This is a genomic window from Sphingomonas sp. SP4, assembly GCF_058313375.1.
The window spans coordinates 383686-441356 of the sequence record NZ_JBZFLE010000002.1 but is presented as its reverse complement, the minus strand read 5'-3'; the positions used below and the strand labels follow the sequence as shown (position 1 = coordinate 441356).

Sequence of the window (57671 nt, the reverse complement as noted above, 5' to 3'; positions counted from 1 at the left end):
CACCGCGACGTCTGACCTGTACGCGCTGCAGGGCACTCTCGGTAAGTCGCTCATGGAGCTCCCGGGCGGGTCGCTGCAGCTCGGCCTCGGTGCGCAGATCCGTTACGAGGCAGTGGACGATCCGTCGGGTAACCCCGACTTCAACGGCGCGTTCAACCGCTATCTGGTCCTCAACGCTTTCGGCGCGATCGGCCATCGTACGGTTTACTCGGCGTTCGCGGAACTCGAAGCTCCGATCCTGCGTCAGCTGACGATCAACGCCTCGGGTCGCTACGACAAGTACTCGACCGGTCCGAGCAACTTCTCGCCGAAGGTCGGCGTGAAGTTCACTCCGACCCGCGAGCTTGCTCTTCGTGGTACCTACTCGCGTGGCTTCCGTATCCCGTCATTCGGTGAGGCGAACTCCTTCCCGACCACCGGCTACGTCACGGCCACGTCGGCGCTGTATCCCGCGAGCTACCTGGCTCAGTATGGTTGCGCCCAGTTCACCGGATGTACGCCGTACCTGACCAACGCTGCTGTCGGTCTGACGACGCTGCACAACTCGAACCTGAAGCCGGAGAAGGCCCGCAGCCTCACTTTCGGCGTCATCCTCGAGCCGATCCGGAACGTGTCGTTCACCGTCGACTACTATAACATCAAGAAGACGGACGCGATTTCGAACCCGCAGTTCTCGGCCGCCATCGCAGCTTACTATGGCTGCGCCTCGGTTGCCGATTTCAATGCCGGTCTCTGCAACGTCCCGGGCTTCACGGTCACGCCGGACACTCCGGACCCGTCGAACCCGAACGCCCTGCCGCGTATCTCGACCGTCTCGGGTACGTACATCAACGCGAACACGATCAAGGTCTCGGGCCTCGATTTTGGCGCCAATATCCGTCGCAACTTCGGCCCGGTTAAATGGAGCTCGGCGCTCGACGCCAGCTACATCATCAACCTGAGCACGTCGTTCCCGGATGGCACCACGCAGCAGTATGCGGGCACTCTCGGCAACTTCAACCTGACCGCAGGTTCGGGTACGCCGAGGTGGCGCGCGACGTGGCAGAACACGTTCGATTGGGGACCTGCGTCTCTGACCGGTACCGTGAACTACTTCGGCGGCTACAACCTGTCGGCTGAGGACCAGACTGGTCCGAACACCGCTGGTGAGTGCGGCCTGAGCAGCGGCATCCAGCCTTGCGACGTCCGTTCTTACACGACGTTCGACTTGAACCTTCAGTACAAGTTCCTGGACAAGTTCACGCTCTACGGAACCGTCCTGAACGTGTTCAACAAGCTGCCGCCGCTCGATACGGTCACCTACGGTGCGTATCTGTACAACCCGGTTCAGGGTGGCGATTACGGAATCTTCGGCCGTTACTTCAAGGTCGGCGCGAAGGTTGAGTTCGGTGGTGGTGAAGGTCGCGTAGCCGCTGCGGCTCCGGTCCTTCCGCCGCCGCCGCCGGCAACCACGACCTGCGCTGATGGCACGGTTGTCGAGGCTGGTGCGGCTTGCCCGCCGCCGCCAGCTCCTCCGGCTCCGCCGCCGCCGGCAGCTCCGGAGCGTGGCTACTAAGTCAAGCTTGAGTTCAAAGGGGATGGGGCGGCGAGAAATCGCCGCCCCTTTTCTTTTCAGGGACTTAGCGGCTCGATTTTCGACGAACGGCGGGTAGCCGACATTGCTTTTCAGCAGTTGGGACGCCAAAAAGCTGATCTGCATTAAATAGGAGTCTCTAATGCTCGCTCTTGTAGCTTCTGCGTTGCTTATGGGCGTTGGCGCGCCCGATCCGCAGCCCGCCGTCGGCGCTGCTCCTCAGGTCCAGGCTCAGGCTCAGGCAGCCAAGCCGAAGAAGATCTGCCGTTCGGAGGTCGGAACCGGCAGCATTCTGCCCAAGCGCACCTGCCTCACCCAACAGGAGTGGGATGCTCGAGCTGCAGCGACCGCTAACGACGCAGACGCGTTGCGCCGGGGACAAGGCGCTCGTTCGGCGCCCGGCAGCACCAACTAGAAAAGGCTGACATATCATTTGTGGGGGCGGTGCTTGCGTGCCGCCCCTCTGCGATTGCAGGTGGCAGCACGTGCATGATTGCCCGCAGTTAATGTGATGGATTCGCAACATGTGTCGCAAGAAGTGAGCCGCGCCGGTCCGTTGCTCTTGCGTATCGACTGCTGTTCGAAATAGGCTTCATGCCGCTGGAATAAGGAAGCTCAGGGCGTGCCGACGCTTGCGTCGGCGGAGGGAGCTGTCCTTATGCAAGCGTTCCACAAAGGGAATGTGCGCCTTGGCACCGCGTTGCGTGCCGGAAGCGCACTCACTGTGCTAGCTGTCGCGGCTTTGGCATCGGATCCTGCTTATGCGCAGGATCAGGCGGCTGCGGCACAACCCACCGATCAAACTACTCAAGACCAGTCGACGAGCAGTGCGCCGCAGCCCGGCGCACCAAACCCGCAGCCGGTCCAGAATGCGAATCCAGGATCAACTGGTGAAGCTATCGTCATCACCGGGTCGATCTTCCGCCGCACCAACACCGAAACGCCGTCGCCAGTCACCGTTCTGACTTCTCAAAGTCTGGCACGGCGGGGCATCACCAACGTGTCGGATGCCGTAAGATCGGTGTCGGCAGACAGCAGCGGGTCGATCCCGAATGCCTTCGCGGCAGGCTTCGGCGCAGGCGCTTCAGCGCCGTCGCTCCGCGGACTTACCGTCAATTCCACCCTGACCTTGGTCGATGGGCAGCGTGTCGCCAACTATCCGCTCAGCGACGACGGACAGCGCTCGTTCGTCGACTTGAACACAATGCCGCGCGTCTCGATCGACCGCATCGAGGTGCTCAAGGATGGCGCATCCTCGACCTACGGAGCGGACGCAATCGCCGGTGTCGTCAACATCATCCAGAAGAAGACCTTCAACGGCGTCGATGCAACGGTCGAGGCCGGCACGTCCCAACATGGCGGCGGCACCGAGTATCGCGGCTCCGTCCTTGCGGGCTTCGGTGATTACGACACCCGCGGCCTGAACTTCTACGTGGGCGCCGAGTATGAGCTCAACAAGAAGATCTACGCGCGGGATCGCGGATTTCCGTTCAACACGAACGATCTATCGCGGCTCAATGGCGGCCTGGACCTCAACGCCAACCTGATCGACTCCGGAATCACGCCAAACGTCGCGCAAGTGCGTCGGGCGCAGCAGCTCGAGAACAACAATCTGTTGGATGCGATTCCGACGGGGCAAGAGTTCCTGCTGCTAAACCCCGCGCAATGCGATGAAGTCCACGGAACGATCGTGAGTGATCCTGAGCTGGGTCAAAGCTGCGAGGAGAATTTTGTCGCGAATTACGGGGAGATCCAGCCCAAGACCGAGCGCTATGGTATCGTCGCTCACGGACAGGTCCGCCTGAACGACGACATCGAAGCGTACATGGGGCTGAGTTGGTACCGGAACAATCTCGTGGCGGGGACCGCTCCGCCGCTCGCCCTCCGGCAAAACAACCCAATTCAGACGACCACATTTGTCCTGCCGAACTGGGTCTGCTCGGCCGGGGTCAATTGCGACACGGCGGCCGATCGGCAGCTCAACCCGTACAATCCCTTCGCTTCGGCAACGGGTGATCCGCTGCAGAATGCCGCGCAGCTTTATTATCGATTCTCGGAGCGTGATGGCCTCAACCGCGACGCGGGCTTCCGCAACGAAGTTTTGCGCGGAGTCGTGGGCGTCAACGGCACGTTCGGCGACGGCTATGATTTCCGCGTCGACGCCACTGCTTCGCAAAGCCGCCTGCGGCTAAGCGCCGATGTGGTGAGCCTCGAAGGTTTCTCGCAGGCGATTGCGACCGGGCAGTACAACCTGTTCGACCCGACGCTGAACAGCGATGCCGTCAGGGATTCGGTCATCCTGCGAAACGTCTACACCGCGACTTCGGCGCTGTACGCGATCCAAGGGCAGGTAACGAAGAGCCTGTTCGAGCTTCCAGGCGGACCGCTGCTGCTTGGTGTCGGAGCGCACTTCCGGCATGAGTCGCTGGATAATCCGGATGGAAACCCCACTGCGGATTTCATCGGCTTCAACCAGGCCAACGCGCAGGGTGACCGTGACATCTGGGCCGGTTTCTTCGAAGTCTCGGCGCCCGTCGTGAAGCAGCTCGAGTTGCAGCTGTCGGGCCGGTACGACCATTATTCCACCGGCTTCAGCAACTTCTCTCCGAAGGCTGGCGTCAAGTTCACGCCGATCCGGCAGCTCGCGCTACGCGGCACCTGGTCGAAGGGCTTCAGAGCGCCATCTTTCGCTGAGACGTCGGGTCAGATCACCGGCTTCACGGCCTATACCCCGGGCAGCTTCCAATCGCTCTGCGAGCAGCACGGAGGCTTGTTCAACACGGGTGATCAGTCCTGCGACGGCGGCAGTCCATACACCCGCGCCGGCCAAGCGCTTGGCTTCCGCAACAGCGGCAACCCTGATCTGAAGCCTGAAAAGTCGGAGAGCTACACCGCAGGCATCGTCGTGCAGCCGATTCCGGAGGTGAGCTTCACGATCGATTATTATCACATCAAGAAGAAGGACATCATCACGGCAGGCCCCCTGTCGAATTCGGCGCTCTCCGCCTATTATGCGGGTACGCCGCTCCCCGCAGGGTACGACGTTATTCTCAATCCAATCGATCCGCTGTTCCCGACCGGCATCAGGTCCGTCGGAATCATCGTCGGACCGTATGAGAATGCATCGAGCCTGGTGACCTCGGGCTTCGACTTCGCGGCTCAAGCGAACTTCAAATTGTTCAACAAGGTCCGCTGGACAAGCAACTTCGAAGCGACGCTGATCAGCAAGTACGACTTCCGGGCGTGCTCAGACACGAGCGATCCGAGTTGCGGACTGCAGCAATATGTGGGCACGCAAGGGCCATACATCCTGTCCTCTGGAGCCGGCACTCCGCGTTGGAAGGGAAATTGGTCGAACACCTTCGAGTGGGGACCCGCAACGATGACTGCGACCGCTTACTATGTCAGCGGCTATAAGAACGTAGCCGAAGACCAGAGCGGCCCCGGACAGCGCAATTGCGCCGACCTCTACAACGACGACAGGCTCTGCCACACCAAGAGCTTCGTGTGGGTCGAGTTGGTCGGAAGCTATAAGATCAATGACGCATTCACGGTTTACGGCAACGTTTTGAACCTGTTCGATGCCAAGGCGCCGGTGAACCCGCCGAACTATGCGGCCTTCAACTATAACCCGACCTATACTCAGTCGGGCGCAGTGGGCCGCTTCTTCCGGTTGGGCGTCAACTACAGCTTCCGGCCGCAGGAGCGTCCGGCACCTGAACCGGCAGCGCCGCCGCCGCCACCTCCGCCGCCGGCAACGCAGACTTGTCCGGACGGAACGGTGATCGACGCGACGGCGACCTGTCCGGCGCCGCCTCCTCCACCTCCGCCCCCAGCGGTACCTGAGCGAGGCTAGTTGTTTGCCAGGGGAGGGAAGAGGCGGCGCTCGCGCCGCCTCTTTTTTGAGTCAGCTACTTTGCTTTATAATCCGCCAGCATCTCGATCGAACCGGAGGTCGTCGTGATCGGCATTCTAGCAGCCGCCTTCTTACAGTCGCATCAACCGACCGCGACCAAGCCACCAAGCCTGCAAGATGAAGTCGCCGGGATCCCTGGGGCAGCGCCTGGCGCGAAGAAGATTTGCCGCACGGAGGCCAAGCTCGGGAGCATACTGCCGAAGCGCCTCTGCCTGACGCGAGAGCAATGGGACGCGATTACCCGGGCGAATGAGTCGGATTCCGACTGGTTTCGCAATCAGCACGCAAACTCGCCGACACAGTGTCAGATAGAGCGGAGTTGCTGAGCCACGGCTCGAGGCACGAGGGCTCGGCCGCTAGGCCTGAGCATCATCTGTGGGCCATCCCCGCAGAAAGAAGTACTCGGCGGCAGGTCTGCTGCCGCCTTACTCCGCAGCTTCGGGCACCCGCTCGGTGACGGGCGTCAGCACGAGCTGACCGTCGCCTTCGTCGACCCGAACCGTTGATCCGTCCGGAATCTCACCAGCCAGGATTTTGTCCGCTAGAGGATCCTGCAGATACTTCTGCACGGCCCGCTTGAGCGGCCTAGCGCCATAGACGGGGTCGTAGCCGACGCGTCCGAGCCATGCCCGGGCCGCATCGGTTAGCTCGAGCTTGATCTTCCGATCCTCGAGCAGCTTCTGCAGCCTGGCGACCTGAATATCGACGATCGGCCCCATGTGTCCCGCCGCCAGGCGATGGAAGAGGATGATCTCGTCGAGGCGATTGAGGAACTCCGGCCGGAAGTGCGCGCGCACCACTTCCATCACCTGCGGCTCGGCCTTTTCGACCGGCTCATCCTCGCCGAGTGACGCAAGATACTGCGATCCCAGGTTCGAGGTCAGAATGATGATCGTGTTGCTGAAGTCCACCGTGCGCCCTTGGCCGTCGGTGAGGCGGCCATCGTCGAGGACCTGAAGCAGCACGTTGAAGACGTCGCCGTGTGCTTTCTCGACCTCGTCGAACAGCACGACCTGATAGGGCCGGCGCCGCACGGCTTCGGTGAGCACACCGCCTTCTTCATAGCCGACATAGCCCGGAGGTGCGCCGATCAGCCGTGCGACCGCATGCTTCTCCATGAACTCCGACATGTCGATGCGGACCATCGCGGAGCTATCGTCGAACAGGAATTCGGCGAGTGCCTTGGTCAGCTCGGTCTTGCCGACGCCGGTCGGGCCTAGGAACAGGAACGAACCGAGCGGACGGTTGGGATCCTGAAGGCCGGCACGCGAACGGCGGACGGCGGCGGCGACGGCCTTCACGGCATCTTCCTGACCGATGACGCGAGCTCCGATCAGCGCTTCCATTTGGAGGAGCTTCTCGCGCTCGCCCTCCATCATCCGCTCGACGGGGATTCCGGTCCAGCGGCTGACGACGGCAGCGATGTCCTGGTCTGTGACTTCCTCGCGCAGCATCGCGCCTTGCGATGCCGCTTGCGCGTCGGCGAGCTGCTTTTCGAGCTGCGGGATCCGCCCGTACTGAAGCTCACCAGCTTTCGCGAGATCGCCATTGCGCTGCGCCTGCTCGAGTTCGAGCCGCGCAGCATCGAGCTGCTCCTTGATCTTGGCCTCGCCGGCGATCTTTTCCTTCTCGGCCTGCCACCGCTGCGTCAGCTCGGCCGACTGCTGCTCGAGGTTCGCGAGCTCCTCCTCCAGCTTGGCGAGACGGTCCTTGGACGCTCTGTCCTGTTCCTTCTTTAGCGCCTCGCGCTCGATCTTGAGCTGGATGATGCGACGATCGAGATTCTCAATCTCCTCGGGCTTGGATTCGACCTCCATGCGGATGCGGCTCGCGGCTTCATCCATCAGGTCGATCGCCTTGTCCGGCAGGAAGCGGTCGGTGATGTAGCGATTGCTCAAAGTTGCCGCGGCAACGATCGCGGCGTCGGTGATGCGAACGCCGTGGTGAAGCTCGTACTTCTCCTTCAGCCCGCGCAGGATCGAGATAGTGTCGGGAACGCTCGGCTCACCGACGAATACCGGCTGGAAGCGCCGCTCCAGCGCCGCATCCTTCTCGATATATTTGCGATACTCATCGAGGGTCGTCGCGCCGATGCAGTGCAGCTCGCCACGCGCCAGAGCGGGCTTCAGCAGGTTGCCGGCGTCCATCGCACCTTCGGCTTTCCCGGCGCCGACGAGCGTGTGCATCTCGTCGATGAACAGGATGATGTCGCCGGCTGCCTGCTTGACCTCGTCGAGCACGCCTTTGAGCCGTTCCTCGAACTCGCCGCGATACTTCGCGCCCGCGATCAGAGCACCCATGTCGAGCGAAAGCAGGCGCTTGTCCTTGATGCCGTCGGGAACGTCACCGTTGGTGATGCGCAGGGCGAGGCCTTCCGCGATCGCAGTCTTGCCAACGCCGGGCTCACCGATCAGCACCGGATTGTTCTTGGTGCGGCGCGCGAGCACCTGGATCGTGCGGCGGATTTCTTCGTCGCGTCCGATCACGGGGTCGAGCTTGCCCTCGCGCGCAGCTGCGGTCAGGTCGCGAGCATATTTCTTGAGTGCGTCGTAGCGGTCTTCCGCGCCCTGCGTGTCTGCAGTGCGCCCGCCGCGCAGCTTTTCGATCGCAGCGTTGAGATTCTGCGCGGTGACGCCCGCCTTAGCCAGCGCGCCGCCGACGTCGGTGTTCTTGGCCAGCGCCATCGCCAGGAGAATGCGCTCGACGGTGACGTAGCTGTCGCCCGCCTTGGTTGCGATCTGCTCTGCCTGATCGAGGATGCGGATCGTGTCGCCGTCCATTGCGGGCGCTTGCGTTGCGCCGCTGCCGGTCACCGTCGGAATCTTCGATACGAGCGCGTCGACTTCACGTTTGGCGGCCTTCGCATCGCCGCCCGCAGCCTGGATTAGCCCGGCCGCCATGCCCTGCTCATCGTCGAGCAACGCCTTGAGCAGGTGAGCGGGCGTGATACGTTGCTGGTGCTCCCGGACGGCGATAGTCTGCGCGGCCTGTAGAAATCCGCGCGCCCGGTCGGTGAGCTTTTCGAAATCCATTGATACTTACCCCTTTAGCCTTAGGGTCGATATGGTGTTGCAGTTCAGCAACACAAGGCGCCCGGGTCAAGGATTCTGCGAGTTCGTCACCGTCCCTGCAGGCGGTTGTTGGGCCTCTAAACCAGCCGCGTCTTTGGCATGGGCAAGCTCGTAACTCCGAGCGCAGGCGATTGTGCCCTCATCATTCACGCCCCAGGTCCGAAATTTGCGGGAGTCGATGTGGAAGCGCAGCCCGACATAGAAGCCCAGGCCTACGCCATAACGGTCTCCCGTACGCGCGTGCACGATACATAGCCGATCCATCATCTCAGCGCGCGTGATCGGATGCAGCGGCACCAGGTCGACAGCCTGCATGAAGCGATGCGCACTCTCGGGCGCACCCTGTGCGCATTGGTTCAGAGGCACGTTACGATACACGGAGACGGGCTCGACTGCGCCGACGGTCGGGATGACTTCGTCGCGGATATAGCGGAGCGTCTGCACCACGTTCGGCCAGTCTGCCGAGGGTGGCACTTCGAATGGCGCTTGGCCGCATTTCTGCCAGTCGCTTGCCGTCCGCAGCAGCTGCCACGTCGGGACGATCCCGGCGACACCCCAGGTAGTCAGAAAGTCGTTGAGCGCCTTCACCGCGGGCGGATGGGAGGGGGAGGCCAGATACCAGTTGCGATAGCCCGGTTCGTCCTGTCCCGCCGTGACGTAAGGCGCCAGCGGCTCCCACGGCATTCCGGGAGTCCAAACCGGCGGCTGGGCCGCCGCGGCAGACCCGGTGGCGAGCAACAGCAGGGCAACCCGACGCATCTCGGGAACGATAATACGTTCAGCGAGCTTGAAAAGCTCCGAAAGCGACGCCAGGTGTATTACTACTATGTCACAGCCAATCGAAGTCGATCTCCCGCACAGCCTCGGCAAGGACGAGGCCCGGCGCCGGATCGCCAACAATGTCCATCGCCTGGAAGAGCACATTCCGGGCGGTGCCCAGGTCGAATCTGGTTGGGCCGGCGACCAGCTCAACCTGCGTATCCAGGCGCTCGGCGAGACGGTTCAATCCACGATCGACGTCGAAGACACGAAAGTACGGGTAAAAATGCTTCTCCCCGGCATGCTCGGCATGTTTTCCGGCGTGATCCAGGCCGCGCTGCAGAAGAAAGGCAACGTCCTGCTCGAGGATCATTCGAAGGGCTGACGCCTCGCCGGTGAGCCGCTAAGCAACTCCACGACGAGGAGGGCGCGCATGCGGCATTTCGCAGTGGTCGGTTCGGGTCCAGCAGGCTTCTATACGGCGGAGGCGCTGGAACGAGCGTACGGCGACAATGCTCGCGTCGACATCCTCGACCGCTACCCTGTTCCCTACGGCCTTATCCGCTTCGGCGTCGCGCCGGACCATCAGTCGCTGAAGGCCGTTTCCAAACGCTACGACAAGGTCGTCGAGAGCGCCGGTGTCGATTTCATCGGCAACGTCCACGTTGGGCGCGATGTTTCAGTCGCCGAGCTGCTCGAACTCTATGATGGGGTCATCCTGGCCACGGGCGCACCGCATGATCGGAAGCTCGGAATTCCGGGCGAGGAGCTTCCTGGAGTGATGGGCTCAGCCGAGTTCGTCGGCTGGTATAACGGTCATCCCGATTTTGCCGATCTCGATCCACCGCTCGACGGCACGCATGCGGCGGTGATCGGCAATGGCAATGTCGCGCTGGACTGCGCACGGATCCTGTCGAAGACGCGCGCGGAGTTTGAGGGGTCGGATATTGTCGGGCATGCGCTCGACGCACTCGAGCGATCCGAGATCCGGACGATCACCATTCTCGGCCGCCGCGGGCCGCACCAGATCGCGATGACCCCGAAGGAGTTGGGCGAACTTGGCCATCTCGAGCAAGCATCGCCCGTGGTCGAAGAATCGGACTTCCCGCCTGTCGAAGCCGACGAAGCCCTCGAGCCCGGGCATCGCAAGTCCATCACCATTCTGCGTGGCTTCGCCGCTACGCCGCCCGATCCGAGTAAGCCCAAGCGCATGGTCTTCGACTTTTTTGCCAAGCCGCTCCGGATCGAAGGGGAGGGCAAAGCGGAGAAAATCATCGTCGAGCGGACCGAGCTTGACGATCGGGGTGCGGCTCGCGGCACGGGGAATACCTACGAAGTTCCAGCGTCGCTGATCATCACGGCAATCGGCTATTCGACACCGCCTATCGAGGGTGTCGCCTACGATGAGCATGGCACTAAATTCCGCAATGAAAACGGGCGGATAGCCGATCGGCTCTACGCTGTCGGCTGGGCCCGGCGGGGCCCGACCGGAACGATCGGAACGAACCGGCCCGACGGCTACGAGGTAGCCGACCAAGTCGCCGCCGAGATGCCGCCCGGAAGCTCGCAGGAACGGGCAGGGGCCGAGGGGCTCAAGAAGCTTCTCGAAAGCCGCGGGGTCATGGCGACCGACTATGACGACTGGCGAAAGATAGAGGAAACAGAGGTCGCCAACGCTCGTCCCGGCAGCCCTCGCGAGAAGTTCGTGAGGGTCGAGCATTGGCTGAAAACGGTTGGCCGCTGAACGCTGCTTGCGTTCCTGAGAACCCGCATCTATCTAGCCGCAGCCTTGGCTCCCGCCGCGACTGAATGTCGCCTCCGCGGGTTCCGGTCGGGGAGTAGCTCAGCCTGGTAGAGCACTGTCTTCGGGAGGCAGGGGCCGGAGGTTCGAATCCTCTCTCCCCGACCATCTATCCTTTCGCTTTAAGAACTGACGGTTAGCCCCGCTCACCCTTCGGGGGCGGGTCGCTCCGTTCGGCCTTCGTGGCGCTCCAGAGCACAACGAAAGCACAACGGGGAGCAAAATGGCGACAATCACAAGACGCGGGACCGGCTGGTATGTTCAGGTCCGGCGCAAGGGCTATCCGGCGCGATTCCAGACCTTCGCCACGAAGCGGAAAGCGGCAGCCTGGGCAGCAGAACAGGAGGTAGCTCTCCAGGGCTTGGAGGCCCACACGGCGCAGAAGGCCCCCAGGATGACCGTAGAGGCTCTCCTGAGACGATACCTGGTCAGCGTCACCCCGAGCAAGCGGAGCGCGGAGAGCGAGTTTTGGCGCGTTTCAAAGATGCTTAGAGCTTCCATCAGCGGACTGGAGCTTGCCCAGGTCCAGCCGAGCCATGTGGCCGCCTACCGCGACTGGCGCTTGGAAACGGTGAAGCCTGGAACCGTCCGGCGGGAGCTGTCCTTGCTCCGCACAGCCATAGAGGTAGCGAGGCGCGAATGGGGTGTGGAGCTGCGCCAGAACCCGGTGGACCACGTGAAGCGTCCAATCGCCCGCGATGCTCGGGACAGGCGATTGTCGGGACAGGAATGGCGACGGCTTGAGGAGGCTCTCAGCCTTACCCGCAACAAGGAGGTTGAGCCCTTCGTGCGCCTGGCTCTGGAAACGGCCCTCCGTCGCGGAGAGTTGCTTGCACTCCTTTGGCGTCATGTAGACCTTGAGCGGCGGGTGGCCCACATCCCCGACACCAAGACCGGCCATCCCCGAACCATCCCGCTGTCGCCCGAAGCCGTACGTCTACTCGGGTCTAAGGAGCGAAAAGGGGAGCGCGTGCTGAACCTGACTCCTATGGCCCTACGGCGGGCCTGGGAGAGGCTCTGCAGCCGAGCTGGGGTGGAGGGGCTGCGCGTTCACGACCTCCGCCATGAGGCTCTCTCGCGTTTCAGTGAGTTGGGATTGAATACCCCAGAACTGGCGGTCATCAGTGGCCATAAGGATGTGCGGATGCTGATTAGGTACACACACATAAGCCCGAGCGCATTGGCCCTTCGGCTCGCCACAGCTCAGGCGCTCATGTAGTCCAAGTCCAGCTTGTCGCTTCCCAGGTAATCGGCGGCGGTCATCTCACCATACGTGGAGAGGAGCGAGCCGCCGAAAGCCATCCTACCAGGGAGCTTACAAATGCCTTCCCATGCCCTGAGTGTTTTGACCCACTCTTGCCGGTCGTTGGAATGGGCGTCGTCTTCCAAGATGCAAAACAGTGTAACCTCCACCGCGTCGGCGTCCCACGAGGGGCTGGCGGCCACCCGCAACTCGGTCGCCTGACGTATCAGGCGCCCTTCAGGGCTATCCTTGTTCTTTTTGTCGTCCAGACGCTTTCTGAGGGGCTGCATCGCCTCCACGAAGTCATCCGGGAACGCGAACCGTTCCTTGTGTCTGGCAAGCGCGTCCGCGAACAGGCGGCGTTCCTGGTCGGATGGGTCCCAGTTGATACGTTCGGAGGCCGTCAGGATCGACTTTTGGACTGTCATCACAAGGTCCAGATCGACAACCATTGAGTGGGGCGCGAGCTGGGGAAGGTAGGCGAAGCGCGGTTTTCTACGCCGCCGCGTCAGTTCCAGGTCCTCCGGCGTTACGGTTCGGAGGGCAGCCACCTGGACCTCATCCCTTCGGAGTACGTCACAAGTTTGAGTTACCAGCGCGAACCCAGGCACTTCGTAAAAGGAGGCGTCGTAAGCCTCGTCACCGGTACCTGGGCTAAGCGTGACGAAGGGTAGGTCGCCTAGAGCGGCGTCACCCTGTTCCCAATCACAACTCTCGTCACACTGCCCGTCCAATAAGACCGTACCTCACTACGTCAGGTCTTCTTGACCGTAATCGGCACCCGCTTGATAAGCTTTGGAGCCGAGGCCTCGGACGGTGATTGATCCGCTCCCAGTAGGGGTCCTCCGGCCACGCGGATCTTGTCGCGGGCGCGTCCCGTAAGCGGCCCGATTGGCTTCGTTTCCGGCTGGAACAGTGGATGCGCCGTTTGTCCCGCCTCCGCCGCAACGACTAACGATCGAGTGGCGGCGGGTGAGCCGGTGTCGAGAGCATGGACTTGCTCCAGTAACGCTTTAACGGCTTCCTCGTTCTTACGGGACAGAGGTTTGCCGCTAGCCCAGTCGTGCATAGCCCGACGGCTCACACCGAACTGTCCCGCCAGTTCTTCCCACCTGAACCCCGTCAGACGCCTAATGGTCGAGAGCGCGACCGGAACCGAAAACGGCTCCTCCACGAGCGCGTAGGATTGAGTGCGAAGCGGCGACGTGCCGAACAAAGGCAAGTTGGCGCCAGTATGACTCGTGACGCCGTTAGTTGGCGGTGCACTGAAACCCATGATAGCCATACTGCCAATCAATAGCGATACCGCCGACAAAGGTTTCGTCGGCACGTAGTAATACGATGCCAACTTGTCTGCTCTCGTGTGCCCGGTGGGTGTGACCATTTTTACTTCCTGAACTCGTCTAGCAGCGCTGGCAATGCTGCCCAACGAAATACCGTATAGATTCGTTCTGCCGCAGACGTCAGCATTTTGGTGATGCTAGAGCTGTTGAACGGGCGCGCACCTTCTTGAAACACGTCCATATCTAGGAACCATCTTGCCTCATCGACGGGCGGCATAATGCTCGCATCCACCGTTCCCGATGGCGGCATTAGTCCGTAGCGCATCTGGAGATTGCCTTCCTCAGTGGTCACTCGCACGTCACTGATTGCGTGGGTGGCGGACTTTACGATTTCGGGCGTCAGAAGGAGGGACAGCTCTGGGCGTATGAAGTCCTGGATTTGGTCCAGATACCTTGCGCCAAGAGCGTTGATGTATCGTAGGCCAATCCTGTGCGCTTGGGACGGGTGGAAGTGTTCAAAGACTGCGTCGAGGACCGCCTTCGATCGGCTCAGGAACTCTGTCCGGCTGCTGTACCTGAGTGCCTCTAAGCTAACGAAGTCTGTGCTCAACCCAACCCGCCAGTTCTGCTCCGCATCGGTAAACTGCCACACTCGCGTTGCAGTCGGGGCCGGTGCGTGCATCACGCCGTTTGGGCCAAGGGTAAGCGATATTGCTTCGGACTGGGTGCTCGTAAGTTCCGGGTAGTCGGCTCGTATGGCGTCCTGGAAGGAGATGATGCCAGAAACCTCACCTATGCGGAGGATGGAGGAAAACTGGGTCTGCATTAGAACTCGGACGAGGGGCGCGTTCGGCAAAGGCACCTCGTCTGGCGCCTTGTCCACGAACGGATTTTGGATTTGCCGCATGAGCGCATCCTTCTACGCCAAAAGATGGTGATGGGAAGCAGAATGTGAAGTGGCCGCGTTAATAACGCGTTTAGCTGTGGAGAACCTATCCACGAGGCCACCGGCGACGGCTTGCCCAATCAACAACAACAACCGTCCGTGTTTACCGGAAATTTTTGAAACCACCGGGGCAGGGCGTCGGATGGAACCGGGTGAGTGGTCGGCATGGGACCCATCAAGCGGCAGAGGGGTGCAGATCGAATGTGCTCAGTGGCCCACCGGTCGGCGCTTCCTCCTACGTTCCAGTTCTTCCTCGGCCATCAGTCGGAGGCCGTGCCGACCAGCGGAACGCCATTCTCGCCATATGGTCCCCAGGATTTCGTCGTCCGCACCCCGTAAGGCCTTATCTAGCCTCGTCGCGCCTTCAGCCTCCATCGGAGCAGTCTTAAAGCTACGCAGGACGTCCAAGATCGCCGCTCGGGCGGCATCTTTTCGGGCTTCGCGCTCATCGCGCGCCCTAGCGAAGGCCAGGCGAAACTCCTCACGAAACTTGATGAGATCGACAGGCGACATTCCAACCACATAGTGGTCCCGACCCTGTCCTTCCAGCCGGGCTGTCCGTTAGGGTATAGCCTAACGGTGCATCGTATTGGGACGTTATAGGCGTTCAAATAGGGTTGCCTTCCGCATTTTGGAACGTAAGCTCCCCATGGTCTAAGGACCTATCGGAACAGGGGTTGCTCAATGTCCAGTCTCATCGGTTACGCCCGCGTCAGCACCAACGACCAGGATTGCACCATTCAGGAGGCCGCGTTGCGAGCCGCTGGTTGCACGGTCATCCGGTCGGAGAAAAGGAGCGGGACCAGCCGCGAGGGGCGAAAGGAGCTTGAGACAGTTCTCGACTTCGCCCGTCCCGGCGACACGATTGTGGTAAGCCGCATCGATCGCCTTGCGCGGTCCCTCCTCGACCTTGAGTCAATCGTGAGGGACCTCAAGGCCAAGGGCGTCCACCTCAAGGCGATAGAACAGCCGGTCGATACGTCCACGCCAGCCGGTAAGGCCTTCCTCCAAATGCTCGGCGTGTTTGCGGAGTTCGAAACGGCTCTGCGTCGGGAACGTCAGATGGAGGGGATCGCCAAGGCCAAGGCCGATGGGAAATACAAGGGCCGTAAGCCCTCCGTGGATGCCGCCAAGGTGCGTGAGCTTCGTGCGGGAGGTATGACGCCCTCGGCCATTGCTAAGGAGCTGAAAGTAGGCAGGACAAGCGTTTGGCGGGCTTTGTCGGAGGACTCTGCCGCTCGGAACGCAATGGCCCGCGTCACAAGCACAACATTGTCCGCATAGCATCGAAGTCCGTATCGGGCGGTATCGGAGCCGAGCGAAAATCGCCCGAGTAGGACGTCGTTGCGGAGCCGGTCCTGTCATAGCTGTTAGCGCTGTCCAAGACGTAAGTTCTGGCGTCACAGTCTATCGTGACATGCACCATATCCTTCGCCCCGCCCGACCTTAGGCGCTGGAACCAAAAGTTCTTGCGGACGCCGTGGTATTGGTTCGCCAAGTCCGTGGTCACGCTATCAAGGTCAACTTGGAGTTCGATGACTCCACTGTTTGCATTGGGCTTCCACGGAAGGGTCGCCCAGTCGGATGCAAGGGAGGGGCTTGCGAGCCCGATAAGGACGACTGTCGGGGCCAAGCGCCAACGTGAGTTCGTGCTCATTCGCACCCTATCCCATCCCCATCACGGTCCAGATGCCTTCCGTAACCGGGGTCGCCTGCCCGAACTGGAGCGGCTCCAGCCGCGCGAGCTTGCGCACAGTTGGCGAACACCCGTCCCGAACTGGTCGATACGGCTCGCAGGGCCTTTGCTGGCGTGGAGCTAGGCCCACGGTGACAGTGGTAGCCGCCAGTCTTTCGATTGTTATGGCAACCCTCGGCGTTGAGGCCGCCTGGATGGGCGCGAGCCGTGCCCGGTAGGCCCCCTATCGTCAACGTAAGGCCGAACATCATCAACACGCTCGGAACGCGCATCGAACCCCCCTGATTAACCGAGCGCCCACAGGAGAACCGTTTACCGCTGGTGAGTCAACGGCTGGCAACCCAACATTTGCCTGTTAGGCTCCCTCCATGCCTTCTCCTTCAGACAACGACCACGACCAACCCGAGTGGGAACACGCCCGCGCCGAGAAGCTGATGGGGGCAACCGTCCTCGTCGGCATGACCTACAACGAGCCATCCGGGGAGCGGTTAGAACAGTTCTACGGAAGGGTGATGAGCGCCGACCCTAAGGAAGGCGTCACGTTGAGGCTGGAGGGGAGCCGCTCGGGAGAGTGCTACACGCTCCCGCCTGACCTCAGGGCGTTCAACCCGGCCAAGCCGGGGACATACCGCCTACGGGCGACGGGAGAGGACGTCATCAACCCGGACTACACGACCGTTTGGGACCTTACGCCGCCGCGTCACTGAGGTCGCGTAAGCCGCCAAACCCAGCCGGTTATAACCGCCGCAATCCAGGCCATTGAGAAGCAAAAAGCGCGAGGCGCGTAGGCGATTGGGTGGAAACTCCCACCCCACCTCTCGCCCGACCTTACGGAGCCCCAGACAATGTTGAACAGGAAGTCATGCTCGGCCCAAAATGCATAGGATAGGGGCGCAATCCATCCGATTGAGGCCACTACGAGGAGTATGCGACGGAGGGCGCTCATCGGGGGAGCATCGCTTAGGTGGCTAATGTCCGCAATGGGTCGAAAGCGGACTTTAAGGACCATGAACTAAAAGCCGAGCATGTTCGCACTAATCTTATCGGCATTGATATCGACAGATCGGCATCCGCCTCCGTCGCTGTTTGAGTTTCAACAGGCTGCCCAGTCATGCCGAATGCAGGTTGATCCGGCGCCGGATGGCCTGCGTCGCGTGGAGGGCTGGTATTTTCCGGAATCTCGCAGGCTCGACCTGCTTAGCAACCAATCGGAAGTCAGTCGCACCTGCATGGAGCTGTGGGCACGGAGACATAAGATCACTGTAGTTTTAGTGAGGCTCTAACGTCCGCAATGGGTCGTAAACGGACATTAGCCTCCGGCGCTCAACCGACCATTTACCCAAGTCGGGTATCGGCGCTTCCCATGTCGAACCTTCGCCCCTTCAAGCCACGCCGACGCGGCAACCATCGCCCCTATCGTCGTCGGGGGTCGTTGAGCGCCTATCCGCTGTTCGCCGGGTGCTGCTTGCTCCTCGCGGTCGTCTCCATCGTCAACACCGCCAAGGTTCGCTCGGGCCCTGATGGACCAGCGGCAACGGGGGCTCTCGGGCTCCCGGTCTACTACCCGAACTGTGCCGCAGCTCGGGCGGCTGGAGTGGCTCCCATCAACGAGGGTCAACCTGGCTACCGTCAGGAGCTGGACGCGGACGGTGATGGCGTCGCCTGTGAACCCTACGGAGGCATGTAGCCACTAGGGGCGCTAGGCGGCCCAGTCCCGCACGAAGGACCGCTAAGGGGTCGGGCGGCTCCAAATACGACGTAGAACCGCATCCGCTCCACTAGATGCTTTGCGATGGCCTGAGCCGCCGCGTCTGACCGCGTGGCGTCGCGGTGCGTGAGGTCGCTACGGTGGCTTCGCCTGGACAGTTTCAGGCCGAGGTAGAACAGGCTGATGAGCTGGTCGTCGGTGAGCTGAACCCAGCCTCTGCCACGGTTGTCGTCGGGGTCGTCAAGGTGGAGCATCGAGTTCAACGTTCCCGAATCTGTTCTGTGTTCGTTCTACAGCCCTAGGAACCCAAAGACACCAGGGTTGTTTGTGGGAAATCGTCGGACCCCCCCTCCCGCGAGTCCGGCTTGTAGAAGGGCGGTCTGGAGGTGGAGGGTCGGGCCGCCCTTTTTCTTGCCTTCTAGGATTGGTCGCGCCAGCAAGTCTGGGAGCGAGCCGAATCGATTGGTCGCGAACAGGGGGACGGGCGCGGCTCGGCGCGTCCGCTTCCTCCTCGGCTCCGATGTGCTATTAGCCCCGTCGAGCAACTTGTCTGGGGCGACCATGAAGATTGCGATTGTGACGCTACTGTTCAGCGCTGCCGCTGGAATATCGGCCGTATTAGCGAACTGTCCGCTTTGTCCGCACTAGGCTGAGTTATCGCCTTCCTCGTGGTAGCTTTGGGCCAACCGCCTGACTAACGGCAAGCCCGACCCACCAGCCGCCCATTGTCCCAGTTGGCCTTGTAGACCGCTTGGCTCCGCTGGAGCTGCCAGCAAGACAGATTCACTCCCCCCGCCCACACCACGGCAACCTGACGACCAAAGCGATCCCTCGTGACCGGCTGGTAGCGAATAGGACCCATGCGCATCGCGGCGATGAGGCTCCGCTTGGATGCTTGGGCGTCGCCTGGGACGCAAGTCCGCCAGCGCGGACAGGGTTCAATCTCGGGGGCGTCAATGCCGAGGAGACGTATGCGCTCGTGACCACAGCGGAGCGTGTCGCCATCGACTACGTAGGCGCTGGGGCAATCGACAATCACACTGGAACCCTCCGCCAAAAGACTTCGCAGTCCGGGGGATGGGCCGCAAGGTCTCGGTGACGTCTCCGACGTATAGACGTTCTCGCCAAAGAGGACGTCCTCGCTGACGATAATATCTCAGTATTTTCAATGACTTGACTCTAGACCGTCGTCGCCGATAGCCGACCGAGGTGGACGACATTTCCTGGGAAGATCGGGGGCGGGCGGCGGTCATGCCGCTCCGTGGCGGCCCCAAGACAGTTGAGGCGGAGAAGCTCGTAGAGTGGCTCGTTCAAGTTGCAGCGCCAGCGTCGGCTTTTGGTCGGCCCGCCCTTGTCGAGCGGTACCGTAGGGCTACCGGGGCCTTCGTGGCCGACCTCCTAAGCGTTGCGGCTCGGCATCGGGGCGGGAAGAGGAGCATGAGCGCTAATGACTTCTCCCTCAAGGACGACGGGTTCGGCTACGACGTCTTCCGCAAGGTGAGAGACGGATTCGTCTCCTTGGGCCTCATACAGTTCAGGGGTGGTTGGAAGCGCGTCACAAGGGACGCGTTCGATACTCCTGGTCTCACCCTCCGTTCGGGAGGAGATTACGCGTTCTTCCGTGCTACGCCGACGCTCCTTGAGTTGGCGGACAACCATGGGGCGTTACCGTTTCAGGAACACTGGCGAACCGGCAGACCGTCAGCGACCTCCAGGGGTCCCCTCCTGGAGCTCCGAGCCGCGAAGGTTGGGGGGCAACGTCAAGGCCTCCTCTTGCCCTACGAGGAGTCAGAACCGAGCGTCGAACATAGGCTCCAGGACCTCAGGGAACTGAACGCTTTCCTCCGAGAGGCCGACGTTGGCGGCATAACGTGCATCGGGTTGAAGCGAGTGTTCAACGACGGGGACGTCGCCGGGAAACGTTGGAGGCGCGGGGGGCGCTACTATTCACTTCGGGGAGGCGACCGATACGAGGCCATGGGAGGAGACGAACGGCGCTCCCTCCTAAGGATCAGGGACGAGAGGGTAGCTGAGGTCGATATCTCAGCCGCCCATCTCACGATCCTCTACGGCCTCATGCGGCTCCCCTTTGATGCGACGACAGCAGACCCATACGGGTCAGGGTCGACACGCCTTCCTCTGAAACTTTTGGTCGCAAGCGCCTTTGGAAGAGGCACAATCGAAGGAACAAGGTGGTCTCCGCGAAACGGTATCCTCTACCGCGAGGAAAACCCAGGCCGGACCTTGGCTGACGACCACTCCTATGCCGAAATCAAGCGAATGGCGCTGAGTAAACACCCGATTTTGGGCGAACTCTCGGCCACAGGGCTGACAGCTCTAGACCTCCAGTTCCAAGAAAGTGAGCTCATAGGAGTGGCTATGGGGGTGCTCAGGCATTGGGGAGTCGCTTCCCTTCCTGTCCACGACAGTTTGATCGTTCCAGCATCTAAGGTGGCGGAGGGAATTAGGGCTCTGGAGAAGGCCTTCCTCATCCATTTCCGAGGCTTGGAGATCAGGCCCAGGGTGAGCGTGAAGCGTTCTAGCAACCTCGGGTAGTCGAGGTGGATACCTCTATATTCTACCTCCACGAGCCTGAGCCCAGGTAAGCCGAGGGTCTGTCGAGAGCATACTCATAAGAAATGTTGGACGGGCGGATATTGGAGTTTTCTTATTACCTCCTACCACCCGAGGAGCGTGACGAAACCGCCAAATTAAATGGTCGTGGGGAGGCTCCGTCGAGTGAGCTGTCGCGTCGTCCCCTAGGTGGCGCAAGTTGACACAACGATGACACAACGACCCGCTTGTTCCGACGGCTTGTTAGCGGCAAAAGGCTCCTCGGAACGCTAAGGGGCCTACAGTTCCCAGAGCGAAAGGTTCGGCGACGGGGGAACACGCCTGTTTCCACTGTCTTCGGGAGGCAGGGGCCGGAGGTTCGAATCCTCTCTCCCCGACCACTTCATTTGCCGAGCGAACGGCGCCGTAATCCGGCGCTTTATGCTGATCAATATATTAACCAGCTTCAGTTAACCCGCGCACATGGGTTGTGCTGTTTTGCGCCTGCGAGTTGGCAGCGCGCTCCCGCTCGGGTGCGCGCTTGCTGCGCTATGGGCCACGCCGGCCCTTGCGGACGACTTCAAGTTGTTTACCCCGGACACGCTGGAGCTTACCGGAGACGTCCGGCTGGTAGCCATCGACGGCCAGAAGAGCTGGGTCGAAGGCGGCTTCGGAAAGCTGAGATCGGGCGACCATCACGAATGGAAGCTCAGCCCGCAGCTCGGCAACGTAAACCTCATCTGGCAGCCGCAGTTCACCTGGTCGCTTTCCGCGACGGTGGTGGGTTCCCTGCAAGGCGGCCAGCGTACGGAGGCGGGCCTTAGCGAGGCTTACCTGAGCTTCCGGCCCATGCGCGGCACCAAGACTGCATTTTCAGCTCGCGCGGGGCTGATGTGGCCGCCGATCAGCCTGGAGCACACCGGCGCTGACTGGCACGTCAAGGACTCGATGACACCGTCGGCAATTAACAGCTGGATCGGCGAGGAAGTCCGCCCGCTGGCCGCAGAGGGGACGGTCACCGCAACGCTGGGGGAAAACAAGCTCCGCGCGACGGCCGCAGTGATGGTCGCTAACGACACTTCGGGCACGTTGCTCACTTTCCGCGGCTGGGCGCTCCACGATCGCACGACGCTAGGATTCCGCCGCCAACCGCTGCCCCCTCTGGAACCCTATGTCTTGGACTACCAGGCACCTTTCACGCACCCCTTGCTCGACATCCACAGGGGCTTCGCGCACCGACCGGGCTATTATGCGAAGCTTGCTTGGCAGCTTCCCGCGCCGGTCCGGGTCGAGCTATTCCGGTACGACAATCTTGCGGATCCGATGGATGTGAATTCCGATTTGGAATGGGGCTGGCGAACCCGCTTCAACAACCTCGGAATCGTTGCCGATCTTGGTTCAGACACGCAGTTCAAGGGGCAAGCTCTAACGGGCCGCACGTTGATGGGCTTCGCCATGGGCGGCCGCCGCCTGGTCGATAACCGCTTCCGGGCTGCATACGTCATGCTCGTTCATTCGGCCGGACCGTTCGGCTTCTCGGCCCGTGCCGATGTATTCGATACGCGCAATCGCGGCAGCCTGATCGATAGCGAATATGACGATGACAACGGCTGGTCCGCAATGATCGCCGCGAGACGCGACTGGAAGCGTTTCACCGGCCTCGTCGAGTTGCTCCATGTTTCGAGCCGCCGTGAGGACATCGAGGAGTTTGGCCTCGCGCCTCGCCAAAAGCAGACGCAGGTCCAGGCTTTATTGCGAACGCATTGGTAACCATCCTCACAGGGTGAGGCGTTTACCGTCTGACGCTTAATCTCGAAGGATGATGCGTATCATCCTGGCTGCGTTGGCGGTTGCCAGCGCATCGTCTCCGCTTGTCGCGGCGCCCCTTAGCGTGCGCGTGGCGGATTCGTCTGGGCGGCCGGTTCCCGATGCAGTCGTGTCGCTCAATCCGAACGGAAGTGCGGCGCGCGCCCCTCGGTCAGGCGGCCGCTACGTCGTCTCGCAGAAGGGCCTGCAATTCCATCCGTTCCTGACCATCGTACCGGTCGGCGCCGACGTGTCCTTCCCGAACTTCGACCCGACGAAGCACCACGTTTATTCGTTCTCGACCGCTAAGCGGTTCGAACTGAAGTTGTTCGCGAAGGACCAGTCGCGGACGGTGCATTTCGACAAGCCTGGCGTGGTGGCCTTGGGTTGCAACATTCATGACGGGATGAGCGCCTTCATCTATGTGACGAACAACGGCTGGACGGCGCGCACCAACGCGCAGGGAATTGCCGTCTTCGCCGACGCACCGAAGGCACCGGGCCGCATCACCGTCTGGCACCCTTATCTTCGGACACCTGACGGGACGACGCAGCAGGCACTGGCACCCGCTCAGAAGATGGCGTCCTTCTCCGTCCGGCTTCGCGCTCCGCCGAAGATGTCGATGGGAGATTATTGAGCCGATGCGGTCCTTCCGCTCGCTGAGCGCTCGCCTGACGGTCCAGTTCGCGCTGCTCTTTGCAGGGGCGATGCTCGCCGTCTCGGCGGCGCTTTCGACGTTTATCGCGGGTTCGGCTTCGCGTGAGGTCGAAAGCCAGCTTCAATCGAGCGGCGCGGTTTACGACCGGCTCTGGCAGGCTCGCGCGCATGAATTGCAGAATGCCGCGCAGCTGCTTGCTCGCGACTTCGGGTTCAGGGCGGCGGTCGCGACCGGCGACCGGGCCACGATGCAGTCCGCGCTCGGCAATGCGGCGTCCCGCCTGCATGTCCGCACGGCCTTCATCGTCACTGCAGACGGGAAGGTCTCGGCTATCGGCACTTCGCCCCGTCAAGCTCAGCTATGGGAGCCATTGGACGCCGGCCAGCTGACGGGCGTCTCGATGCTCGACGGCCGCCCGCGTCAGCTTGTCGCTGCTCCGATCATGGCGCCGACGCTGATTGGCTGGGTCGTTTTCGCTGCAGACCTCGACGGACCGGAAATGCGCTCGCTCGAGCGTCTGTCGGCCATTCCGCTGCACGCGGCCGTCCTCGCCTACAGCAAGGGTCGTTGGTCGGAAGGTGCGGGAAGCATGTCCGTGCTAAGCCGCGAGTCCGCGGCCTTGGCGCAAAGCCACGTCGGCAGTGACGCGGCATTCGAAATGCGTGTCGGCGATGAGAAGTCGATCGCGCTCGCCAAGCCACTCCCCGCATTCGTCGAGGGCGATCGCGCAATCCTCCTGCTGGCTTATCCCAAGGCGCAAGCGCTTGCGGACGCGCATAAGCTGCAGCTTGCGCTCGCAATAATGACGCTGCTGGGCTTGCTGCTTGTGGCCTTCGCGACGTGGCGCGCAGCGGGACGGATCACACAACCGCTGGCGCGGCTAGATGATGCGGCCGGCAGACTGGCGTCGGGCGAGCACGTCCAGGTGAAAGTGCGCGGCACCGATGAGCTCGCGCGCTTGGCGACCAGCTTCAACGAGATGGTCGGGAAAATCGCCGAGCGTGAGCAGCGCATCACGCAGCTCGCGTTTAATGACGTGCTCACCGGCTTGCCGAACCGAACGATGTTCCAGCAGCAGCTCGATCATCTGTTCCGCGCGTCCGAAGGCAATGGCGGCATGTTCGCGCTGCATTGCCTCGATCTGGATCAGTTCAAAGTGATCAATGACACGTTGGGGCATCCCGCAGGCGACGCCTTGCTCATAGAGGCTGGGCATCGCGTGCAGCAGGCCGCGCGCGGTCAGTTCGTTGCGAGGCTCGGCGGTGATGAGTTCATCGTCCTGCAAACGGTCGTCGGCGGTGAGCGTGATGCCATCGACCGGCTCGCGCGCGACATCCTCACGGCGATGACTCAGCCGCTGATGATCGATGGGAACGAGTGCGTACCGTCGACCAGCATTGGGATCGCGATCGCTCCCGAAGACGGCAAGGACAGTGAGACGTTGCTGCGCAATGCGGACTTGGCGCTCTATCGCGCCAAGGAGGCTGGGCGCGGCACTTATGCCTTCTTCGAGGAGAGCCTTAACGAGCGCGCGCAACAGCGGCGGCAGCTCGAGTCCGACTTACGCCTTGCCGTCGAGCGCGAGGAGTTCGAGCTTCATTACCAGCCGTTGTTCGACCTCGAGCAGAACAAGATCTGCTCGTTCGAAGCTCTTCTGCGCTGGAACCACCCGACCCGCGGGCTCGTCTCGCCGGGCGAGTTCATCCCGGTTGCGGAGGATACCGGTCTCATCGTTCCGATTGGCGCATGGGTCGTGCGTGAGGCCTGCGCTCGTGCTGCCACCTGGCCGGACGACATCCGCATCGCGGTCAACGCCTCGGCGGTACAGTTCCATCGCGGCGCGCTCCACGAGACCATCCTGCGTGCGCTCGCCGACAGCGGGATCGCTCCAGCGCGGCTCGAGGTGGAGATCACGGAGTCGATCTTCCTCGAGGGCGGCGAGACGACGCTTCGCCTCCTTCACTCGTTGCGGTCTCTGGGCGTGCGCATCGCGCTCGACGACTTCGGGACGGGCTACTCGTCGCTCAGCTACCTTCAGAGCTTCCCGTTCGATAAATTGAAAATCGACCGCAGCTTCATCCAGAATTTGCTGACCCGCGACGGCGCCAGCGCCATCGTCCGCGCCATCACCGAGCTGGCGCACGCGCTAAACATAGAAACTACGGCCGAAGGGGTGGAGGAGACGGCGCAGCTCGTCGAGCTCCGGTCGCACGGCTGCTCGTCAGTGCAAGGCTTCCTCTTCGCCGAGCCGATGACGGCGTCGGATGTCGAGAAACTCTTCCATCGCGACGCGAAGGAAGCTCAGAACGTCGCTTGATTTCCGCTTCGGTCCAGGACCGAATTGTCGATTTCAGCGATCTTGGTAACGCCTGTGAGAGCCATCGCGACGCGCATCTCCGCATCGATCAGCTTGAGGATGTGCGTGACGCCCGCCTCACCTGCAGCCGCCAGCGCATAGGCCCAGGCACGACCCATCAATACGAAGTCCGCGCCCAGCGCGAGCATGCGCACGACGTCGAGGCCTGACCTCACGCCGCCATCGACCAGAACCGGCAAGCGTCCAGCGACAGCGTCGGCGACACGCGGCAATGCGCGTGCCGAAGATGACGCACCATCAAGCTGGCGTCCGCCATGGTTGGAAACGACGATCCCGTTCGCACCACTATCGAGCGCCACCCGTGCGTCGTCAGGATCGAGGATGCCCTTGATGATCAATGCGCCCTTCCACTGTTGACGCACCCACTCGACATCTTTCCAACTGACGGAGGCATCGAAGTTGCGGTGGATCCACGTTTGAAAATCGCTGAGCGGTGCGCGCTTGCCGACGATCGGCTCGAGATTGCCCAGACTGTGCGGCCGGCCATGGATGCCGACATCCCAAAGCCATCTGGGGCGAGCCAGTAGCTGAAGGTTTCTCTTCAGTCCCGCACCGGCGGCGCGCGCATCGCGATATCGCGACCCCGGCACCGCGAGGTCGACAGTTAGAACTAGGACGCTGCAGCCCACTTCCTTCGCGGTCTCGATCATGGCGCTAACGAAGCCGCGATCCTTGACGAAGTAGAGTTGGTACCAAGGCACGTGACCGGACTCAGCGACTTCGCGCAGCGAACAGGCGCCGACGGTTGAAAGAGCAAAAGGCACGTTCGCTGCGGCGGCCGCCCGTGCCGCCTGAACCTCGCCGCGTCTTGCATAGAGTCCTGAGAGGCCGACCGGTCCCAAACCAACCGGCATTGTCCAACGCTGGCCAAACAGTTCAGCGGAAAGATCGATCGACGAAACATCGCGCAGGACCCGCTGACGCAGCGCAATTCCGCGCAGATCCCCGATATTCCGCCGGAGCGTCTCCTCGTCGTACGAACCGCCGTCGAGATATTCGAATAGGAAGTGCGGCAGCCGCGCCTTGGCGAGCGCGCGATAGTCGCTGACCGATGCTGCCTGCCTCATCCGCGCGCTCCGCTCATCGTGAACCCCTTCACGGCTGATGCGAGCGACCACATATCGCGAATCGATTCAACGAAAACCGCAGGAGAAGCCCGATGGTCGAACCGTTGCGTATGGATCTCACGAAGCTGGCGCCGGATGCTTACCGCCACCTTCTCCAGCTCGAAGCGGCGATCGCGCCGCACGTTGATCGCAAGCTCTTGCACCTGATCAAGCTGCGCGCATCGCAGATCAACGGCTGCGCTTATTGCATCGGCATGCACAGCGATGAGGCGCTCCGCGACAATGAAAAGCCGGAGCGGCTGCTGATGCTCGACGCGTGGCACGAGAGCAATCTGTTCGATGACAAGGAGCGCGCGGCGCTTCAATGGGTCGAAGAGATCACGCTCATTTCCGAAGGCCATGCGCACAAGGAAAGCTTCGATGCGCTGAAGCCGCATTTCTCCGATGAGGAAATCGGCTGGCTCACGATGGCGGCCGCGCTGATCAACACCTGGAACCGGATCGCGATCAGCTCACGTGCGCAATATGACCGCGCCCAGTTCCATGCCCAATCGAAGGTGCCCGAGCCCGCCTAGGTCGCGAAGCCGGGCGAACCGGACGTGCTTTCGTCAGTGCCGGCCACGGTCGCGGCCAGCGCTTCAAGCGCTTTGACGTGCTGACGAAAAGCTTTCCTGCCGCTCGCCGTCAGGCTGGCCCAGGTGCGTTGCCGCCCGGCGGAATTCGCCTTGCGCAGCGAGACATAACCCGCTTCGGCAAGGGCCGAGAGATGTTTCGACATGACTGAATCACTCGTGCCGGTGATGTCCTTGAGCAGCGCGAACTCTGCGTCCTGCGCCTGAGCGAGCACCGCCGCGATCTGCAAGCGCGCGGGCGCGTGCAACACCGCATCGAAGCCGGTCGGTACGTCCATCGTCAGGCGCCCATTTCGCGCACGAACACCCGCTGCCACAGCATGCTTCCGCAAACGCCGATGATCGCGCCCACAACGCCCAGCAGCAGTGGCGTCGTGTGATCGTTGTGATCGAGCCCGCGAACGACTGCGAATGCATAAAGCGAGAGCTCGATCGCAAGGATGCCGAGCGCGACGATCCGCGTCTTCCCGCGACGATAGCCGTTGATGAACATGCCCATCCGCTTGCGATCCGATTGGATGATGATCGGGATCAGGGCGAGCAGCGCGACAAGGATCGCGATGCGCACGGGCAACGCAAACGCCGGCGTCGCAACCAGGCCACCCATCATCAATCCAAAAATGGCATGCCGCCACGGCGGGCAGTTTGCAGCCTTGGCCATTTGCGCCTCGGCATAATGCTTGGCTTCGAGCGCCGAGCGTGCGTCCAACGTTTCCATGATCACCCCTTCACTTTCCAGATAGGAAAGTCACTACGTGCGACTTTCCACCTTGGCAAGTGAAAAGTTTCCGAGTTGGAAAGTGACTAGCTCGCGAAGCTCGGATCGAGCCGATAAGCCTTCCGCTTGAGCGCCGGCCACGCAAGGAAGTTCGCCGCCATGGGCAGTCCGACCGCGCCCTGCTGCGCAGTGATCTCGGGTGATCCCTGCGGCGGCGTGTTGAGGTTATCGCCGGCCGAAAGCGCCATGATCTGCGCCTGGCAGGCACGCTCCAGATAATAGAGCCGGATGAAGCACTCGCCGACATTCTTGCCGACAGCGAGCGTACCGTGGTTGCGCAGGATCATCGCATTCTTCTCGCCAAGATCCGCGACGAGGCGCTCACGCTCGCCGAGATCGACCGCGACGCCCTCATATTCGTGGAAGGCAACTTCGCCGCGGATCAGCATCGCCGTTTGGGTAAGGGGGAGAAGCCCTTCCTGATGCGCGGAAACGGCCTGTCCGGCTGGCGTGTGCAAATGCATCACCGCATGCGCATCCTCCCGCGCCATGTGGATTGCAGAATGGATCGTGAAACCTGCGGGGTTGGTGATGAACGGCGTCGGTTCGATCGGATTGCCGTTCACGTCGACCTTCACGAGCGACGAGGCGGTCACCTCCTCAAACATCAAATTGTACGGGTTGAGCAGGAAGTGATGTTCCGGCCCTGGAATACGCGCCGAAAGATGGGTGAAAATGAGGTCGTCCCAGCCGTAATAAGCGACCATGCGATAAGCCGCGGCGAGGTCGACGCGGATCGCCCATTCTTCGTCGCTAACCTTGCCCTCTAGAGACGGGATCTCGACGGATTCCAGCGGCTTCAGATCGGTCATGCCGCGGTTGATGTCATCGACACGGTTCATGCTGGCACCTGTTGGCGGTCGGGGTGGGCGGCTGCAAAGGCCTCGAGCTTGTTCGCATTCTCATCGGCGCGCAGCAACGTCGGATAAGCATCGAGCGGCACATTGAAGCGCCTCGCATTTAAGAGCTGCGGGACGAGGCAAATGTCGGCGCCGGTCGGCGCATCGCCGAACAGGAACTTGCCCGCGTGCGGCTTTGCCATGGTTTCCAGCGCTGGGAGCCCCTCGCTGATCCAATGAGCGTACCAGGCGTCGGTCTCTTCCTGTGAGTGGCCGAGTTCGTCCTTCAGATATTTGATGACGCGGAGGTTGTTCAGCGGATGGATGTCGCAGGCGACCGTCATTGCCATCGCCACGACGTGGGCACGGTCCGCTGCCGAAGCCGGGATCAGCGGCTGGTTCGGATAGCGAAGGTCGAGATAGTTGATGATCGCGAGGCTCTGCGTGAGGCGGTGGCCGTCGATCTCCAGCATCGGCACGAAGCCCTGTGGGTTGAGCGCGCGATACTCGTCCGATCGTTGCTGGCCCTCGCGAAGGTCGATCTGCCGGCTCTCGTAATCGACGCCCTTGAGGTTGAGGGCGATGCGGACGCGGTAGGCGGCGGAGGAACGCCAGTAATCGTAGAGGATAGGACGGGCCATGCCCTGCCGTTACACGTCGGCTACGAACGGCGCTATGACTTCCGGCGGCACTCTGATGGGCCGCCCCGCCGCTTTGTCGATAATCGCCCATTGAGTCTTTGCGCGGACGCAGACTTTGCCGTCGGGTCCCGTGAACTCCATCAGGCGATCGAACCGCGCTCCCTTCGGCGCGTCGCCCACCCAGGTCTTCGCCCGGATTTCATCACCCTCGTGCGCGGCGCGTAGGTAATCGATCTCGTGACGCACCACGACCCAGTAGTAAGCGTCCTTGTGTGCCGCATCGGCCACCGAGTCCCAGTGCGCGACCGCGACCTGCTGGATCCACTGAACCCAGATGGCATTGTTGACGTGCCCGAGCTCGTCGATGTGCTCCGGCCCCGCGGTCAGCGCCATCTCGAAGGTCGGGTGGCTCAAGCCGTCTCCGTCAGGATGAAGGCGTAGGTCTCGGCCACCTCGTGCAGCTTTTCCCAGCGGCCCGACTTGCCGCCATGGCCAGCGCCCATGTTGGTCTTCAGGAACAGAGGATTCTGATCCGTCTTGTTCGCGCGCAGCTTCGCAGCCCACTTGGCGGGCTCCCAATAGGTTACACGCGGGTCGGTTAGACCCCCGGTGATCAGCAGCGGCGGATAGGGCTGCGCCTTGACCTGATCGTAGGGCGAGTAGCTGCGGATATAGTCGAACGCCGCCTTGTCGGTGATCGGGTTACCCCATTCCGGCCACTCGCCAGGCGTTAGCGGAAGCGTGTCGTCTAGCATCGTGTTCAGCACGTCGACGAAGGGCACGTCGGCGACGACCGCGCCCCACAGCTCCGGATCGGAATTGACGACCGCGCCCATCAGCTCGCCGCCGGCCGAGCCGCCGTTGATCGCGATCTTGCCCGCGCTGGTGAATTTCTCCGCGATCAGCCCTTTCGCGACATCGACTAAGTCGTTGAACGTGTTCGTCCGCTTGGTCAGCTTGCCGTCTAGGAACCACTGGTAGCCAAGGTCGTCACCGCCGCGGATGTGGGCGATCGCACAGGCCCAGCCTCGATCGAGCAGGCTGATGCGGTTCGAGTTGAACACCGGCGGGATCGCATGGCCGTAGGCGCCGTAAGCATAGAGGAAGACCTTGCCTTGGCCGTTCTTCTCGAAGCCCTTCTTATAGACGACCGAGACGGGCACCTTCACCCCGTCGCGCGCGTCCACCATCAGCCGCTCGGTCGCATATTGCGAAGCGTCGTAGCCGCTCGGAATTTCCTGGACCTTGAGCACCTCGAGCTCGCCCCTACCCGGATGATAGTCGTAGGTCGTCATCGGGGTGACCATGGACGAATAGCCGACGCGATAGCCTTCCGGCGCGAACTCCGGATTTCCGAGGAAGAAGGCGCTGTAGCTCGCCTCCTGGAAAGGAAGACGTGTTTCGTCACCCTCGTAGGTGCGCAGCACCAGCTGATCGAGACCATCGACCCGGCTGCTGATCGCCAGGTGATCGCGATAGGAAGTAACGCCGGTCAGATAGACGCGGTCCGAACCCGGAATGACCGTACGCCACTCCTCCGGATTGGACACGTCGGCCTCTGCCAGGCGGAAGTTCACGTGGTCGTCATTGGTGTGGATCCAGAGTTTCCCGTGCGCTGCATCGACATGATATTCGCGGTTCGGCTTGCGGCGGGAGATGAGGGTGAGCGGCTGCGATGGATCGTCGGCCGAGACGAACCGCACCTCGCTTGTGGCGTTGTCGCCTGTGGCAATGAGGATCAGGCTCTTGTCGTGCGACTTTCCGACACCGACGCTGAACCCGAGCTCCTCGGTCTCTTCGTAGAGCGTGACCGCCTCATCCGCATTCGCACCGAGCCTGTGGTAGCGGGCGCGGTAGCTGCGCCAATTGTCGTTCACTTCGGTGAAGACGATCCCGCCGCTGTCACTGGTCCAGACCGGCTGGCCGATGCCGACGTCGGTGACGGTCTCGATGTCTTTGCCTGAGGCAATGTCGCGGATGCGCAGCTGGAACCGCTCCGACCCGTTGTCGTCGACCAGGGTCGCGAGCAGCTTGCCGTCCGGGCTCGGCTCGATCGCGCCCAAGCGGAAATATTCCTTGCCCTCGGCTTCCACCGGCTCGTCGAAGATGATCTCGTCGGCGCCGCCACCGACTGGTTTGCGGTACCAGGTCCGGTATTGCGCGCCGCCCGGCTTGAATGCCCACCAGTAGAGATAATCGCCGTCGCGGATCGGGACCGAGCTGTCATCCTCCTTGATCCGGCCCTTCATCTCCTCGAACAGCTGGTCGAGGAGCCCCTGGTGCTGCGCCTTCCAACCGTCGAAATAGGCGTTCTCGGCCTTGAGGTACGAGAGCACGTCCGCATCATCGACCTCGGGATATTTGGGATCGCGCAGCCAATGCCACGGATCTTCGATCGTCACGCCGTGGCGTTCGTAGCTGTAGGGACGCTGCTCGGCTGACGGCGGTGATGGGAGAGTGGAAGGCTTGTCCATCCTACCGCTCTTAGCGCGGTCACCGGGAAGGGAAAGCTGACGGCGGGAATCGAACCGCCGAAACGAGAAGATCGTGCGACACCGGGGTGCCGCACGATCCTCAGGTTCAGGCAGCGCTGATTACTTGCCGCGCTCTGGCGCCGGTTCCGGCGGAGGCGGAGGCGGAGGCGGCGCCGGGCAGGTCGCCGTTGCCTCGATCACCGAACCGTCCGGGCACGTCTGCGTCGCAGGCGGAGGCGGAGGCGGAGGCGGAGGTGGGGGAGGCGGCGGCGGCGGGGCTGGCGGAGCGCCGAAGCTGTAGCTCAAACCTGCCGAGATGCCGTTCTGGTTCAGGTCGTTGCGGAACGTCCCCTGATATCCGGCATAGATCGCCAGTTGTGGGCTCGCCTGGTAGTTGATGCCCGCATCGACATCGAACTCGCTCTTGCCGGGCGTGACAGCCTGAACTGAGAAGCTGCTGTCCGGATCGCCGTTGAAGTATGCGTTGATACGGCCGGACTGGTTGTTGAAGTTGTACCGGTAGACCAAGCGGCCATAAGGCGAGATCGTCTTGTTCGGGTTTGACTTTAGATCGAGCCCAAGCAGGCCGTCGAAACGCTTCGCGTCGATATTGCCAACGGTGAGATTGGCGGCACCAGCACCAGTCTCGGTGAACGAGCTCTGCTTCCCGGTGGTGTAGTCGAAGCCGATGAACGGCCTCAGCTTGAACCCGCCAAGATCGAAGTCGTAGCCGCCGGTGACGATGAACTTCCAAAGGTGACCGTTGGTGTCAGCATTGGCTTGGCGAGAGACCGTCGCCACCTCGATCGAGCGGGACGCGTTGACCTTGCCGTGAGCGTAATCGATTTGCAAATCGGCACTCCAAGGCCCGCCCTGCCAGCCGCCGTAGAGGCCAACTTGCCAGCTGGTGTTATGGCCGTTGCTGTTGTTGAGGGCGTAGTCGATCTTGTCCTTCGACCAGCCAACCGCGGCACCGATGTAGAAGTCGGTCCAGCGATAGGTTGCACCGCCGGCGACACCCCAGGTGTCGATGTCGGAGCCGAAGCGGTAGGACCTGTTCTTGCCGTTGCCCCAGCCGCCGTAGCCGCGCAGCCACAGGTCGAACCCGGGTAGTACGTTCGGATTCTCATGGGTCTGCAGATGCACCTGACGAGAGAAGAGCTCACCCTGGTTGAGCAATGCACGGGCATAAGCGCCGTATGGCTCCGGGCTGGCTTCATCAAAGAACAGCTGCGCCTGGTCGACCGTCATCACATCGACAGCCGAAACGAGGGCCGCCGCATCGCCGGTCGCACCTGGAACAAGGCCCTGGAAGCCGTTCGCCGTGGCGATCTGGTTCGGTGTCGCGTTCGGCCCGATGCCGACCGCATAATCCGTACGCACCACGGTCAGGCGATAGACCTGATCTGTCCCGGCGATCGTAACGACCCCAGTGTCTTCGAGGCTGATGAAGGGGGATAATGTCGTCCCCGTGATCGTCTCGAAGTCGCCGGAAATCCCGCCCGTCGCGTGGACCACGTCGTACGTAGCGCCATCGACATAGGGTCCGGCCGGCGTTCCCAGGCCGTTTGCGAGATTGACTGCCAGCGTTCCGTCGAGCGACGCAGTTCCGGGAGTGCCAACCACCAAAACCTGGTCATAGCCCGTTCCCGGTGTTGCAAGCGGTGTGATGTCCGCCGCGAGCGTGCCGGTAGAATTCTGGGCATATGACCCATCGATGTGGAAGATACCCGTGCCGCCGTTGCCGGGGCTTAGCGTGCCGCTGTTTACGACTGCCCCCGTGACCAATCCGGTGCCTGAAAGGGCGCCGGCATTGTCGAGATTGCCCGTCAGAACGCCGTTGATGATCGAAGTCGATCCAGCCGCGGCGGTCAGGTTGCCCGTAAGGTTGCCCGTTCCAAGAATGTTGAACGTGGCACCGCTTGCGACGCTGTTCGCCGTCGTGGTGTAGGTGCCGCCGATCACCAACGCGCCGGCGTTGACGGTGAAGCCGTTCGTCAGCGTGCCGCTACCGGTGAGGCTGAACTGGCCCGTCCCTTCCTTCGTGATGCCCGCTACGTTGACCGGGCCCGAGAATGTCGTGGACGCATTATTGCCGCCGGTCGTCAGCGTGAATCCGCCGTTCAGCGCGCCGTCGCCGGCGAGGCTGCCGATGGTTTCGTCGGCGTTGAGCTGGAGGGAGCCCGGAGCCGTGACCGTCACTGCTGACGTATCGCCGATCCCGGTTCCGCCAACGGCCAGGATGCCGTCGTTGATGAAGGTTGCACCTGTATAGGTGTTGTTGCCGTTCAACGTCGTCATCGCAGCGCCGATCTTGGTGAGATCGCCGCTGCCGCTGATGTCGCCGGTGTAGGTTCCACCGAGCGAGTCGTCGAAGATCAGGTGCGAATCGTTGACGATGTCGCTGCCGTTATTGATGGCCGCGTCCTGCAGTACGAGCGTTCCATCGGAGATCGTCGTCAGGCCGCTGTACGTGTTCGCTCCGGACAGCGTCAGCGTACCCGTGGTGTTCTTGCCGATGCCGCCGGCACCGGAAATCACGCCGCTGAACGATCCGCTGCCGATCGTGAGGTCACCTCCCGAAAGCGTGACGAAACCGGTGCCGCCATAATGCAGTCCATCGTTGAGGATACCGATGGTCTCGCTTTCGGCGACGTCCAGCGTTCCGCCATTCGAGATCTGCACTTCGCCCGTGTCGGATAGCGCGGAGCCTCCGGTGACTTGGAGCGTAGCGCCGTCGATGTAAGTCCCACCAGCGTAGGTGTTGACCCCCGAGAAGGTCGTGACTGCAGTCCCGCCAAAGCCGACATAGACAATGCCGTCACCGGACATGTTGCCGCTGTAAGTGCCGGCGGCGTTGCTCTGGAACCAGACGCCTTCGTCCTCAAGGACAGTGCCGTTGTTTACGATCGTATTGGCGCCAAGGAAATCAGCGTCAGGCGTTGCGAGCATGGCGTGACCAACGTTGATCCGATCGTCGAACACGACCGGAGCAGCCACGGTCCAGGTGCCACCGTTGACGTTCATCACGTCGAAGTTGGTCACCGCACCAACGGTGCCGCCGCCGGCTCCGAGATTCAACGTGCTGTTGCCAGCAGGATCGGCCGTCAGCGTACCCGTCGGGAATAGCGTGCCGCTATCCGCGTTGAACACGTTCGTGCCGGCGCCCATGTCGACGTTGCCGTTGAGGACGCCGCTATTCGTGATCGTGTCGTTGCCGGCGCCGAGCGTGAAATTGCCGTTCCAGGTGCCGCTGTTGTCGATCGTGTTGTTGCCGGTCGCGGTCAGATTGCCCGTAACGGTGCCGCTATTGTCGACGGAGTTATCGCCTGCCCCGAGGTCCACGTCGCCGTTCAGGATGCCGCTGTTGTTGAGCGAGTCATTGCCGGCGCCGAGTGTCACATTGCCCGCCAGCGTGCCGCTATTGTCGACCGAATTGTCGCCGTCGCCCAGCGAGACATTGCCGTTCAACGTCCCGCTGTTCGTGACCGTGTCATCACCCGATCCGGCGGAGACGTTACCGTTGAGCGTTCCGGCATTGGTCAGCGTGTTGTCGCCTTCGCCCAGGTCGATGTCGCCCGTGTAGGTCGTTGCGGTGCCGAGGGTGAACGAGTCATCCCCTGCACCCAGCCCGATCGCTCCAGTGACGATGCCGCCATTGGAGATGGTAATGCTGTCGCCCGCGCCAGAGCCGTTAATCGACCCGTTGATCGTGCCGCCCGTGTTGTTGACGGTTAGCGCACCCGCCGCGGTGACGTCGCCGGTGATTGTCGTCCCTGCGGCATTGTTGACCGTCAGCGCTCCTGCTGAGACGATGTCGCCGACCAGGCTGGCCGTGCCGCCCAGGTTGTTGAAGGTGTTGACGGCGCCTGCAGCCGGAGCACCGAACTGGATGTCGCCGACGATCGTGCCGGATGGTGCGCCGGCGGCGTTGTTGACCGTGCTTCCGCCGCCGAGCGAGATGGCAGTCGCGCCCGAATTGATCGCACCCTCGTTATTAAGGGTGCTTGTCGTGCCGCCGGAGAGAAGGGGTGACGGCGTTGCGCCGCCAGTACCAACCGTAGCCCCGTTCAGCACGTTGATCGTGAGGTCGTTGGTGGTCGACTGGTAGCCATTCGGCGACGTTGTCTGGCAGATAACGGTCGTGCCCGACGCATCCGGGAGACAGTCCGCATAAGCTGCACTGGGTGAAAGTAATGCGCCTGTCCCCGTCAAGACGGTTCCGAGCATAAGGCATTGCTTCAACGTAAGTCTTTTAGTCATCGGATGTCCCCCTATTGGACTCGGGGGACGTTAGTTGTTGAGAAATAGTCGTTGCATCGGGGTTTTTTCCGATCCCGAAATTCGGGCTTGCCGCATGCGTCAAATTCGCAACCACCAAGTGGCTAGCGGCGGGCGTTTAGTTTTGGACCCTGGTCCAAACCTGTGACTTGCAGGCCAGGCCTCCGAGGACACAACCGCGCGCAACTATCGTGTTCTGATCCTTGACGGTTCCGGTGCCGGTGAGGACCTTGTTGAGATCGGGAACGAACACCTTCCCCTTCCAGACCTTCGGGCTTACCTCTTTGAATTCCCGGAAGAGCTGAGTTCCGACTAGATTCCGTGTGCCGCCGCGTGCCGCATCCGCCTTGGCTTTATCGTTGGCCCAGACGACTTCACCGCACCGGCTGCTTCCGCACGGATAGATGCGTACATGCACGCTGTTGGAGGGGTTGCGGAGCACCATGCCTTGGCCGTTTTGCGCACGGGCTAAGGAAGGCGAGAGGAGGGACGTCGCAGCCGCGGCGCAAGTCACAATCTTGAAGAAATGGTGCATCGGACCCCCGTTTGGCTGTAGTTGCGGGGGCCGTTGTCCGTATGCGGCACGGCTCCCTGCTAGGCGCCGCGGATTAGGCTGGTCATCACGTCTCCAAAATCAGGGTAATGTGGGACCGTCGTCTTCGGGTCGAAGTGACGTCGTAGCATCTCGGGGCTATCCGCACCGGCCGGGGGCGAGTAGGGCGCCGCAATGCCAAATCCCAAGCCGCATCCGGCCCTCGCGCGGGCTATCGACGCTCGTGGTTACGAGAAGCTCACCTCCGTCCAGTCCGCTGTAATCGCTGAGGAGGCGCAGGGCCGCGACCTAATCGTCTCCGCTAAGACCGGCTCAGGCAAGACAGTCGCCTTTGGCCTCGCGATCGCGCCCGAGCTCCTCGAGGGCGATTCCGTCGCGGTTACACACGCACCTCTTGCGCTCGTCATCGCGCCGACCCGCGAGCTAGCGATCCAGGTGAGCAAGGAGCTACAGTGGCTCTACGCAGGTACCGGCGCTCGCGTCGTAACCTGCGTCGGCGGCATGGACCCGATGAAGGAGCGGCGCGCTCTTTCTCATGGTGCCCACATCGTTGTCGGTACGCCGGGCCGCCTTCGCGATCACCTCGAACGGGGCGCTCTCGATCTTTCATCCTTGCGTGCGGCAGTCCTGGATGAGGCCGACGAGATGCTCGACATGGGTTTCCGCGAGGAGCTTGAGGAGATCCTGGACGCCACGCCCCGAAGCCGCCGGACATTATTGTTCTCAGCGACCATGCCTCGACCGATCGTTGCGTTGGCGAAGCGCTACCAGAAGGATGCTCTCCGCATCGAGACGCTCGGCGAGAGCGAGGCGCACCAGGATATCGCCTATCAGGCAGTGGCCGTGTCGCCGACCGACATCGAGCATGCGGTCGTCAACCTGCTACGCTTCCACGAGGCGGAGACGGCCATCCTGTTTTGCGCCACGCGCGACGCTGTTCGCCGGCTGCACGCAAGCCTGACCGAACGTGGCTTCGACGCGGTCGCTCTGTCTGGAGAGCATAGCCAGAACGAGCGCAATCAGGCCCTTCAGGCCTTACGCGACCAGCGCGCTCGAGTGTGCGTCGCCACCGACGTCGCCGCGCGAGGCATCGACCTTCCGTCAGTTTCCCTTGTGATCCACGTCGAATTGCCGCGAGACGCTGAAGTTCTTCAGCACCGATCGGGACGCACCGGCCGCGCAGGGCGCAAAGGCACTGCAGTGCTGATCGTTCCGTTCCAGCGCCGCCGCAGGATCGAAGGTTTACTGCGCGGCGCCCGTATCGACGCGGACTGGATCTCGGTCCCGACTGCAGCGCAGATCAGGACAAACGATCGCGACCGTCTTCTCGCCACCCTCATGGCTCCGGTGGAGCTGGAGGATGAGGATCAGGAGCTAGTGCGGCAGGTGATGGAGCAGCTCGCCCCTGAGGCGGTGGCTGCGGCTTTGGTGAAATCACTGCGCACGAAGATGCCGGCACCTGAGGACATTCTCGGATCCGGCCGTCAGGAGGGGCGCAGCGATGATGGCGCGCCGCGTCCGGGATTCGAAGGCGCAAGCTGGTTCCGCCTGAACGCCGGACGCCGCCACAACGCCGACCCAAGATGGCTGCTGCCGCTGATTTGCCGCTACGGGCATGTCACCCGGGCAGAAATCGGAGCGATCCGGGTCGCTGCGAACGAGAGTTTTTTCCAGGTGAGCGAGCGTGCAACTCCGGGCTTCATCAAGGCTTTGCGCCGCGCCACCATCGCGCCCGAAGATCAGGGACTGGTTATCGAGCTTGCCGAGCCGCGCGAGGGCAAGTCGAGCTATCGCCCCGAGATGGCGCACGAAAGGCCAACGCCGCGGAAGAAGCCAAGGCACCCAAAGCCAGCGAAGGCGTCTCCTAAAGGCGGAGCCCGCCGCCCGCGTTAGATCTTGCGGATCAGCGCTTCGGCCGTTGCCACAGTTAAGCCGAAGCGGCGCACCTTGGTCGTCGTTCGCGCGGACATGTTGCCGGGCTGCGGCGTCAGCCATTGTTCGACGCTGAGGTTGCCCTTCATCTTAAACGAGAAGCGGTAGCGATCACCGTCCTGCACGATCGTCACGGGGCCGGCGGCTTCCGACATGGTGCCCATATAGCGCCCTGGCCCAACCTGGCGGATGTGCCAGCGGCGCATCTCCGGCGGTTCGCCTTCGTCGACGACGCGCTGAATGAGCGCCAGACTTCCATCGCCCTCGATCCGCCCATTGCCGATGCTGCTTGAGCGGTAGGTCTTCTTGAACAGTACTTTGACCGTGCCGTGGGACTCCGTCCGCCCAACGAAGAACTGTAGCGCGTCGGGCTCGCGGGGAACCGACGCTGACGCCGCGCTGAGCGAGAGAATTCCCGCGATCGCGATTTGCACCGAACGGCCAAGGAAAGCGCTGTGCATGGGCGCGAGACTAGCGGCAATTGTGCCGTTGGAAAGACCCGTCATCGAGCGCCGATCGTTGCGGCTTTGGCGACTTCGTTCTCGATACGCATCTTGTCTCCGCGCTCGATCCTGGCTGCCATTTCGCTCCAAGCTGAAGCCGCTCGCAGACAACGCTCACGAACGTTTTCCAATGTAGCTGCCGCAGCTTCATCTCGGGCGCTCGCGGCGCGTTCGAGGTAGAGTTTGAGATCACTTTTCACGACGCTCCGCGCACCTTTCCCTCTGGTTCAGTTGCCGGATGCAATCCCGGCTTTTGAACGCCTTCCCAGAGAACAAACGCCTCTGCGGGAAAATGGGCCCATCAGCCGTTGCACTTGGCGACAAAGCAGGAGCCAAACATCGCGCTATACCAGCGGCCTACGGTGAGTTATTGTGCGGCTGTCCGGCCGCTAAGCCCCAGAGCGGAGTTGTTAGGGGGTAGAGATGGCATTTGCACAAGCACTTCGAGATTTGCTTCTCGCTCGAGAGAATCTGGTGCCGGCTGAATTCGCCAACGGCGAGCCCTTAGAATCGGTATTGGATCGCGATCTATTGGTGGTTGAGTCCACGGCTGAGTCCGACACGGTCACATCCATCTTGCTTCTCGACGGCACGACACTTCGGCACGGAGCTAGTCCCCACTTGCCGCAAGAGTATCGCGAGGCGATCGACGGACTGACGATCGGTCCGGTCGCAGGGTCCTGCGGGACAGCGGCGTTTCTGGGCCATCCTGTGTATGTCTCTGATATCGCGAACGATCCGCTGTGGGCGAATTATCGCGATCTGGCGCTTCCGCATGGCCTCCGAGCCTGCTGGTCGACGCCAATCCGGAACTCGGAGAACAAGCTGCTGGGGACTTTTGCGGTCTACCACCGGAGGCCGCGCAGCCCGACAGCGGAAGAACTCGAATCCATCCGCACAATCACGGAACATGTAGCGCGCGCGATCATGTGGTACCGCGGATCGCAATACGAAGCCGCCGAGCCGCAGCCGGTGCGGCCTAACTTGAGGCTGGTCAGCGATTCAGGCGACGACGGCTAGACACCGCCTGTAGACTGGCGGATTTCGACCAGGATCTGCTCAAGCTCGCGGAGCAGCTCGGCTTGGCCGTCGGCCGCATTGTCTCGCAGCCTCCGCACGCTTTCTTCCAAAGCCGCAAGGCATTCATTGGTCGCATCCCGAAAGGGATCTTCCCGCATCTTCATCGATCTGTTCTGATTGTCGCCCTGAGAAGAGGATAACACGCGACCTCAACATATGTTAGTGAAATCGGCGATCCGGACCGATCAGGGCGTCGGAGGCGTTTTTGCCGCTCGTGTCAGGGATTAGTCGGCAAACGCACGGTAGGCTTCGATTGATGTAGTCCGTGCTTATTGCAGTTCGGGCTAGCGTGCGTAGCTAAACAGGACCAATCTTCGAGGCCTCATGAATTTTCGCAACATCTCGTCCTGGTGCATCAAGAACCCCGTCGCGCCGATCGTCCTGTTCATCGGACTGACGCTCGCGGGGATCGTCGCGTTCATGCAGATGACCGTCACGCAAAATCCCGACATCGACTTCCCAGTGGTCGTGGTTGGCGTGAGCCAGCCGGGCGCAGCGCCTGCGGAGATGGAAAAGCAGGTAACTCAGCAGATCGAAGCGGCGGTTCGCGGCGTTACCGGCGTCGACGAAATCGATAGCTCGGTGAGCGAAGGCTACAGCAATACGGTCGTCCAGTTGCAAATCGGGACGCCGATCGATCGTGCGGTCAACGACGTTCGCAACGCCATCTCCCAAGTCCGCGGGAACCTTCCCGAGGGCATTCTCGAGCCGACGGTCTCGCGCTTTGATACGTCGGGCAACCCGATCGTCTTCATCGCCGCCGAAACCACCGACATGACGCTCGAAGAGCTGAGCTGGTACATCGACAATAATGTCGCGAAGCAGCTTCGCGGCATCACCGGCGTGGCGGCAGTGTCGCGCGAAGGCGGGGTGGATCGCGAGATCCGCGTGATCCTCGATCCGGCCGCCCTTCAGGCGCAGGGCCTCACGGCAGCGCAGGTCAACCAGCAGCTTCGTCAGCTCAACATGAACGCGGCGGGCGGCCGCGCGGAGATCGCGGGTTCGGAGCAGAGCGTTCGCGTGCTCGGAAATGCACCGACCGCCTATGACCTTTCACAAGTGCAGCTGCCGCTTTCCAACGGACGGTTCGTGCGTCTGGCGGACATCGCGCAGGTGAAGGACGCTTATTCGGAGCAGCGAACGCTGGCGAAGCTCAACGGCCGCCAAGTGATCAGCTTCAACATCCAGCGCTCCAAGGGCTCGTCCGACGTGTCGGTCTACGACGCTGCCTGGGCCGAGCTCCACAAGATCGAGAAAGCCAACCCGCGCGTTCGGTTCAAGGAGATCGACAACTCCGTCGACTACACCAAGAACCAGTACAAATCGGCGATGGAGGGCCTGCTCGAGGGCGCGGTCCTCGCGGTTCTAGTAGTGCTTCTCTTCCTCCGAGACGTCCGCGCGACGGCGATTTCGGCGCTGGCGATCCCGATGTCGGCAGTTCCTGCTTTCTGGTTCATGAGCCTACTGGGCATCAACCTGAACGGCTTGTCCTTGCTCGCCCTGAGCCTGGTCGCGGGCGTGCTGGTCGACGATGCCATCGTCGAGATCGAAAATATCGTGCGCCACATGCGCATGGGTAAGTCCGCCTATCAGGCGGCGCTCGACGCAGCGGACGAGATCGGCCTAGCCGTGCTTGCCACGACCATGGCGATCGTCGCGGTATTCCTGCCAGTTGCGCTAATGCCCGGCGTCTCGGGCCAGTTCTTCAAGGCGTTCGGATTCACCGTCGTCGTCGCGGTGCTGATGAGCTTGCTCGTCGCCCGCATGATCACGCCGCTGATTGCCGCTTATTTCCTCCGCAGCAAAGGCATCAAGCCGCACGCGTCGGGCGCCGCGATGGACGCATATTTGCGCGTTCTCAGCTGGTCGATGGATACGTCGAAGGCACATGCCTATGCGCAGCGGCACCGGGGTCGCTGGGGTAAGATCAAAAGCCTGGTTCTGGATCACCGGCTGTACATGGTCGGCGTCGGCGTCGGCGCGCTGCTTCTGACGGGAGTGCTGATTGCGACTCTGCCGATGACATTCCAGCCGGAGATCAACCAGGACACTTCGACGGTTCAGGTCAACCTGCCTCCCGGGGCCACTCTCCAGCAGACGCAAGATGTGTTGGATAGGGTCGCCGACCTGGTTCGGGGCAACCCCAATGTCGAGCAGGCTTTCGAACGCATCAATGTCGGTAGCGGGTCGGTCGACCTGAAGCTGAAAAAAGACCGGAAGGTCACCAGCACCGAGTTCGAGCGCTCGGTCGCGCCAAAGCTGGCGGAGTTCGCGGACGCCCGGGTGAATTTCCAAAGCCAAAATGGCGGCGGTCCCGGCGGAGCATCGCGCGACATCATGCTTTATCTCGGCGGCGACGATCCGGTGAAGCTGCTCAACGCAGCCAACAAGATCGCCGCGGAGATGGGAACCCTTCCTGAGCTCCATGCACCGCGGGTCGCCGGCGACCTCGCTACGCCGGAAATCGTTATCAAGCCGCGCTTCGACCTGGCGGCGGATCTCGGCGTGACAACTGCGGCGCTGAGCCAAACCATCCGCATCGCGACGCTGGGAGACATCGAGCAGAATAGCGCAAAGTTCTCGCTCTCCGACCGGCAGATCCCGATCCAGGTCTCACTCGCGGAGAACCAACGGAGGGACATCACGACGCTCGAGAACTTGCCTGTGCCGACGTCGAGCGGCGGCTCCGTGCCGTTGCGCGCCGTGGCCGAGATCAGCTTCGGCGCAGGACCGGTGAGCATTCAGCGCACAGCTCAGCAGCGCCGCATCGCGATCGGCGCCGACCTTTCGCCCGGCTTCGTCTCGGGCGACGCATGGAAGAAAATCAACGAGCTGAAGTCAGTGACCAACCTCCCCGAGGGTGTGGCGCGTCTCAATCTCGGCCAGGCAAAGTGGCAGGCGGAGATGCTCCAAAACTTCATCGTCGCGCTGTTCGCGGGTGTCCTGCTGGTGTTTGCGGTGTTGGTCCTGCTCTACCGCCGGTTCCTGTCGCCATTCGTGAACATGGGGTCGCTGTGGCTAGCTCCGCTCGGGGCGGCGCTCGCGCTGCATATCGCCGGGCAGCCCCTGTCGTTGCCGGTGTTTATCGGCTTGCTGATGCTGTTTGGCATCGTCGCGAAGAACTCGATCCTGCTCGTCGATTTCGCGGTGGAGATGATGAACCACGGGATGCCCAAGGATGAGGCGATCTATGAAGCCGGGCACAAACGCGCGCAGCCGATCGTGATGACCACGGTCGCCATGGTCGCCGGTATGCTCCCGATCGCGCTGTCGTTGACCGGCGACGCTAGCTGGCGCGCACCGATGGGGATCACGGTGATCGGAGGCCTCATCTTCTCCACGATGCTGACGCTGCTCCTGGTGCCGGCGTATTTCTCGATCGCCATCTCGATCGAGACCCGCATCGGCCGCATCTTCCATCGCGTCATCGGCCAAGAGGCGCATCAAGTGGGCGAGCCAGTCCCGGCCGAGTGAGTTCGGTCCGGGGCTTCAACGCGAAGGGTGGTCACCCTCGCGCCTTCGCGCGAGACGGATCTTTTCGAATTCCTCCACGGCGTGATCGCCGCAGAGGAGCACCCCGTTGATCACTGCCCCAGCAGCACGCTTACAGTCCCGCACCGAACAGGGCGGGAGGATCGGTTTCATCATGCGACTGGCGCTACGCACCGGTGCTGCCTTGGCTCCCCGGTTACCGGGGTCGCTTAAGTCGGTAACGGCTATTCGAAAGAAATCAGCGGCGGTTCGAGTCCAGCCAATGCGGAAGCTGGCGGCAGCCCCACGCTTTTCTCTTCGCTGCAAGCGAGGATAAGTGACCCGCGCGTCGGGTCTGCAGGTCGCAGAGCGGGGATCGATTGCGCCGCATTGACTGATGAGCCATTCACCGTTCGTACAATCGTGTGGGCGTTAGCCGTGAATGGCCCGGTAATCGCGGCGGCCTGAACTGGATTTCTCCCGAAAAGGATAGATGCTTCCGGCACTTAGAGTCGGCGCGGGGCCGATCTCTCGGGGAGGGAAGCCATGGCCAGCACGGTTCAAACGCGGCCGAACCATTACGAAACGCTCGGGTTGGAATTCGGCGCGAGCGTCGATGAAATTGCGCGCGCCTTCGCGGCCAAGATGAGCGGGATCGGCCTGCGCCCAATGGCCGCGGCGGCTCAGATCTACGCGGCATACGAAACACTGCGCAATCCCGAGAAGCGCCGCGCTTATGACGAAGCGATCGCGCCGAAGAAGACGGCGCCGCTTCAGTGGACAGCCGCCGCAGCACGGTGGAACGGAAGTCCTTTCGTCACGCCGGCCGGAGCGAACGTCTCCGTAGAAGGTGGCCGGAACTTCGCTCCGCCTCCTCCGACCCGGGCGAGGCCGCAGCCCCGGCTGGACCCTCAGCACGCGCCGTTCATCGCTGCTTCGCCGAGCGAGGCGGTTCGCCCCGAAGCACCGCAAACACGTGCGCAGGAACTCCTCCGCCGACTGGAAGAGCAACGCCGTCCTGAGCCGCAGCCCCAATCGAACCCGGAACCTCAACCCCGGCGGGAACCCGAAGCTCACCCCGAAGCCGGTGCCTCTAATCCCGTGGATGTCGAACATGTGCTTTTCCGCGCTGTCGAGGAGCGGTTGAACGAGGACGAAGCTCGGCCTCGATATCGGAACAGGTCTGCGGTGATCATTGGTGGCGTCGTCGCGAGCGTGGCCCTGGTTGGGGCTTGGGCCGGGACTGTCGTCGGCGGTCATGCGGAGGCGGGAAACAGCGTCACGATGGCGTTGCCCAAGGCGAGGCCTGCGCCTGCTCCAGTTGTATCGGCAGCGGTAGCTGAGCCGAGCTTCATCGATGCTCAGCCTGCGATTGCGCCAGCCCGTGCCTCGGATCGGCGGATGGTGCGCTTACCGGCCGTTCCTGAGCAGCAGCGAGAGGTCGCAATCGAGCCAACACCTGCCGCGACGGATGCGGCAAGTATCGAACCCGCGGTGGCAGACGCCGCGCCTATCGCTCCCACCTTGGCGAAATTGCCGCTACCAGACGCCGTGATCGCGCGGACGATCGGTCGTATTGGCTATTCCTGCGGCCAGGTCGCATCGGCGAGCCCAGTCGACGGACAGGCGGGCGTGTTCGACGTAACCTGCACGTCCGGCCAATCCTATCGGGCATCTCCGGTCAGAGGTCGATATCACTTCCGTCGCCTCGCGAGCCGCTAGAGCGCCGATAACCTGATCTGGATTAAGGACGACAGCCTGTCCGCTCGATCATAATTCGCGGGTCATGTCTGAGGACGCGATCCGGCTGATCGAGCTCGCCCAGCGGCGACTGAAGGCGGCGTCAGACACGGCGCGCCGAGTTATGGAACGCCAACGGGCGCGGATGGAATCTAACCGTGAAGTCATCAATCGGGCTTCAGAGCGCACGCATCCGTTCCATCGCCGCTCTCAGGGCTGAATGCGTCGCCAGGTATAGATTCCGCTGTCCATTTTCAGCGCCAGGTTCAGCGTATCGCCGACCAGCTTATAGGACACGACGAAGCCGAGGTCGCGCGCAATACGCGTATCCATCGACTGTTCACCGCAGAAGGCGCGGGTCATCGCGGGGGCGTTGAAGGTGATCTGCCCATCGCTTGGACTTGCCGGCATCGCCTTCCATGTCCCAGTCGCGCGGTTGCAGTCGAGCTGCATCGCAAGCTTGCCGTCGTACATTAGGTCCATGGTGTACTTTGACGGATCAGAGGGTTCGATGGTGCCGATGGCGTCGTCCATCGATTGGAACTGGACGAGCTGCCATTTGGTGCCGGCGAGCGTTCCTGAAACGGCGGGGCTGGTCGCGTCGGTCTGCACCGGCGTCGTGCAGCTTGCGAGTGGCCCGAAAATAAAACCGAACGCAGCGGCAAGACGGAACATGCGCATCGCGAAGTTCCTCCAAGACTGTTTTAAGGTCGTCAGAGACAATCATAAGCCCGACCGCAATTGCCGTACAGTAGAAACCCGGAGGTTCGGCTGCAGCTTATGTGCTATGACTTTCTGACCCGGAGAGTCGAGCTTGCAGTGATGGAGGTTGCCATGCGTGCAGCCATGTCGGCGCTTGTTGTTGGTTTTCTTCTAAATCCCACGGCGGTTCTAGCTCAGGAGGCGGAACCGCAGGCGGAAGCGATGCACGCCCAGCCTGAGGCGATGCATCATCGGCCTGGGACCGGGCAGGAAGCGGTCATCTATCGCGATCGCAACTTCAGGGGGCCAGCGGTCACGGTGCGCCGGGATGAGCCGAACCTGCGCATCGGATGGTCCGTCAATTCCGCCCGAATCCACGGCGGGAGCTGGCAACTCTGCGAACGCCCGAATTACCAGGGAAATTGCCTGATCCTCTCATCGAACAGCAGCAATATGGGGCACCGCCGCGTGCAGAGCGCGCGGCAGATGAGCCGCGGTTGGCGGGAGATCGGTCGGACGAACGTCTACCGCTTAGGCTGGGTCAACGCGACGATCGACGCCCGCGGGCAGCCCGCTCTATCAGATTTGCGCTTCTGTGCAGAGAGTACCGCCATCCGTTTCCATCACGCACGGGTGCGTTTCGGAAATGGAATCGCTCAGACGATACGCGTGCCTTCGCAAGTGAGCAGCGGACGCTGCTCCAACTCCATCGCGCTACCGGGCGTGCGTCGGAACGTGCGCTCGGTGGAAGTGACGGCGTCGAGCGTAGGAGTCGCGAGGGGGCGGATCCGTTTGGAGGGACGCTAAGACAGGAGGGGCTAAATGGCTGACACCCTTGCGGCTGAGCGGCTCATGCGAGCGAACGAGACCGGCCGAAATTCGCTCCGGGAATGGCCCGGCTGGCATTATTTGCCGGGCGTCGCCTTCGTCGTCATCGGCATCGTCGCCATCGCCGAACCGCCGCTCGCCAGCATTGCCGCGACCTTCTACGTCGGTGCGATGCTGGTCGTCGCCGGCGCGTTCATGTTCCTTGGCGGCGTCGTGAACCTGAAGCACCGGGGCAGCTGGATCGCAGCAGTGATCGGCCTGCTCAGCTTCGTCACCGGCCTCATCGTCATCGAGGCGCCGAGGGCATCTGCTGCGACGCTCGTCTGGGTGATGGGCGCGTGGCTGATCGCTGGTGGGTTGCTGGAGCTGGCGATCGGATTCAAGCTGTCGATCGGCCGCGGCTGGCTCATCCTTGTGAGCATTATCAATATCGGTCTTGGGGTCTTCATGGTCATGCTGCAGCCGGGCGCCGCATTCGCATTCCTTGGCTACGTCGTCGGGGTCAGCATGGTGATCCAGGGCTTGTGGTCGCTGCTCTTCACCGCCGACCTCAACGCAGCCGTGCGTGACATGAATTTCCGACCGGGATTGAGTCACTGAGTCACGCCACGCAGCCCGTGATCATTGGGGGCCGATGATGACCGACAAGCCGGTCGACAAGCTGTCTCTGTCCGCACTGACCGCGATGGTCATCGGCTCAATGGTCGGAGCAGGCATCTTCAATTTGCCGGGACGGTTCGCGGCGGCGACGGGACCCTTCGGCGCAATCGTCGCGTGGGCAATTGCCGGCTTTGGAATGTTCGCTCTGGCGCGCGTTTTCCAGATCCTGTCGGAGCAGCGCCCGGACCTCGATTCCGGTGTCTTCGCTTATGCGAAGGCGGGCTTCGGGGATTATGTCGGGTTCCTTTCCGCGTTCGGCTACTGGCTCGGCAGCTGCCTCGGCAACGTCTTCTACTGGGTGTTGATCGGCTCGACGCTCGGACGCTTCTTCCCGGCCATCTTCGGGGACGGGAGCACGGTCGCGGCGATCATCGTGTCGCTCATCGGGGTTTGGCTATTTCACGTCATGATCCTGCGGGGGATCAAGCAGGCAGCGGTCATCAACAGCATCGTCACGGTCGCGAAGGTCGTGCCACTGCTCGCGGCAGTTCTGATCTTCCTGATCTTCTTCAGATACCGGCAGTTCGCCGAGAATTTCTTTGGCGGCATCGGCATGCCGGACAAGACGTTGGTCGCGCAGGTGCGGGATACCATGCTGATCACCGTGTTCGTGTTCATCGGCATCGAGGGCGCCAGCGTATATTCGCGCTACGCGAAGACGCGCTCCGACGTGGGCGCAGCGACGATCATGGGGTTCCTGAGCGTCACCGCCCTCATGGTCGCGATCACCCTGCTGCCCTACGCGACTGCGCCTCGCGCGGACATCGCCAGCGTTGCGAACCCATCACTTGCCGGAGCGCTCGAGCTGGTCGTCGGGCATTGGGGAGCAGTGTTCATTTCCCTCGGCGTGCTCGTGTCGGTCCTTGGTGCCTATCTCGCCTGGTCGCTGATCTGCGCGGAGGTGATGTTTGCGGCGGCACAGTCGAACGACATGCCTAAGATCTTCGCGGCGCAGAACCGCAACGGCGTGCCCGCCAACGCCTTGTGGCTGACCAACATCGTCGTCTCCCTCTTCATCGTCTCGACATATTGGTCGAACGACGCATTCAACATCATGCTCGACATGACGAGCGTCGCAGCGTTGCTGCCATACCTGTTGGTCGCGGGATATGGAGCGCTCGTAGCTAGACAGGAGGGCGGCCGGCCCGCTGCCGCTGCCTTCGCGTGGATCGCGATCGTCTATACGCTCTTCATGTTCCTGGCGGCGGGGCTGAAATATGTTCTGCTCCTGTCGATGCTATTTGCGCCCGGCACCGTCCTTTATCTTTGGGCACGCAAGGAACAGCAGGCCCGCATGTTCGCGCCCATCGAAATGGGCATCCTCTCGCTCATCATCCTCGCTGCATTAGCCGGTGCCTACGGACTGGCGACTGGTCTGATCACACCCTGAAGGAGGCGCGCGTCATGGACAGCAATTTCGGCGTCCATTCGGAAGTAGGGCAGCTGCGGAAGGTCCTAGTCTGCGCTCCAGGGCGTGCACATCAGCGTCTGACCCCGACGAATTGCGACGCCTTGCTGTTTGATGACGTGCTTTGGGTCGACATCGCGAAGCGGGATCATTTCGACTTCATCAACAAGATGCGCGATCGCGGCATCGAGGTCCTGGAGCTGCACAATCTGCTCGCGGAAACGGTCGCGATTCCGGAAGCGAAGGCGTGGATTCTAGATAACCAAGTGGTGCCGAACCAGGTTGGATTGGGCTTCGTCGACGAGGTTCGGTCATACCTCGAGGGTCTGTCGGAACGCGATCTTGCAGAGACTCTGCTCGGCGGTCTTTCGACCTACGAGTTTCCGGAGCACATCGGCAGTGAAACGCTGCAGATGATCCGTGATGCGGCGGGCGTGAACGAGTATTTGCTGCCGCCGCTCCCGAATACGCTCTACACGCGCGACACGACCTGCTGGATCTACGCTGGCGTGACGCTGAACCCGCTCTTCTGGCCGGCACGCCACGAAGAGACGATCCTCACGACGGCCGTGTACAAGTTCCATCCTGACTTCGCGGGCAAGGTGAATGTCTGGTGGGGCGACCCCACGGAGGATTGGGGCATGGCGACCCTCGAGGGCGGAGATGTAATGCCGATCGGCAATGAGTGCGTACTGATCGGAATGAGCGAGCGCACCTCGCGGCAGGCGATCAGCCAACTTGCCGCGGCCCTGTTCGAACGAGGCGCGGCGAAGCGCGTGATCCTGGCCGCAATGCCGAAGCTGCGCGCGGCGATGCATCTCGACACGGTTTTCACCTTCGCGGATCGCGATTGTGTGTTGCTCTATCCCGACATCGCCAATGGGATCGAGTGTTTCTCTTACAGGCCGGACGGGAATGGCGGGATCGAGCTTCACCGCGACGGAACGCTGATCGAGACGGTGAAGGAGGCACTCGGGCTCAAGCAACTGCGCGTTATCGAAACCGGCGGAAACGACTACACGCGTGAGCGCACCCAATGGGATTCAGGAGCGAACCTAGTCTGCGCCTCACCCGGGGTGGTGTTTGCCTACGACCGCAACACGTACGCCAATACGTTGCTGCGCAAGGTGGGCATAGAGGTGATCACGATCAGCGGATCGGAACTGGGCCGGGGTCGTGGAGGCGGTCATTGCATGACCTGCCCGATCGCTCGCGATCCGATCGATTTTTGAGCTTTCAGCGGGCTTACGCTCCAAGCATCTTCTTCACCCCGCGGGCGGCTTGCCTGAGGCGTTGTTCATTTTCGACCAGGGCGATGCGGACGAAGCCTTCGCCCTCTTCTCCAAAGCCCACGCCGGGCGCGACGGCGACATGGGCCTCAGTAAGCAGGCGCTTCGAGAATTCGACCGAGCCCAGATTGTGGAAGCGCTCGGGGATGGGTGCCCAGGCGAACATCGAGGCCTCGGGCACCGGGATGTTCCAGCCAGCGCGGCCGAAGCTGTCGACAAGGACGTCGCGGCGCTTCTTGTATAGCGCGCGGTTCTGCTCGACGATGTCTTGCGGGCCGTTAAGGGCGGCCACGGCGGCGGCTTGGACGGGCGTGAAGGCGCCATAGTCCAAGTAGGATTTCACGCGTGCAAGCGCCTCAATCAGGCGGGCGTTGCCAACCGCAAAGCCGATGCGCCAGCCAGCCATGGAATAGGTCTTGCTCATCGAGGTGAACTCGACGGCGACATCTCTCGCGCCTTCGACCTGGAGGATTGATGGAGTCGGCGTGTCGCTGAAATAAATCTCTGCATAAGCGAGGTCGGAGATGATGATCAGGTCGTGCTCGCGCGCGAAGGCGACCAGGCGTTCGTAGAAGGGCAGGTCGGCAACATAGGCTGTCGGGTTCGACGGATAGCCGACGACCAGCACCTTCGGACGCGGAACCGTGAAGCGCATCGCGTTCGTGAGGCGCTCGAAAAACTCCTCGCCGGGGGCGGCGGGGATGGAGCGGATCGCGGCACCGGCGATGATGAAGCCGAAGGTGTGGATCGGGTATGACGGGTTGGGCGCGAGGACCACGTCGCCGGGTGCGGTGATCGCCTGAGCGAGGTTGGCGAGACCTTCCTTTGAACCCAGTGTGACGATGACTTCCTTGTCAGGGTCCAGCTTCACACCGAAGCGGCGCTGGTAATAGGCTGCTTGCGCTTTGCGAAGGCCTGGGATGCCTCGGCTCGCGGAATAGCGGTGCGCGTTTGGCTTGTTCGCGACCTCAGCAAGCTTGTCGATGACGTGCTTGGGGGGCGTACCGTCGGGGTTGCCCATGCCGAGATCGACAATGTCCTCGCCGCGAGCGCGCGCGGCCGCCTTCATCGCGTTCACTTCGGCGAAGACGTAGGGCGGCAGACGCTGAATGCGGTAGAAGTCACTGTCCATCGCGCCATTCATGACGGCGATGTTGCGGTGCATCAATCCCGGTAGGCGGGAAGCGATATGCCTCGCGCGATGGCTGCGCCGCGCAGTGTGAAACCCGCGATGGCCGACACGCTCGCTGCAATCCAGACTGGTGTGCCCAGCAGGACAAGCCCGACGAACAAGCCCGAAGCGAGCGCTGCGGCGGTCACATATAGCTCGGGACGCATCAGGATCGACGGCTCTCCGGCGAGTATATCGCGAATGATGCCGCCCGAGCAGGCGGTGAGCACGCCCATGACGAACGCCGGAATTGGCGCAACGCCGAACAGGAGCGACTTGGCTGCACCATAGGTCGCGTATGCACCGAGACCCGCCGCGTCGAACCATAAAAGGGCCTGCCCCGCGAACCGCTGGCGACTGGTGAACCACACCAGCACTGCGGCAGAGATGCAGATGGCGAGCACCGCGTTGCTACGGACCCAGAAGACGGGCGCGCCGATGAGCAGGTCGCGCAGCGTTCCGCCCCCGACACCGGTGGCCGCCGCGAAGAAGATGAATGTGACGAGCGTCTGCCGCTTCTCCGCCGCCAGCAGAGCTCCCGAGATCGCGAAGACGAAGATGCCGAAGTAATCGAGCAGGGCGAAGGCGAGGGGGATCTGCGGGATTGGTGACGGCAACGGCGTCATTTCTCTTTGTCGAGGTCTTGCTTGGTCTTGGCGATGAGGAGCTGCTTGGCCTCCTCGGTCTTGCCCGCGTCAATCAGCTGGATGAGTTGCAGGGGTACGTTTTCAGCCCGGGGTGTGTGGGGAGCATATGCGAGCGGCGCCAAAGTCGCGCGGGCTGATGCCGCCTGGCCGGTCAGGAGCAACTGCCGTGCGAGCAGGCCACGAACGCCGGGGCTTTCAGGCGCCAGGACTTCGGCGCGCATCAGCCCCTTCACGGCACTGTCCGTCGGCTGCACGCCTTCCAGCACGAAGCTCTGATAATATCCAACCAAAGGCGTTACGGCATTCGGGTCGGCGCGGTTCGCGGTTAGGAACCAGGCCCGCGCTGACTGCCACGCCGCGTGGTCTTTGCTGCCGGTCTTCGAAAGGACGGCGGCCGCGACTTGACCCTTCATCACTAGCGCGTCCACCATCTGTGGTTTGACACGCAAAACTGCGTCCGCAGCCGTGAGTGCATTGGCGTAGCGGCCTGTAGCGAATTCAACCTCCGCCAGCTCGCTCTGGACGACGGGATCATCGGGATAACGGCTGGCAATCTTTTCCGCGCCGGCTGCTACGCCGTTATTCCAATATTTCGGCATTCCGGTGCGCACTTGCGCATAGGTCGGGAGGAAGGCCGCTTCACCGGGGCTAAGCTGGCGCATGGTGACCGTGATTGGCTTGGTCTCCATCGGGATTCGCAACTTCGCAGCAAGACCCTTGCGCGCGTAGTTGTTCACCTCGGCATTGAGCACATTGAGATCACCGAACGCGAGGCGCGCGGCGTCCAGGCCGGCTTTGCCGTGATTGATGAGGTCCAGATAGCGGGCGAGCTGGCCCTGCCGCGGCCCGCGGGTTAGCATCAGATAGTGTGTGAGCAACCACCCGCGGCCGTAAAATGAGTCCATATTGCCGAAGCCGATCCCGGCCTTAAACGGATCGAACAGGTCCGAAACCGTCATCCCGCCCGTCCAAATCGCCTCGGATCGATAGTTGGCGGGGAAGCCAATCTCCACCGACCCGTCCGGTGGAAACTGAGCCGTCGCGTTGAACTCGGCAAAGCCTTCCGAAAACCAGCGTGGGTAGGCTATCGGGAAGTTGTTGTAGGTGAAATGGTGACTGTATTCGTGCAGCAGCACCACTTGCGAACTGAATGAGCCGTCCTTCGCCTTTTTGTCGATCTGGGGCACGTACATGCTGAAGATCGTCGATTGCTGCGTGCGCGGCTGGTAGTAGCCAAGAACGAAGCCGCAGTTGCATGTCCGTTCAAACAGCTTCTGGTCCAACGCGTAGACGGCGAGGGGGCGCAGATGCTGGTCGGGGTCGTCCGGCACCGCATAGAGCTTGCGCAATGCGCGGTCGAACCGTTCGAGCCGCTCGGCGAATGCTCGCGCTTTGTCCGGAGTCTCGTTAATCGTCAGGACGAAATGGTCGGTACGCGCTTCCAGCCACTCGGCATGCGCGGACGCCGGAACCAAAGCGAAAGAAACGGCCAACGACAACAACCGACGCATGCTAACCCCCCAACGATTCGGCGCTGCGATTGAAGCAATTCCATCAGAGAGCGTCGAGCATTACATGGAGGGGATGGCGGACGATCTGAAAATGGGCGCGATGCCGACGCTCGAAGATTGGCAGCATTGGACGCTGGTGATGGGCCGGGCCCAGCAGCTGATGATGGAGTTCTGGGCAGACCAGGTGAAGACTGGCCAGCCGATGCCCGGTTGGTCGCCCGCGGCTTTCGGTTTAGGCGAGGGCGCGCCTGCGGCCGATCCGATGGCGCTGATGAGTGCGGGTGCGCAGGCGTGGGCCAAGGGGCTCGAGACATGGGGCAAGGTGCTCGGGGGTGTCGCGACGCCCGGCGCTGACGTTGCGGAAAAGAAAGATCGCCGATTTGCCGCTCCCGAGTGGAGCGAGAACCCGATCTTCGATACGATCCGCAAGACCTATTTGCAGATTTCCGACCAGCTGCTGGGCACCGTCAACGAGATCGAGGGGCTGGATACGGACACCCGCGAGAAGCTTCGGTTCACAACGCGCAGCTTCGTCGATGCGATGAGCCCGTCGAACTTCGCGGTGACGAATCCGCAGGTACTAAAGAAGACGCTCGAGTCGCGTGGCGAGAATTTGCTGAAGGGCCTCGCCAACATGCTGAAGGACATTGCGTCCGGACAGCTGACGCAGACGCAGCCCGGCGTGTTCGAGGTTGGACGCAACCTGGCGATGACGCCGGGCAAGGTCGTCAAACAGACTCCGCTCTATCAGCTGATTCAGTACACGCCGGTGACGGACGATGTACTGAAGACGCCGGTCGTGATCTTCCCGCCCTGGATCAACCGCTTCTACATCCTCGATCTCAACCCCGAGAAAAGCTTTGTGAAATGGGCGGTCGAGAATGGCGTGTCGCTGTTCATGGTGAGCTGGAAGTCGGCGGACGAGAGCATCGCGGACGCGACGCTCGACGACTATGTGCTCAAAGGTCAGATCGACGCGGTCGACACCATCCGCGAGCTGCTCGGTGTCGAGAGCGTGCACACCATCGGTTATTGCGTCGCGGGCACCACGCTGGCGGCGACGCTAGCTTACCTCACCACCAAGAAGCAGCAGGACAAGGTCAAGTCCGCCACCTTCCTGACGGCGCAAGTCGACTTCAGCGAGGCGGGCGATCTCAAGCTGTTCACGGGGCCGGAAACGCAGGGGCTGCTGGACCAGCTCACGGCGGAGAAAGGGTATCTCGACGGGCGTTACATGGCTGCGACGTTCAACCTGCTACGCGGCCGCGACCTGATCTGGAGCTACGTGGTCAACAATTACCTGCTCGGCGAAGAGCCGGCGCCGTTCGATTTGCTTCATTGGAACAGCGACACCACGAATCTGCCGGCGCCCTGGCACCGCGATTACATCGAGAGCTTCTACAAGGCGAACAAGCTCGCGACGAAGGGCGGCATCACCGTCGCCGGCGTTGGCGTCGACATCGATACGGTGACGACGCCCACCTACGTTCAGGCGGGGCGCGAGGACCATATCTCGCCGCCGCAGAGCGTGTGGAAGATCATGGACCATTTCGCCGGGCCGAAGCGGTTCGTGCTCGCCGGATCGGGGCACATTGCGGGGGTGGTGAACCCGCCCGCGGCGCAGAAGTACCAGTATTGGGTGAACGACAAAGATGCCGCGACGCTCGACGAGTTCATCGCGGCGGCGCAGGAACATAAAGGCAGTTGGTGGCCGGACTGGCTCACCTGGCTGAAGAAGCTCGATGGGGAGACGGTGAAGGCCAAGGGGGCGCGGGTGCCGGGGGCAGGTAAGCTCAAGGCGATCGAGGACGCTCCGGGGAGTTATGTCAAAGCGCGCTGACACGCTGAACGTGAGGCTGGCCGAGCCGGAGGAACATGAGGAGCTGGAGGCGCTTCAGTGGCGCGCTTCGTTCGAGCTTCCTGAGTATCGCGATCAGCTGATGGAAAATCCGGACGCGATTCACTTGCCTCCGGCGCAGATCGCGAACGGGCAGGTCATCGTCGCGGAGCTTGGTGGGAAGCTGGCGGGATTCGCGGCGCTTGTCGGCGGCGAACTCGACGGACTGTTCGTTGAACCGGACCTTTGGGGCCGCGGGGTTGGGCGGACGTTGGTCGACGTCGCTGTTCTAGAGGCCCGGAACAAGGGACTGACTCTCACCGTGATCGCCGCGCCTGCCACACGGCTATTCTATGAAAGCTGTGGTTTGTCGGTGGAGGGCGAGACCCAGACGCGGTTTGGACCGGCGTTCAAGATGTCACGCTAACAGTTTTGATATTTCCAGTGTCGGCGCTTGCCTTCATTCAGCCATTCGATGGCGGTGGCAATGCGCTTCTGGCGCGTGGCGTCCTGCTTCGCTTCGCTGATCCACTCGAAATAGTCGCGCTGCGCCGAGGGCGGGAAGCCGTCGAGCGTTGCCTTGGCGTTGGGGGCCTTTGCGAGCGCGGCCGCAAATTCCGGGTGAAGCTCGGGCGCGGACTTTGGCTCATGCTTGGTCTTGCGCGGTGCGGGCGCGGTCTTCGCCAGGGTCGCGGCTTCCCGGATGATGTTGTCCAGCTCATCGTCCGAAGGCAGGTCGGCGAGGCTGGTCAGCTTGCCGAACTGCCCCATGGCGCCCGCCTTGGCGCTGCCGTCGCCAATCTCCTGCCCCCGCCAGAAATTTAGCGCGGCGTGCGCTTTGAATGCCGCCATGACCAGCAGGATCTTGCCGTCGACGGTGAAGGACGGAGCGCTCCACTTCACCACTTCTTCGGCTTCGGGAGCAGCGGCATGTACCCGCTCCCTCACGTGGCTAAGGATCTCCTGAGCGAAGGGTGGAGCCTTCGCGATATAGGCATCGAACCGCGGGTCGCGGCTCACAGAATGCCTCCGCCGAGCATCAGGCGGACGATGCCGACGAGGATGACGAACAGGTTCAGGTTCCGGCCCGATGTGCTGCGGGAGATCATGCCGACGACCGCGCCGACGATCGCCAGTGGAATGATGAACCAGTTCGCCCAGCCGAGCAGCGGGATGAAGGCGATCAGCGCGAGTATCAGCGCAACGGCGCCGATGATCAGGGAGACGAGGTTGAACATGGCTTCAGCCGTAGCATCATTCCGGCGGCTGCGGCAGCCGGGGTGCTCGGAGCAATGCCGTGACGTACAAACCGAGCGCTAGCCAGATTGCCGGGAAGGCGATGGCATGCGCGGTGGTGAAGGTCTCGCCGTAGAGCAGGACCGCGATCAGAAACTGCAACGTGGGCGCGACGAACTGCAGCATGCCGAGCGTCGAATAAGCGAGCTGGCGGGCTGCGGCGGTGAACAAGAGCAGGGGCGTAGTGGAGACGACGCCGGCGCAGAGCAGCAATGCTGTGTCGAGCCCGGTCGGTCCAATGACGGGTGAACCCTGGCTGCCGCGCCACGCGAGCCAGGCGATGGCGAAGGGAAAAAGCAACGCAGTCTCGATGCCCAGACCGGTCAGTGCTTCGGCGGCGACCACTTTGCGGAGCAGTCCGTAAAGGGCGAAGGTCGCGCACAAGGTGAGGCTGATCCACAACTGACCAAGTGCGCCGGCTGCCAGCACCGAAATCCCGGCGGCAGCGATCGCGACGGCAGCCCACTGCAAGCGGTTGAGCTTTTCGCGCAGTACGAAGCGGCCGAGCAGCACGTTCGCGAGCGGATTGAGATAATAGCCGAAGCTCGCGGCTAGGATGTGGCCGCTGGTGACCGCGTAAACGTAGAGTAGCCAATTGCCGCCGATGAGCAGCGCGGTGATCGCGAGGATGCCGAGTGTGCGCGGCTGAGCGATCGTCATCCACACTCGCGGCCAGCCTTTGGCGATGGCGATCAGAACGGCGAGGAAGGGCAGGGACCAGAGTACGCGATGCGCGACAATGTCCACGGCCGGAATACCGGTGAGCGCCTTGAAGTAGATGGGAAGGACACCCCACAGCGCGTAGGCGGCAAGCCCGTATGCAAAGCCCCGAGCGGAGCCGTGGCGGTGATGCAGGTCATGACGCTGGTCGGGGCTGTTCATCTGCCGCGCCCGTAGCGGCGGTGTGCCGATGCTTAAAGGGGTTGGTTAACCCCGCGTTA

The 57671-nt window shown here is 62.2% G+C and carries 48 protein-coding genes and 1 tRNA gene (1 of these 49 running past the window's edge); 25 read left to right on the top strand and 24 right to left on the bottom strand.

What is annotated here, in order from left to right; translation table 11 throughout:
- From AC4GYV_RS11490 to AC4GYV_RS11480, 3 genes are all read left to right on the top strand, one after another.
- Positions 1 to 1555: the 3' end of a TonB-dependent receptor domain-containing protein gene (locus tag AC4GYV_RS11490; protein ID WP_491100839.1), read on the top strand. Its footprint begins 1775 nt before the window's first position; only the last 1555 of its 3330 coding nucleotides appear in the window; its start codon lies off the left edge, out of view; the stop codon is at positions 1553 to 1555.
- A gap of 160 nt (positions 1556 to 1715) precedes the next feature.
- Complete coding sequence (locus AC4GYV_RS11485) at positions 1716 to 1988, top strand: hypothetical protein (protein WP_491100838.1); 273 nt, start codon at positions 1716 to 1718, stop codon at positions 1986 to 1988.
- Between the two features lie 243 nt (positions 1989 to 2231).
- Positions 2232 to 5429 carry a TonB-dependent receptor plug domain-containing protein gene (locus tag AC4GYV_RS11480; RefSeq protein ID WP_491100837.1) on the top strand — a complete coding sequence of 1066 codons (3198 nt, stop codon included), beginning with the start codon at positions 2232 to 2234 and terminating at the stop codon, positions 5427 to 5429.
- A 485-nt stretch (positions 5430 to 5914) separates the two neighbouring features.
- Here the strand turns inward: AC4GYV_RS11480 and clpB are convergent, their stop codons facing one another.
- Positions 5915 to 8521, bottom strand: coding sequence for an ATP-dependent chaperone ClpB (gene clpB, locus AC4GYV_RS11475; protein ID WP_491100836.1), 2607 nt, complete (start codon positions 8519 to 8521; stop codon positions 5915 to 5917).
- Between the two features lie 66 nt (positions 8522 to 8587).
- Entirely contained in the window at positions 8588 to 9319 is a 732-nt protein-coding gene (locus AC4GYV_RS11470) for a hypothetical protein (protein ID WP_491100835.1), read from the bottom strand.
- 67 nt (positions 9320 to 9386) lie between these two features.
- On the opposite strand from AC4GYV_RS11470, the gene AC4GYV_RS11465 reads away from it, so the two are divergent.
- The 4 genes from AC4GYV_RS11465 (at position 9387) to AC4GYV_RS11450 (ending at position 12339) form a co-directional block, all read left to right on the top strand.
- Entirely contained in the window at positions 9387 to 9704 is a 318-nt protein-coding gene (locus AC4GYV_RS11465) for a polyhydroxyalkanoic acid system family protein (RefSeq protein ID WP_491100834.1), read from the top strand.
- 48 nt (positions 9705 to 9752) lie between these two features.
- Complete coding sequence (locus AC4GYV_RS11460; RefSeq protein WP_491100833.1) at positions 9753 to 11063, top strand: FAD-dependent oxidoreductase; 1311 nt, start codon at positions 9753 to 9755, stop codon at positions 11061 to 11063.
- Positions 11064 to 11151: 88 nt separating this feature from the next.
- Positions 11152 to 11228: transfer RNA gene (locus AC4GYV_RS11455), tRNA-Pro, on the top strand.
- A 115-nt stretch (positions 11229 to 11343) separates the two neighbouring features.
- A complete protein-coding gene (locus tag AC4GYV_RS11450; protein ID WP_491100832.1) occupies positions 11344 to 12339 on the top strand; it encodes an integrase in 996 nt (331 codons plus the stop codon).
- Here AC4GYV_RS11450 and AC4GYV_RS11445 read toward each other — a convergent pair.
- The 3 genes from AC4GYV_RS11445 to AC4GYV_RS11435 all read right to left on the bottom strand — a co-directional run bounded on the left by AC4GYV_RS11445 (position 12324) and on the right by AC4GYV_RS11435 (position 14553).
- On the bottom strand, positions 12324 to 12815 hold the full coding sequence (locus tag AC4GYV_RS11445; protein ID WP_491100831.1) for a hypothetical protein: 492 nt from the start codon (positions 12813 to 12815) through the stop codon (positions 12324 to 12326). The two genes, AC4GYV_RS11450 and AC4GYV_RS11445, sit on opposite strands and share 16 nt — an antisense overlap.
- A 302-nt stretch (positions 12816 to 13117) precedes the next feature.
- Positions 13118 to 13747, bottom strand: a complete 630-nt coding sequence (locus AC4GYV_RS11440) for a hypothetical protein (protein ID WP_491100830.1) — start codon at positions 13745 to 13747, stop codon at positions 13118 to 13120.
- A 2-nt stretch (positions 13748 to 13749) separates the two neighbouring features.
- Complete coding sequence (locus AC4GYV_RS11435) at positions 13750 to 14553, bottom strand: TIGR04255 family protein (protein WP_491100829.1); 804 nt, start codon at positions 14551 to 14553, stop codon at positions 13750 to 13752.
- A 723-nt stretch (positions 14554 to 15276) separates the two neighbouring features.
- Here AC4GYV_RS11435 and AC4GYV_RS11430 point away from each other — a divergent pair.
- Entirely contained in the window at positions 15277 to 15876 is a 600-nt protein-coding gene (locus tag AC4GYV_RS11430; RefSeq protein WP_491100828.1) for a recombinase family protein, read from the top strand.
- Positions 15877 to 16245: 369 nt separating this feature from the next.
- Here AC4GYV_RS11430 and AC4GYV_RS11425 read toward each other — a convergent pair whose 3' ends face one another.
- Positions 16246 to 16536: an excalibur calcium-binding domain-containing protein gene (locus AC4GYV_RS11425; protein ID WP_491101596.1), complete on the bottom strand. Its 291-nt coding sequence runs from the start codon at positions 16534 to 16536 to the stop codon at positions 16246 to 16248.
- Between the two features lie 120 nt (positions 16537 to 16656).
- Between AC4GYV_RS11425 and AC4GYV_RS11420 the strand changes: the two genes are divergently transcribed.
- The 6 genes from AC4GYV_RS11420 to AC4GYV_RS11395 all read left to right on the top strand — a co-directional run bounded on the left by AC4GYV_RS11420 (position 16657) and on the right by AC4GYV_RS11395 (position 25330).
- Positions 16657 to 16995 carry a hypothetical protein gene (locus AC4GYV_RS11420; protein ID WP_491100827.1) on the top strand — a complete coding sequence of 113 codons (339 nt, stop codon included), beginning with the start codon at positions 16657 to 16659 and terminating at the stop codon, positions 16993 to 16995.
- A 656-nt stretch (positions 16996 to 17651) separates the two neighbouring features.
- Entirely contained in the window at positions 17652 to 17975 is a 324-nt protein-coding gene (locus tag AC4GYV_RS11415; protein WP_491100826.1) for an excalibur calcium-binding domain-containing protein, read from the top strand.
- A gap of 1230 nt (positions 17976 to 19205) precedes the next feature.
- Positions 19206 to 20552 (top strand): hypothetical protein, encoded by a 1347-nt coding sequence (locus tag AC4GYV_RS11410; protein ID WP_491100825.1) that lies wholly within the window; start codon positions 19206 to 19208, stop codon positions 20550 to 20552.
- A 582-nt stretch (positions 20553 to 21134) separates the two neighbouring features.
- On the top strand, positions 21135 to 22319 hold the full coding sequence (locus AC4GYV_RS11405; protein WP_491100824.1) for a hypothetical protein: 1185 nt from the start codon (positions 21135 to 21137) through the stop codon (positions 22317 to 22319).
- A gap of 52 nt (positions 22320 to 22371) precedes the next feature.
- Complete coding sequence (locus AC4GYV_RS11400) at positions 22372 to 22992, top strand: cupredoxin domain-containing protein (protein WP_491100823.1); 621 nt, start codon at positions 22372 to 22374, stop codon at positions 22990 to 22992.
- A 4-nt stretch (positions 22993 to 22996) separates the two neighbouring features.
- Positions 22997 to 25330: a putative bifunctional diguanylate cyclase/phosphodiesterase gene (locus AC4GYV_RS11395; RefSeq protein WP_491100822.1), complete on the top strand. Its 2334-nt coding sequence runs from the start codon at positions 22997 to 22999 to the stop codon at positions 25328 to 25330.
- Here AC4GYV_RS11395 and AC4GYV_RS11390 read toward each other — a convergent pair.
- Positions 25315 to 26457 (bottom strand): L-lactate dehydrogenase, encoded by a 1143-nt coding sequence (locus AC4GYV_RS11390; RefSeq protein WP_491100821.1) that lies wholly within the window; start codon positions 26455 to 26457, stop codon positions 25315 to 25317. The two genes, AC4GYV_RS11395 and AC4GYV_RS11390, sit on opposite strands and share 16 nt — an antisense overlap.
- Positions 26458 to 26549: 92 nt before the next feature.
- Here AC4GYV_RS11390 and AC4GYV_RS11385 point away from each other — a divergent pair, with 92 nt between their 5' ends.
- On the top strand, positions 26550 to 27032 hold the full coding sequence (locus AC4GYV_RS11385; RefSeq protein ID WP_491100820.1) for a carboxymuconolactone decarboxylase family protein: 483 nt from the start codon (positions 26550 to 26552) through the stop codon (positions 27030 to 27032).
- On the opposite strand, the gene AC4GYV_RS11380 is transcribed toward AC4GYV_RS11385, so the two are convergent.
- The 8 genes from AC4GYV_RS11380 to AC4GYV_RS11345 all read right to left on the bottom strand — a co-directional run bounded on the left by AC4GYV_RS11380 (position 27029) and on the right by AC4GYV_RS11345 (position 36547).
- A complete protein-coding gene (locus AC4GYV_RS11380) occupies positions 27029 to 27367 on the bottom strand; it encodes a transcriptional regulator (RefSeq protein WP_491100819.1) in 339 nt (112 codons plus the stop codon). The two genes, AC4GYV_RS11385 and AC4GYV_RS11380, sit on opposite strands and share 4 nt — an antisense overlap.
- A 2-nt stretch (positions 27368 to 27369) precedes the next feature.
- The gene (locus tag AC4GYV_RS11375; protein WP_491101625.1) at positions 27370 to 27807 is read right to left on the bottom strand and encodes a hypothetical protein; all 438 of its coding nucleotides are present in this window, start codon (positions 27805 to 27807) and stop codon (positions 27370 to 27372) included.
- Positions 27808 to 27893: 86 nt separating this feature from the next.
- Positions 27894 to 28679 (bottom strand): class II aldolase/adducin family protein, encoded by a 786-nt coding sequence (locus AC4GYV_RS11370; RefSeq protein ID WP_491101595.1) that lies wholly within the window; start codon positions 28677 to 28679, stop codon positions 27894 to 27896.
- Between the two features lie 26 nt (positions 28680 to 28705).
- On the bottom strand, positions 28706 to 29347 hold the full coding sequence (gene maiA / locus AC4GYV_RS11365; protein ID WP_491100818.1) for a maleylacetoacetate isomerase: 642 nt from the start codon (positions 29345 to 29347) through the stop codon (positions 28706 to 28708).
- Positions 29348 to 29356: 9 nt separating this feature from the next.
- The gene (locus tag AC4GYV_RS11360; protein ID WP_491101594.1) at positions 29357 to 29740 is read right to left on the bottom strand and encodes an acyl-CoA thioesterase; all 384 of its coding nucleotides are present in this window, start codon (positions 29738 to 29740) and stop codon (positions 29357 to 29359) included.
- A 17-nt stretch (positions 29741 to 29757) separates the two neighbouring features.
- Complete coding sequence (locus AC4GYV_RS11355) at positions 29758 to 31821, bottom strand: S9 family peptidase (protein WP_491100817.1); 2064 nt, start codon at positions 31819 to 31821, stop codon at positions 29758 to 29760.
- 120 nt (positions 31822 to 31941) lie between these two features.
- Complete coding sequence (locus tag AC4GYV_RS11350) at positions 31942 to 36084, bottom strand: autotransporter outer membrane beta-barrel domain-containing protein (protein ID WP_491100816.1); 4143 nt, start codon at positions 36082 to 36084, stop codon at positions 31942 to 31944.
- 136 nt (positions 36085 to 36220) lie between these two features.
- The gene (locus tag AC4GYV_RS11345) at positions 36221 to 36547 is read right to left on the bottom strand and encodes a DUF2147 domain-containing protein (protein WP_491100815.1); all 327 of its coding nucleotides are present in this window, start codon (positions 36545 to 36547) and stop codon (positions 36221 to 36223) included.
- A 282-nt stretch (positions 36548 to 36829) separates the two neighbouring features.
- On the opposite strand from AC4GYV_RS11345, the gene AC4GYV_RS11340 reads away from it, so the two are divergent.
- Entirely contained in the window at positions 36830 to 38548 is a 1719-nt protein-coding gene (locus AC4GYV_RS11340) for a DEAD/DEAH box helicase (protein ID WP_491100814.1), read from the top strand.
- Here the strand turns inward: AC4GYV_RS11340 and AC4GYV_RS11335 are convergent.
- Together AC4GYV_RS11335 and AC4GYV_RS11330 are read right to left on the bottom strand one after the other, a co-directional pair.
- Complete coding sequence (locus AC4GYV_RS11335) at positions 38545 to 39048, bottom strand: DUF3833 family protein (protein WP_491100813.1); 504 nt, start codon at positions 39046 to 39048, stop codon at positions 38545 to 38547. The genes AC4GYV_RS11340 and AC4GYV_RS11335 overlap by 4 nt on opposite strands.
- 41 nt (positions 39049 to 39089) lie before the next feature.
- On the bottom strand, positions 39090 to 39290 hold the full coding sequence (locus tag AC4GYV_RS11330; protein ID WP_491100812.1) for a hypothetical protein: 201 nt from the start codon (positions 39288 to 39290) through the stop codon (positions 39090 to 39092).
- Between the two features lie 223 nt (positions 39291 to 39513).
- On the opposite strand from AC4GYV_RS11330, the gene AC4GYV_RS11325 reads away from it, so the two are divergent.
- From AC4GYV_RS11325 to AC4GYV_RS11315, 3 genes are all read left to right on the top strand, one after another.
- The gene (locus AC4GYV_RS11325) at positions 39514 to 40110 is read left to right on the top strand and encodes a GAF domain-containing protein (protein WP_491100811.1); all 597 of its coding nucleotides are present in this window, start codon (positions 39514 to 39516) and stop codon (positions 40108 to 40110) included.
- Between the two features lie 384 nt (positions 40111 to 40494).
- Positions 40495 to 43644 (top strand): efflux RND transporter permease subunit, encoded by a 3150-nt coding sequence (locus AC4GYV_RS11320; protein WP_491100810.1) that lies wholly within the window; start codon positions 40495 to 40497, stop codon positions 43642 to 43644.
- 543 nt (positions 43645 to 44187) lie between these two features.
- Positions 44188 to 45363 (top strand): hypothetical protein, encoded by a 1176-nt coding sequence (locus tag AC4GYV_RS11315; protein ID WP_491100809.1) that lies wholly within the window; start codon positions 44188 to 44190, stop codon positions 45361 to 45363.
- A 228-nt stretch (positions 45364 to 45591) separates the two neighbouring features.
- On the opposite strand, the gene AC4GYV_RS11310 is transcribed toward AC4GYV_RS11315, so the two are convergent.
- A complete protein-coding gene (locus AC4GYV_RS11310; protein WP_491100808.1) occupies positions 45592 to 46062 on the bottom strand; it encodes an META domain-containing protein in 471 nt (156 codons plus the stop codon).
- Positions 46063 to 46161: 99 nt separating this feature from the next.
- On the opposite strand from AC4GYV_RS11310, the gene AC4GYV_RS11305 reads away from it, so the two are divergent.
- Genes AC4GYV_RS11305 through arcA form a run of 4 tightly spaced genes read left to right on the top strand, consistent with a single transcriptional unit; the run spans position 46162 to position 50211 of the window.
- On the top strand, positions 46162 to 46890 hold the full coding sequence (locus AC4GYV_RS11305) for a DUF2541 family protein (protein ID WP_491100807.1): 729 nt from the start codon (positions 46162 to 46164) through the stop codon (positions 46888 to 46890).
- Between the two features lie 15 nt (positions 46891 to 46905).
- Complete coding sequence (locus tag AC4GYV_RS11300; RefSeq protein WP_491100806.1) at positions 46906 to 47511, top strand: HdeD family acid-resistance protein; 606 nt, start codon at positions 46906 to 46908, stop codon at positions 47509 to 47511.
- A 37-nt stretch (positions 47512 to 47548) separates the two neighbouring features.
- Entirely contained in the window at positions 47549 to 48961 is a 1413-nt protein-coding gene (locus tag AC4GYV_RS11295) for a basic amino acid/polyamine antiporter (RefSeq protein WP_491100805.1), read from the top strand.
- Between the two features lie 14 nt (positions 48962 to 48975).
- Positions 48976 to 50211 carry an arginine deiminase gene (gene arcA / locus AC4GYV_RS11290; RefSeq protein ID WP_491100804.1) on the top strand — a complete coding sequence of 412 codons (1236 nt, stop codon included), beginning with the start codon at positions 48976 to 48978 and terminating at the stop codon, positions 50209 to 50211.
- Positions 50212 to 50224: 13 nt separating this feature from the next.
- Here the strand turns inward: arcA and AC4GYV_RS11285 are convergent, their stop codons facing one another.
- The 3 genes from AC4GYV_RS11285 to AC4GYV_RS11275 are packed head-to-tail and all read right to left on the bottom strand — an operon-like array spanning position 50225 to position 53597.
- A complete protein-coding gene (locus tag AC4GYV_RS11285) occupies positions 50225 to 51400 on the bottom strand; it encodes an LL-diaminopimelate aminotransferase (protein WP_491101593.1) in 1176 nt (391 codons plus the stop codon).
- Positions 51401 to 51432: 32 nt separating this feature from the next.
- Positions 51433 to 52065, bottom strand: a complete 633-nt coding sequence (locus tag AC4GYV_RS11280; protein WP_491100803.1) for a trimeric intracellular cation channel family protein — start codon at positions 52063 to 52065, stop codon at positions 51433 to 51435.
- The gene (locus tag AC4GYV_RS11275; RefSeq protein WP_491100802.1) at positions 52062 to 53597 is read right to left on the bottom strand and encodes a tetratricopeptide repeat protein; all 1536 of its coding nucleotides are present in this window, start codon (positions 53595 to 53597) and stop codon (positions 52062 to 52064) included. Before AC4GYV_RS11275 ends, AC4GYV_RS11280 begins: the two co-directional genes overlap by 4 nt.
- Positions 53598 to 53661: 64 nt before the next feature.
- Here AC4GYV_RS11275 and AC4GYV_RS11270 point away from each other — a divergent pair, with 64 nt between their 5' ends.
- The gene (locus AC4GYV_RS11270; RefSeq protein WP_491100801.1) at positions 53662 to 55437 is read left to right on the top strand and encodes a PHA/PHB synthase family protein; all 1776 of its coding nucleotides are present in this window, start codon (positions 53662 to 53664) and stop codon (positions 55435 to 55437) included.
- On the top strand, positions 55421 to 55861 hold the full coding sequence (locus tag AC4GYV_RS11265) for a GNAT family N-acetyltransferase (protein WP_491100800.1): 441 nt from the start codon (positions 55421 to 55423) through the stop codon (positions 55859 to 55861). The genes AC4GYV_RS11270 and AC4GYV_RS11265 overlap by 17 nt, the downstream gene beginning before the upstream one ends.
- On the opposite strand, the gene AC4GYV_RS11260 is transcribed toward AC4GYV_RS11265, so the two are convergent.
- The 3 genes from AC4GYV_RS11260 to rarD are packed head-to-tail and all read right to left on the bottom strand — an operon-like array spanning position 55858 to position 57612.
- A complete protein-coding gene (locus AC4GYV_RS11260) occupies positions 55858 to 56454 on the bottom strand; it encodes a YdeI/OmpD-associated family protein (RefSeq protein WP_491100799.1) in 597 nt (198 codons plus the stop codon). The genes AC4GYV_RS11265 and AC4GYV_RS11260 overlap by 4 nt on opposite strands.
- Positions 56451 to 56672: a hypothetical protein gene (locus tag AC4GYV_RS11255; RefSeq protein ID WP_491100798.1), complete on the bottom strand. Its 222-nt coding sequence runs from the start codon at positions 56670 to 56672 to the stop codon at positions 56451 to 56453. Before AC4GYV_RS11255 ends, AC4GYV_RS11260 begins: the two co-directional genes overlap by 4 nt.
- Positions 56673 to 56688: 16 nt before the next feature.
- Positions 56689 to 57612 carry an EamA family transporter RarD gene (gene rarD / locus AC4GYV_RS11250; protein WP_491100797.1) on the bottom strand — a complete coding sequence of 308 codons (924 nt, stop codon included), beginning with the start codon at positions 57610 to 57612 and terminating at the stop codon, positions 56689 to 56691.
- Positions 57613 to 57671 lie beyond the last annotated feature (59 nt).

Coding starts and splice junctions, on each gene's coding strand:
- AC4GYV_RS11485 (WP_491100838.1), top strand. CDS start 1,716: ATGCTCGCTCTTGTAGCTTCTGCGTTGCTTATGGGCGTTGGCGCGCCC.
- AC4GYV_RS11480 (WP_491100837.1), top strand. CDS start 2,232: ATGCAAGCGTTCCACAAAGGGAATGTGCGCCTTGGCACCGCGTTGCGT.
- clpB (WP_491100836.1), bottom strand. CDS start 8,521: ATGGATTTCGAAAAGCTCACCGACCGGGCGCGCGGATTTCTACAGGCC.
- AC4GYV_RS11470 (WP_491100835.1), bottom strand. CDS start 9,319: ATGCGTCGGGTTGCCCTGCTGTTGCTCGCCACCGGGTCTGCCGCGGCG.
- AC4GYV_RS11465 (WP_491100834.1), top strand. CDS start 9,387: ATGTCACAGCCAATCGAAGTCGATCTCCCGCACAGCCTCGGCAAGGAC.
- AC4GYV_RS11460 (WP_491100833.1), top strand. CDS start 9,753: ATGCGGCATTTCGCAGTGGTCGGTTCGGGTCCAGCAGGCTTCTATACG.
- AC4GYV_RS11450 (WP_491100832.1), top strand. CDS start 11,344: ATGGCGACAATCACAAGACGCGGGACCGGCTGGTATGTTCAGGTCCGG.
- AC4GYV_RS11445 (WP_491100831.1), bottom strand. CDS start 12,815: ATGGTTGTCGATCTGGACCTTGTGATGACAGTCCAAAAGTCGATCCTG.
- AC4GYV_RS11440 (WP_491100830.1), bottom strand. CDS start 13,747: ATGGTCACACCCACCGGGCACACGAGAGCAGACAAGTTGGCATCGTAT.
- AC4GYV_RS11435 (WP_491100829.1), bottom strand. CDS start 14,553: ATGCGGCAAATCCAAAATCCGTTCGTGGACAAGGCGCCAGACGAGGTG.
- AC4GYV_RS11430 (WP_491100828.1), top strand. CDS start 15,277: ATGTCCAGTCTCATCGGTTACGCCCGCGTCAGCACCAACGACCAGGAT.
- AC4GYV_RS11425 (WP_491101596.1), bottom strand. CDS start 16,536: ATGTTCGGCCTTACGTTGACGATAGGGGGCCTACCGGGCACGGCTCGC.
- AC4GYV_RS11420 (WP_491100827.1), top strand. CDS start 16,657: ATGCCTTCTCCTTCAGACAACGACCACGACCAACCCGAGTGGGAACAC.
- AC4GYV_RS11415 (WP_491100826.1), top strand. CDS start 17,652: ATGTCGAACCTTCGCCCCTTCAAGCCACGCCGACGCGGCAACCATCGC.
- AC4GYV_RS11400 (WP_491100823.1), top strand. CDS start 22,372: ATGCGTATCATCCTGGCTGCGTTGGCGGTTGCCAGCGCATCGTCTCCG.
- AC4GYV_RS11395 (WP_491100822.1), top strand. CDS start 22,997: ATGCGGTCCTTCCGCTCGCTGAGCGCTCGCCTGACGGTCCAGTTCGCG.
- AC4GYV_RS11390 (WP_491100821.1), bottom strand. CDS start 26,457: ATGAGGCAGGCAGCATCGGTCAGCGACTATCGCGCGCTCGCCAAGGCG.
- AC4GYV_RS11385 (WP_491100820.1), top strand. CDS start 26,550: ATGGTCGAACCGTTGCGTATGGATCTCACGAAGCTGGCGCCGGATGCT.
- AC4GYV_RS11380 (WP_491100819.1), bottom strand. CDS start 27,367: ATGGACGTACCGACCGGCTTCGATGCGGTGTTGCACGCGCCCGCGCGC.
- AC4GYV_RS11375 (WP_491101625.1), bottom strand. CDS start 27,807: ATGGAAACGTTGGACGCACGCTCGGCGCTCGAAGCCAAGCATTATGCC.
- AC4GYV_RS11370 (WP_491101595.1), bottom strand. CDS start 28,679: ATGACCGATCTGAAGCCGCTGGAATCCGTCGAGATCCCGTCTCTAGAG.
- maiA (WP_491100818.1), bottom strand. CDS start 29,347: ATGGCCCGTCCTATCCTCTACGATTACTGGCGTTCCTCCGCCGCCTAC.
- AC4GYV_RS11360 (WP_491101594.1), bottom strand. CDS start 29,740: ATGGCGCTGACCGCGGGGCCGGAGCACATCGACGAGCTCGGGCACGTC.
- AC4GYV_RS11355 (WP_491100817.1), bottom strand. CDS start 31,821: ATGGACAAGCCTTCCACTCTCCCATCACCGCCGTCAGCCGAGCAGCGT.
- AC4GYV_RS11350 (WP_491100816.1), bottom strand. CDS start 36,084: ATGACTAAAAGACTTACGTTGAAGCAATGCCTTATGCTCGGAACCGTC.
- AC4GYV_RS11345 (WP_491100815.1), bottom strand. CDS start 36,547: ATGGTGCTCCGCAACCCCTCCAACAGCGTGCATGTACGCATCTATCCG.
- AC4GYV_RS11340 (WP_491100814.1), top strand. CDS start 36,830: ATGCCAAATCCCAAGCCGCATCCGGCCCTCGCGCGGGCTATCGACGCT.
- AC4GYV_RS11335 (WP_491100813.1), bottom strand. CDS start 39,048: ATGCACAGCGCTTTCCTTGGCCGTTCGGTGCAAATCGCGATCGCGGGA.
- AC4GYV_RS11325 (WP_491100811.1), top strand. CDS start 39,514: ATGGCATTTGCACAAGCACTTCGAGATTTGCTTCTCGCTCGAGAGAAT.
- AC4GYV_RS11320 (WP_491100810.1), top strand. CDS start 40,495: ATGAATTTTCGCAACATCTCGTCCTGGTGCATCAAGAACCCCGTCGCG.
- AC4GYV_RS11315 (WP_491100809.1), top strand. CDS start 44,188: ATGGCCAGCACGGTTCAAACGCGGCCGAACCATTACGAAACGCTCGGG.
- AC4GYV_RS11310 (WP_491100808.1), bottom strand. CDS start 46,062: ATGCGCATGTTCCGTCTTGCCGCTGCGTTCGGTTTTATTTTCGGGCCA.
- AC4GYV_RS11305 (WP_491100807.1), top strand. CDS start 46,162: ATGTGCTATGACTTTCTGACCCGGAGAGTCGAGCTTGCAGTGATGGAG.
- AC4GYV_RS11300 (WP_491100806.1), top strand. CDS start 46,906: ATGGCTGACACCCTTGCGGCTGAGCGGCTCATGCGAGCGAACGAGACC.
- AC4GYV_RS11295 (WP_491100805.1), top strand. CDS start 47,549: ATGACCGACAAGCCGGTCGACAAGCTGTCTCTGTCCGCACTGACCGCG.
- arcA (WP_491100804.1), top strand. CDS start 48,976: ATGGACAGCAATTTCGGCGTCCATTCGGAAGTAGGGCAGCTGCGGAAG.
- AC4GYV_RS11285 (WP_491101593.1), bottom strand. CDS start 51,400: ATGGACAGTGACTTCTACCGCATTCAGCGTCTGCCGCCCTACGTCTTC.
- AC4GYV_RS11280 (WP_491100803.1), bottom strand. CDS start 52,065: ATGACGCCGTTGCCGTCACCAATCCCGCAGATCCCCCTCGCCTTCGCC.
- AC4GYV_RS11275 (WP_491100802.1), bottom strand. CDS start 53,597: ATGCGTCGGTTGTTGTCGTTGGCCGTTTCTTTCGCTTTGGTTCCGGCG.
- AC4GYV_RS11270 (WP_491100801.1), top strand. CDS start 53,662: ATGGAGGGGATGGCGGACGATCTGAAAATGGGCGCGATGCCGACGCTC.
- AC4GYV_RS11265 (WP_491100800.1), top strand. CDS start 55,421: ATGTCAAAGCGCGCTGACACGCTGAACGTGAGGCTGGCCGAGCCGGAG.
- AC4GYV_RS11255 (WP_491100798.1), bottom strand. CDS start 56,672: ATGTTCAACCTCGTCTCCCTGATCATCGGCGCCGTTGCGCTGATACTC.
- rarD (WP_491100797.1), bottom strand. CDS start 57,612: ATGAACAGCCCCGACCAGCGTCATGACCTGCATCACCGCCACGGCTCC.